We start from the raw sequence: 57,671 nt of genomic DNA on the forward strand, positions 1-57,671 counted from the left end.
AGAGCTAAGGATAAAATCAGCAACTTTTCGTTCCGATTTTGTTAATAAGGGATAATGTTCATTAATTAAATAAATGTAATTCATAAAATCTCCTTTAAATGTAATTTTTATTTATTATACACTATAAAAATTAAAAAACTCCAAAAATCTCCATTTTTCTTGACAACAATGTAAGCGGATGCTAAACTTTTTTTGGAGTAAAAATCCTAAAAAAAATAAAAATGGAGGTTTATGGAGTTTGGACAAAGCAAAATTCTTAGAAGCAATCTCAGGTGGTTTAATTGTTTCGTGTCAGGCGCTACCTGGTGAACCATTTTATACAGAGGAAGGAGGTTTAATGTCATATTTTGCATTAGCGGCTAAAAATGCTGGAGCTGTTGGCATACGTGCAAATTCCGTTCGAGATATTAAGGAAATCAAAGAGAAAGTTTCTTTACCGATTATTGGCATAATAAAAAGAGATTATCCTCCTGAAGAGCCATTTATTACAGCAACTATGAGAGAAGTAGATGAATTAGTTGCAATTGGTGTGGAGGTAATTGCTTTGGACTGTACTTTACGTAAACGTCATGACGGATTATCTATTAATACTTTTATAGAAAAAGTAAAGAAAAAGTATCCTCAACAACTATTAATGGCTGATATTTCTACTTTTGAGGAAGGAAAGAATGCTTATCAAGCTGGTGTGGATTTTGTTGGTACAACCTTAAGTGGCTATACAAAGGAGAGCAAAAAACAAAATGGCCCAGATATGAAATTAATTAAACAATTAGTACAAGAAAATATTTGTGTTATTGCTGAAGGGAAAATTCATACACCTGAACAAGCAATACAAATTAAAAAGCTGGGTGTTGCAGGAATTGTCGTTGGTGGTGCAATTACACGACCACAAGAAATTGCTAAAAGATTTGTCGATGCATTGAATAAGGAGGAAAAAGATGTTTAAGAAGTTTTCACAATTAGGTCGCGCATTTATGTTACCGATTGCAATCTTACCAGTAGCAGGTTTACTTTTAGGTCTTGGTGGTGCTTTAACAAATGAAAGTGCAATGAATGCGTATCCAATTTTAGAACAGCCATGGATCCATACAGTATTAAGCATTATGAGTTATGCAGGAAATGCTGTCTTTACTAATTTAGCATTGATTTTTGCTATAGGTATTGCTGTAGGGTTAGCAAAGGGGGATAAAGGAACAGCAGGTCTAGCCGGTGGAGTATCTTACTTAGTGTATACAGCAACGATCAGCGGCTTTCTTGCGTTATTTTCTGCTAAAGATGCAACTCTTGATACTGGTGTTGTTGGATCTATTGTAATTGGCGGAACTGTTGCATTTCTACACAATCGATATCGGAAAATTGAACTACCGCAATTTTTGGGCTTTTTTGGCGGATCGCGTTTTATTCCAATCATTTCTAGTTTAGCGGCAATTATTATAGGTTCTTTCTTTTATTTAATTTGGCCACCAATTCAAAATGGATTAGCAGTAGTTGGAGAACATATTGCACAAATGGGAAGTCTAGGTACTTTTTTGTATGGATTTTTACTTCGTTTGACTGGCGCAGTAGGATTACATCATACTATTTATCCACTTTTTTGGTATACGTCTTTAGGAGGTACAGAAAGTGTAGCTGGAGTTACTGTTTCTGGTGCACAAAATATTTTCTTTGCGCAACTAGCTGATCCAAACCATACAGGACTATTTACTTATGGTACTCGTTTCTTTGCAGGTAGATTCGCGACAATGATGTTTGGTTTACCAGCAGCTTGTTATGCTATGTATCGTGCTATACCTAAACAAAATCGTAAAAAGAATGGTGGACTTTATTTTAGTGGTGGCTTGACTTCATTTTTAACAGGGATTACTGAACCAGTTGAATATATGTTTTTATTTGTAGCCCCATGGTTATATATAATTCATGCATTCTTAGATGGTCTATCTTTTTATTTTGCTGATATTTTAAATATCCGAGTAGGAAATTCATTTTCTGGTGGATTAATTGATTTCTTATTATTTGGTGTACTCCAAGGAAACGATAAGACAAATTGGCTGAAATTAATTCCTTTCGGAATTGCTTGGGCAATTGTTTATTTCTGCGTATTTACTTTCTTCATTAAGAAATTTAAAGTAGCTATTCCTGGAATGGGAGAAGAGTTGCCAACGACTACTGAAAATAAATTAAATAAAAAAACATCATTAAATGATGAAGCTCAAATAATCATTAAAGCTCTTGGTAGTAGAACCAATATTGAATCCGTTGAAGCTTGTGCTACTCGTTTACGTGTAGCTGTTGTAGATGGCCGAATGGTTGACAAAGAAACTATTAAACAACTAGGTGCTACTGCTGTTTTTGAAGTGAATGGTGGTATTCAGGCAGTTTTTGGTGGTAAAGCTGATTTACTTAGTCAAGAAATTAATCAAATTTTAGAAATTGAGAATTAGGAGATATCTTATGTTTAATCTATTTAAAAATAAAAAACAAGAAGGAATTTCCATTACTGCTCCTTGTTCAGGGAGGATTATTCCTATTTCAGAAGTAAATGATCCAATATTTTCAAAAAAAGTACTTGGAGAAGGATTTGCAGTTGTTCCCGAAGGTAACAAAATATGTGCTCCTTTGACTGGACGAATTGAAGCTGTTTTTCCAACAAAGCATGCAATTAGTATAAAAAGCGATGCAGATATTGAATATTTAATTCATATTGGTATAGATACAGTTGAATTGGAGGGTAAACCGTTTTCAATTTTTGTTAATGCAGGAGAGAAGGTTACTACCGAAACATTATTAGCCGAAGTTGATTTTGATCAAATTAAACAAGCAGGAAAAGATCCATCTGTCATAGTTGTTTTTACTAAACCTGAACAAGTTAATGAAGTCATCTTAAATAGTTATACAACTATATATGGTGATTCGTGTGGTAAAATTATACTTTGACGTAGAGTTAAATATGTTATCGGATTGAATTTAAATGAATAAAAGGTGATTATAGACTGTGAGTTATAGAATTTAAGTAAATTATATTAACAAAACACCCTACTATTATATAAATCAGTAGGGTGTTTTCTACTTATCGGAACTTTAGTATATTCAACAATATTAACACAAGAAATTCTTTTTTTTGATTTTCTTGTGTTAGAATATGCAATTTTAACTTTTACGATTTTGTGATAATTTTGAATAAATCAATTAGGAATAGAAGTAAAAAATATAAATTAAGAATTATACTATTACAATAAAAGTTTAAACTTACTGTATCAGTATGCACAATTGATTTTTACTGAAAAGTCATAGTTAAGTTACTGTGAATTTTGTTGAGTATATTACATAGAATAACAGATAAATTAGTTGTGGATTCTTTTATTTAAGTATTTGGAAAAGAGCAGACTGGATTAGAGGGTGTTTGTTCACACTAATCAAGACTTACATAACAAATGGATTTAATTATTTAAATCACCAATAAATCAAAACGAAACTTGACTGCAATTTTGTTCAATATAAGTGAACGGTTAATTGTATAAAAATACCAAATATATTTCTATAAAAGGTATTCGGCCTAGCTTTTGGGTTTCAATACAAAGTGTGGAATCTTTTTTTTAATATCCAGCTACCTAGCAAACAGGACAAAGGTAAAATTAAAATTCCTGCACAACCAGTTAAAATACTTACTAATAGTTCCCCTACAAAAATTTTAGAATTAATTAATTCTAAAAATGAATAGTTTAAATCCTGTAAGTAAATTACTAATGCAAAATTAGATGCTATAAAAGCAAATAAGAGAGTGTATATAGTCGAATTTAATACCTCAATTACTACGTTAAAACTAGAATTAAATAGTTCTTTAAAAGTTAAATCTGGGTTCTTCGTATATATTTCGTAAGTAGAACTACAAATAGCCATACTTCCGTCAATAACGGCACCAGAAAAACTAATTAAAATAATTGAGACGTTTAGTTCAGAAAAAGGGATATCAACATTTAAATCAAAATTAGCTAATTCAATTAATTCTTCAGAAGAAAATCCTTGTGTCTTAAGAGCAGTGATTAATGGTAGTGACACAATAGTAAAAGTAACTAAAAAAAATATAACACAGATAAAAGCCAATTTTGTTTTAGCATTACGTCCATTTATCCAATAAAGAATTACTATCGTCATTAGTAAAAAAGATACAAAGGTTACCAAATATACAGAAATATGAAGCGATATAGCTATTAGATAGCCAATAAAAATGACTATATTCAAAAATAATCCTGAAATAAAGTAGAAAGAATTATTTTTAAATATGATAATTGAAATAAAGATAAAAATAATGACTAATAAACTAATTACATTCATCTGTTTTCCCCTTCTTTTTTAATTTTTTAAATAAAAGAAAAAATAGAAATGAACTTGGGATAGTGAACAAGATGGCAAGTCCTCCACATAAAACTCTCATTATTTCCAATGAAAGATGCATTTTGAATGTCTCAACAAAATCCCATCCATTAGCTAAATAGAAAATAAAAAAAGGCGTTGCACTACTAAGATAGGCAAATAACAAAACATTAATCATCGAAGTAGTGGTATCTGAAGCGATATTCTTTCCTGATTCTATTAATTCTTTTGTATTTATCTCAGGAGTATGTCTTACAAGTTCATCTAAACTTGAAATTATAACAACAACATTGTCTAGTGCTGCTCCAATTCCTCCTAACATTAAGCTAGCAAGAAAAACAGTTCGATAAGGTCTAGTTAAAAATTGCATTTCTTCATAGCGCAGTCCTTGATCGTTTAATAACTTCATAGTAATTGTGGTAATAAAATAAGATATAAAAACACTAAATATTGTTGCTAAAACCTTCCTTAAATCAATTTTTTTTAGTCCGTAGAGAGAACCAGTTGATATAATAATAGCAATTATTGTATAGAATGTTATTAGCAATAGTAAGTTTATGGATCTGTTTCGCTGATTTATCCAAAGCAAGAAAAAAAGAAAGATTATATTGAATAAAATACCAACTAAAGAAAAAAATCCTTTTTTCCCAGCGATACCTAAGACTAATGAAATAAAACTAACTACTAAAATAAAAGTATAGCCATCTCTTTTTAGAGAAATAAATTCCCACTTCTTAGTGGAATTATCTAATAATATTTGATTATTTTGATTAAATACTGGATTGGTACTTTCATTTCCATTAAATTTTACTTTTACAACAATAGTTTTTTTTGTATTATTTACTAGTTTAACTGTTAGTAATTGTTCGCTGTCAATCATTTTTACTGATTTTACAATACCAACAGGTGTAGTATAAAAGTAACCGCTAAATCTTTGAATTAATAGACCACTAAAAATAATTACCAACAAGCTAAATAATGTAAATTTAAATTTTTTCATATAGTCCCTCATTTCTCTGCATGATTAATTAAAGAGTATATCTTTGGTTTTATCAAAATCAGTTTAAAGGATACCATAAATTTATAAAAAATATATGGTATGATTATCCATTTTTTTGTTATAAGTAATCAATAATATCTTAAAATTAATAAATTATACTATATTCTAGACTAATTTATTATAGAAAGGTTATTGACAAATTAGATACAGCTTGATAGTATAAAACGAACAAAACGTAATCGTTACGATTTGTTCGTTTTATCTGTAATGTTTCGCTATAAATAGTTTCAAATAGTATAGTTTGAATGCTCAAGTATTTCAGTAACTTTTATAACACAGGAGGTAATAAATATGGCTGTACCAGCGAGAAGAACATCGAAAACAAAAAAAAGATTGCGTCGAACACACGATAAATTAAAATCACCTGAAATTTCGTTTGATGAGAATCTTGGTGATTATCGTAAAAGTCATCATGTATCTTTAAAAGGCTATTATGGTGGAAAAAAAGTGATGGATAAAAAGTAGGAGGTAATAGTATTGAAGAAAATGAATATTATTTATCCGCCACTTGTGGAACAGAGCTTTAAATTTTATCAAGATTATGAACAAGAAAGATATGATAAGTCTGAATTATACAGAATAATGGTTATGAAGAATATTATTAATGAAAATGGCACTCCAACAGAAGAGGCTCTTAAAAAAGGATTAGTTAAAAACTTTTATGAAGAATATGATTTATCTTTTGAAGAATTTTTAAAATTGTACCCATTTTTTAAAAATTATGAACCTGATTATTTCCAGAAAATAGATGGTTTTTGGGAAGTTCCTGTTTGTTTAAAAGAAGAATTAATATTATTACTGAATGATAAAGATTGTGACTATGATGTACGGATTCAAATTCAACAATTTCTTGAAGAAAGGTGAGTAAAGACAAGATGTTCAGAAACAAATGGAAAAACAGTTCACTAATTCTTAATAAAAATGTGTAGAAAGGGTCTGATGAAAAAAGGAGACATAATAATTATTATCTTTTTAATAGCTATCTCTTTTTCTCCATATTTTATTTTTTTTCACAATAAGCCATTTAACTCCAAAAGTTTTGACGACGCTAAATATGCTGTGGTCAAGATAGATGGGAAAGAGATTGAGCGTATAAATTTAGATGATTCAAAAGAATTTATCAAAACATATTATCCATCAAAAGGGCAATATAATACTATAGAAGTTAAAAATGGGCACGTTCGTGTAAAAAAAGATAATAGTCCAGATCAAATTGCGGTGAAAACAGGATGGATATCAGAACCAGGGCAAACTAGTATCTGTATTCCTCACAGATTCATTTTAGAAATTGTTCAACAATATTCTAAGGATTATTATATTTACTAAAATCATTTTTTGGCATACATGCTAAAAAATGATTTTTTGTAAATATTTTATTGCATTAATATCAATATAGTTTAGTTTTATTTGGAAGAATGTAATAACAAATATGAGATGGGATTGTCCTTATTAAATAACATTCATAAATGTTATATTTTAAGTGAAAGTAATGATTTACATTTAATTAAATGGAGGTTTTATGAATAACCTATTTATTTTTGTTTGCTTTTGTTTTATGTGGTTAATGATTTTTGGAGTAATTTTATACTATGTTGGTCTAGTTAATCACAGATATATACATCATACTTTAATTTTGGGTTTAGTAACTATTATTTCTGGTACTCTATGTTGGTTATTTGTAGGATACTCATTAAGTTTTTTTGGAAATATTCAATATAGTATCTTTTATAGCCCCTTAGCTTCTAGTGAAATTGTTTCTATACTGATACAATTACTTTTTTGCTTATATTCTGTAATTATGATAATTGGTTCAGTATTAGAAAGAGGTAATTGGAAATATATTGTGTTGTTTGTTCCTTTGTGGATTGTATTTGTTTATGCACCTGTTTGCTTTTCGTTATGGGGACATGGAAATTGGCTAGGGAAAATGGGAGTACTGGATTATTCAGGTGGACTAGTAGTCCATACTACCGCTGGAATAGGAAGTCTTGTTTTAGCAATAACATCACCAATACGTTTAAAGAATTCATTGATATTTAAATCACAAGAAATGATAGCTTTTGTGGGAATGCTATTTATTACCTTAGGATGGTTCGGATTTAATATGGCACCTTCTGGAAAAATCGGTGAAGAATCCATTCAAATTTGGTTAAATACACTTATTTCAATTTTAGGCGGTAGCATCAGCTGGCCTTTTACCCAATGGATTTTAATAAAAAAAGTATCTATCTATTCTATAATGAATGGAATAATCGGCGGATTAGTAGGTAGTACTTGCTCGGTTGGATATGTATCTCCTGCAATTAGTTTATTAATTTCGGTAATTGTATGTACCCTTTGTCCAATTATTATTCACATAATGCATCTACGCATAGCAAACTTTGATGACGCTGCAGATTCTTTTGGGATGAATGCAGTGGGTGGAATTGCAGGATCGATTTTAACTGGTGTCATGGCAGAAAAAGGGGACTTTTTTCTTCAATTATTTGGAACTTTTTTAATCAGTATTTGGAGCCTTAGTTTAAGTCTTTTGATTCATTATTTATTGAAAAAAATAGTAAATGATTGTGATTCTCAATGTATTAGATAAAAAAATTAAAATTATTCCTAGTGTGTATGAATATCAAAATAATAGTCAATAATAACACTCAGGAAGAGATTTGAAGACTTTAAATTTTAGTGGAGGTAAATAATGGAAAATAAAGAAGTTATAATTATTGGAGCAGGCGCTGCTGGCGTAGGTATGGGGGTTGCTTTGAAAGATTTTGGCATAAATAATTTTGCTATCTTAGAGAGAAAGCAGGTAGGTAATAGTTTTATTAAATGGCCTGAGGAAACAAGATTTATCACTCCTTCTTTTACAAGTAATGGCTTTGGGATGCCTGATTTAAATGCAATAGCAATTGATACATCTCCTTCATATACTTTAGGTAAGGAACGTTTATCTGGAAAAGATTATGCTAAATACCTCCAATTAGTTTCAGAAGAATATAAGTTACCTATTAATACAAATTGTAAAGTTCAATCTATTAAAAAAGAAAAAACTGGTTATTTGCTTGAAACAACAAAAGGATTTATTCATGCAGAATATATAATTTTTGCGATGGGAGAGTTCTCTTTTCCGAATAAATCTAGTGTTAAAGGTTCTTATAAGAATAGTTTACATTATGGCGAGATTAATTCTTGGATTGAAATTAAAGGGGATAAGCAGACAATTATCGGAGGAAATGAGAGTGCGATTGATGCAGCTCTTGAATTAGCTAAATTAGGTAAACGAGTTACAATTTATACAGATACTTTGGGGTTAAATATAAGAGATGCTGACCCAAGCAAAAGGTTATCACCACGTACAAGACAGAGATTTTTTGATTTACGTGTAAATCAAAAAAAATTAGATACTATTAAAATATACACAACTATCAAAGTTAAAAAAATTGATAAAACGTCTACTGGTTATATATTGATTACAGAAAATGGGAAATCATTACCTGTAGAAAATATACCAATTCTTTGTACAGGTTTTGAAAATGGTATAAAATCTATTACTGCATCATTGTTTAAGTATAAGGAAAATGGACAAGTTCTTTTGAATGATTTTGATGAATCAATAATTGCTAAAAATATTTTCTTAATTGGTCCAAATGTACGTAAAGGTAATACCATTTTTTGTTATATATATAAATTTCGACAACGTTTTGCCGTAATTGCTAATGAAATTGCTCGACGAAAACATATTACTATTGACGAAAAAAAATTGTCATACTATAAAAATCAATCTTTTTATTTAGATGATTGCTCTGGGTGTGAAGTAAGATGTAGTTGTTGACAAATAGGAATTACTTCTGAATAACCTTTAGAGTTTGTTATAATAACCATTATTGTATCATAAAGTCCTGAATTTTTAATCATTGGGTTGTCCAATGTTCCAAGAACCTCCCTCTTTTTACTTTTTGATTAGTAACAAATTTTTTAGCGAATTATTTATTATTTAATGATACTGTATCAATACCAATATTAATCAGTAACATGTCCAGTTTCAAATAGAACTTGAATAATACCACATCTACTGGAGAATAAATAGTGTTTCTATTTGGCTTAATAGGAACTATTTTCTTATTGTTAATCTGTCTTTTGTTTGTATTGAAAAAGAAGAAATAATGAGGGATTTAAAATTAGCAAAAAACTTGGTAAAATTAACTAAGGTAACAATCGCACCCTCAATATAATAGTGTCATGAATTTAAACCTCGATTTTTTTGCGGTTGTTACCTTTTTATTTGGGTGTGGAAAATAAATGTTCTCTTTATTTCTTTTTGTTATTTTGCCAGTGATAAACTCCTGTTAAGATAGTAGCTATATAAAAAAGGCAGATACTTAAGAAGAGTATATTCATGATTTCCTCCTAGTTAAATAAAAGTCATGAATGATTGTACCAAGATTTTTTAGAGAAGTTAAGATTGAAATAGAAAAATAAATACAATAAAATTTTTATAGACTGTTACGTTGAAATTGTTCTTCAGAGACTATTTCTTCCAAAACCACCTACTAGATAGGTGGTTTTAATCATTATTTTCGGAGGTTGTGTTTTGGCCAAAAAAAGTAAAGATTTAATAGATGTGGGTACATTTGTACATTGTCAATCTGTAATGGGACAAACAATCAAAGGAAAAGTTGAAGTGATAAATCAATATACATTGATCGTTTTTGATGGAGAATTTCGTCATGTGGTCACGAAAAAACAGTTGAAAGAGTTAGGCTATTCTTTACCAAATAAAAGAAAAAAATAAGCAGAAAGGGGTTCTTTCTGCTTATTTTTTTGCTCGTATAGATTGTTGATCGAATTCGAAAAGTGCGCCTTCGCAGTCAAGAGTTACCTTCTTTTTATCTGAAGATATTTCAGAAATTACTCCATGTAATCCTCCAATAGTCACAACAGCGTCTCCTGGTTGTAAATTGTTTAAAAAATCTTGTCGTTCTTTTTGTTGCTTTTTTTGTGTACGAAACAAATAAAGATACATAGCAATAATGACTAGTAGCATGATAAGCATCGGTTTCATTTCTCCTTGTTGAATTGAAAATTTTTATATAGACATCAAGGCTATTTTATAAAAAGAAAGTATTGATGGCAATATTTGTTTTGAATAAAATGGTGTCAAAATCAGTTTAAAAATAATTATCATAGATACCAACTTACAAAAATATTAGGAAAATTCTTTTGTTTTAACATTTACAAAACTATACCATTGGTTCTATAATTTCTATATAGAAGACGTTTTCTAATTTTTATTTTCGAGATGAACATTCATGAAAAAGAAATTAGTTAAAGGCTTAGTTATTTATGACATGATTGACAGCATTAGGAACAAATATAGAAGCTGCTACGTATTATAGAAATGGTGTGTATTGCAATAGTAAATTGGGGACAAGCTTGGTCAGAAGGAGTTAAACGTTGGGGAGATAATTTGTTTGGTAGTTTTAGTGGAGGAAGTATTTAAATGATTGATATTGAGGAAACAAAAAAAATAATTCATGAGCTATATAATAGTTTAATGAAGCGTGATAAGACCAAAGCTATATTAGATATTACAGATGTTTTGTTGCAAGTCTATAAAAAAATAGATAGCGAAAAATATCCAGAAATATTAATAAATAAAATGGTGAATTATATCTATATTGTTGGATTTGACAATAAAATTCATTTTTTAGGAAATGATGAAAAGTTATTAATTGAATTGGGAGATATATCTAAAAAGGCTGGAATTAACAGTAAATATAAAGCTAATTTTACAGATAAGTCTCAATTCTATAGTTATTCTGAAAAAGTACCTATTAGATAATTATAAACTAGCATCCATTACGCAAAAACTCACTGCCGATTAGAGCAGTGAGTTTTTTATCTGTTTTTTGACTACATTTATGAATCTTAAAATATGGGTGGAATTTAACTATACTGTAAATTTGAGAGAGCAATTCTAAGCCATTTTCAAAAATATTGCTAGGTAATTATGCAATAAAGACATTTAAACGTTCTTTCTTTCAATTTTGATTTATAACAATTTAAGAAGTTTAGTTTCACCACACTTGTATTTGAAAAATAATCACCAACATGTTGTTTTTTTGGAGTAAAATTATAACTACCACATAATGTGTTATCATTAAAAGATATTGAATGGGGAAAGGCATAAGAAAACAAAAACCATTAATCGGATATTTTTGATTAATAGGTATTTTTGCTTTCTAGTTAACATAAGATATATTATTAAAAGTGGTGTAAAGGGGCTTAATGTCAAGAATAATAGCAAAAAATTATATTTTCTAAAGGAAATTATTCGTTTTTTGATTTATGTATAATTATCATTAGATTCACGCTCATGAAGCTTATATGTAGTAGATTTTACACATTCTTAATGACCAAATTAAGTGCATGACTGTACGGATGTTTTATTTTATAACAGTTACGTTTCTTTTTAGATTTTTGGGATTAAAAGTGATAATTTTTCGGTAAATCCAGATAACAACATGCAAAAAGAGCTGATACCAGCTCCTATTGTATTATTCATTAAAAGCATCAGAATATTTTATTGTTCCACTAATTGAATCTAGTGCACCCTCATATAATGGTTTTATCATAAATAGTTCATCAGATACATCAAAAGGTGCCTTAATATTGTATTTACTTGCTAGCACATATCCAAATCTAGGATAATAGTTGGGATGACCCAAGATGCTGATGAATCGATAATGCATTTCTGTCGCTACTTTTTCTAACTCTATTAAGATTTTACTTCCTATTCCTTTATTTTGATGATTAACTGCCACATCAAGTGGAGCCAAAACTAATCCCACATGAGCAACTTTGTTAGAATCAATAATTTCTACTTCACTTAATAATCCATGACCTATTATAGAGTTGTCATTGTCAACAGCAACCATTTCTAAAGCAGGAATGTATGTGGTACTGGCGCGTATCTTATCAACTAATTCAGCTTCGTTACCATATCCATGCTCCGTATGCTCAAAAGATTCTCGAATCATTTGAGAAACTATTGAAAAATCTTTTTTATCTATTTTTCTAATTTGCATACTTTGTACTTTCCCTTCTATTAATAAGTTTAAATTTTAAGAAGCTATATGCTTACCAAAAGTAAACATAAGTTTGCAAACAAAAATCTACTTCAATTATTGCTTTAATAGTAACAACTTATTTTAAAGGTTTCAATAACATAGCTATAGAACTAAAATATCCTTTAGTACCTATTTACATTATATTCCGTTTAATTCCTGTATAAGGACCAGCACCCTGATATTCTAGCTGTAATACTATTTAAGAAACAGAAAATCCCTCTATTAAAGTTATTTTAATAGAGCTGTGTTTTCTACTTGATAACTATCTATGTCTTAAGTGTTGTGAATTAATGACTAACTATATTATTCTAAATGACCACGAAATAAAATATTAGGTGTAAATGATTTACTTTCTTGTTCTACGTCAGAAATTATGTGTGTAACGAGGAGTTCACCAATTTCAGTTAAACGAAAATCGATAGAAGAAAAGTTCAAAGTTTGACTATACGGTGTGTTTCCTTCTCCAATAATTTGATAATCTTCTCCATGTTTAATCTTATTCTCGTTAAAAGCCTTAATAACACCGGCTGCTATTTGATCACCGCTCGTATATATTATTTCAGGAACATTTTGAGATTTTGCCAAATGTTTACCTAACTGATAACCATCATCAAAGCTTTTAATTCCAATGAAAAAATCTTTATTTTCTATGGGCTCAGTAAAATGATTTTGGAAAGACTTAATTTTATTTAGAGAGCTTTTACTAACCTCTGGTGATCGTTCTAAAGTAAACACAGTTCTTTTCTTACCTAACGTTTTTAAATGACCAAATAAAGTTTTATACGCAGCTGTTCTATCAGGATAAATCATAGTTATATCTCTGTTATCTAGCTTTTCAGCAGAGACTATTTTCCCATATTTTTGTAAATCTATAATTATATTTTCTGGAGCATTTATGGAAGCTAGAATTAGACCGTCTATGACTTTACGACGAAACATTTCATAGTAGGTTTTTTCAGTAATAAATTCATAATAACTAGGCAATACCATAACATGATAGTCTTTTTCTTTTGCATTTAATAAAATCGAGTTTAACAGTTCGTCATAACAATTATCATATGCGGGCAACAAGACACCTAGAGTATATGTTTTTCCAGTACTAAGACTAATAGCATTACCGTTCGGAATATAACCTAACTCGTCTGCAATTTTTTTAACACGTTGTCGTAACTTATCAGAAACATATTTTTCATCATTTAATACTCGGGAAACAGTCGTTTTTGAAACTCCAGCAATTTTTGCAATATCTGAAATAGTATGCATTTTTTTCTCCTTGACTTGGAACGCGTTCCATAAATTATAGTAATCTTACAATAAATTTTACAAAATAAACAGGAAGAAGTGAATATCAAATGGAAATTGAACATATCGGACTTTGGGTAAACGATTTAGAAATGATGAAGGATTTTTATATAACTTACTTTAACGCTACTGCAACTGAACTTTACCATAACTCTAGAACAGGCTTTCGTTCTTATTTTTTAATTTTTAAAGATGGTGCCCGCTTGGAGATTCAAAATAAATCTGGATTAGTTGATGGCAATAATTTTTCTTTAGGTTTTGCTCACCTAGCAATTAAAGTTGGTGAAGTATCAGACGTAAATCGAATGACTACGCAATTCATTAAAGATGGATTTGAAATATTAAATGGACCTAGGTGGACTGGTGATGGTTATTATGAATCTATAGTAAAAGATCCTGAAGGAAATTTACTAGAATTAACCATTTAAAAAAAGGTAATTAAATTATTTTTATTTGGTATAGAATTAATATTATTTAATTCGAACGATTTATTAGGAATTTAAAATTAAGAAACTATACTACCCTTTAGTAACATTTATAATTATTTAGAATTAGTTATGCACTAGCAGATACTTTTACTGAAACAAAAAAGACTTGAACTTTAAGTCTTTTTTATATTTTTATTAATAAGTTAACAGCTGTAGATTCTTTTGAATATACGAGAAGAGTCCTGTACCATATTCAAAAATCTTCCAAGTAACCCCTAAGTATTCAAAAGACCACCTTTGTCCTCCAAAATAATTATCGAAAACTTGCTTTTCGATTTCATTCAGTGGAATCATTCTTAATTCTCCACGATCACTGCCAGTAAGACTCTTCAAGACCAAAGTATTTCCTTCAATTGTTAAACGTACATAGATCAATTGATTACCTTTTTCTCCTTGTATTTCGATATTTGTAAACATTTTCTTCCCTCCTATATTTTTACAAATTTAGAATAAATGATGAAACTGGTTCCATAGCAAGGAAAAAATATAGTTTTTTCTTATTGTTCAAGTTTAAATAGAATAATCTATTTAAATACCTAATAAATAATACAAAAAAACCCTAAAAGTTAGACTTTTATAACTTTTAGGGGTTACTGCATATGAAAAAGAATTTTTCTATTCTAAAATTTTTTTTAATTATTAGATATTCAATCATTAAGGATAGCTTCTATTTCTTTTTGGAACGAAAGTTTACCATAAAAATCATCTTGGATTAGTTCTGGAAAAATATTTTCAAAAAAATATTCGACACTACTTAGCGTTCTATATTTTTTTACAGTTATTACTGCATCGAAAAACATATCCTTAAATACATTATCTGGATTTGATTTAGAAATTTCTTCGTATGATTCATACATTAAGTCTATTTTATCTGCAACGGATAAAATTTGACCTTCCAAAGTATCATCTTTTCCTTCTGAAAGTCTTCTTTGATAAATTTTTTGAAACTCATTAGGAATTTCTTGATTTATAAAAGCTTTTGTCATGCTTTCTTCAACAGAAGCTAACATGCTGCGTAATTCTTTATTAGCATATTTCACTGGTGTTTTTATATCACCAATAAATCTTTCCGTATAATCATGATTTAGACTCTTTTCATAGAGAGTTTGCCAATTAATATTATTCCCCGACAACTCTTCTATATCAGCTAAAGTTTGAGCAATCATTGCTACTCTAAATGAATGAGCAGCTACCGTGTGTTCAGTAAATTTAAAAAAACCTGGAGCTCTCCTTATTTTTTCTAAATTTGCTAATCCTGTTAAAAATGCATTCAATCCCATTACTAAATCATCTCCTGAAATGTAGACTCACTTTTATGCCTATTATATCACAAGAGAATAGACAGTTATTGTAGAAAGCAAATATTAATCACAACTTCAATTACTTTTACACTTAAAAATTCGTGGAAAGAAGGTTGATAAATTGTGATCTTAATATAGCTAGTTAGAAAAACTTCGAAAAGTATCTTTTCGACTAACATATATCATATACTTGTAGTAATATAAAAAAACCGACCAGAACAATCTAATCGGCTTATATCTAATTTTATTTTTGTTTATATTGTCTCTACGTTTGGTTATTTAATTTTAGCCTAAGTAACTTGTCAATTTCTGTGATAATAAGAATGACAATGCCTGATACAATCGAAATACCCCAGAGAATTATTGACATCTCAGAAGTGTGAAACAAAGACTGCATAAATGGGACATAGGTCAAAATTAGCTGAAGAACAATCATAATCAAAATTATTACAAAGGCTTTTGGATTACTAAAGAAACTTTTTGATATTACCGGCTGACTAGTACGAATATTGAATAAGTAGAATATCTTACTCAATACAACAACATTAATCATCATAGTACTAGCAACTGCTTGGCTAACACCTTTTGCTAATAACCATTCATATGAAATAATACTTATCAGAGCCATCAAAACCGATACGTAAGCCATTTGCCATATATCATGATTGTTTAACAAACGATTCCCATTTTTACGTGGTTTTCTATGCATAATCCCCTTTTCAGCAGGCTCAAAGATAAAAGCAAACTGAATTGTAATTGCTGATACCATATTAATCCATAATAATTGTGTTGGTTGTAATGGCATTTCTTTTTGCGTCAAAATTGTAAAAGCAATGATTAAACCTTCAGCAAAAGATGTTGGCAGAAGGAATAATATGCTCTTCTTGATATTATCGTAAATTCTTCTACCTTCTCTGATGGCTACAGACATTGTTCCAAAATTATCATCTGTTAGAATCATATCCGCAGAATCTTTTGCAACATCAGTTCCATTCATTCCCATGGCTACACCAATATCTGCTTTCTTTAGAGCGGGAGCATCATTGACACCATCACCCGTCATTGCAGTTACTTTTCCACTTTCTTGTAAAGCTTCCACAATATCCATTTTATTTTTTGGTGTGGTTCTTGCAAATACTTGATTATACAACACTGCGTTCTTAAACTCTTCGTGTGACATACTGTCAAGTTCTGCACCAGTGACCACGTTTATCTTAGAAGCTAAACAAAGTTTTTCACCTATTGCTTTTGCTGTTAAAGGATGGTCACCCGTTATCATCTTGACATGCACACCCGCACGATTCATTTCTTTTAAGGCATGAATAACTTCTTCTCTTGGAGGGTCAATGATTCCAGCAATCCCCAGTAAATCTATACCATGACTAAGTAATTCATGTGTCACTTCCCCAATATCTGAAGAGACTTTTTTGAATCCAACAGCAACAACTCTTTTTCCTTCCTCAGAAAGTTCTGTTACTTGTTGAAACCAATATTTCTCATCAAATGAAGAATCAAAAGATTGTGCCATTGGAAAAAGTTTATCGGGAGAACCTTTTATAAAAATAATCCGTTCTTTGTGACTATTTTCGACAAGTTTTGCCATGTATCGATAGTCTGAATCAAATGGTAACATGTCTATTTCTTCATAGTCTGGTTTCTCAGGATAAGAATATTGCTTATAAAACAACGTTAAGAAAGAACCATCCGTAGGCTCTCCATTAATTGTCCAACGGTCCTCTTCTTTCACCAGCACCGTATCATTAGCTTCAAACCCAGCTTCTAAAAACAATTCAAGTTGGTTATCGACTACAACTGGAGAATCATTATGAAGAATCTCTCCTTTGGGTTTGTATCCATCTCCTGTAACTTGAAGATATTTTTTGTAAAAAATAATATCTTTCACAGTCATTTCATTTTTAGTTAAAGTTCCAGTTTTATCTGTAGCAACAACATCTACAGAGCCTAATGTTTCTACAGCAGGCAAGGTCTTAACTATTGTATTCTTGTTCTTAGCCATATCACTCACACCCATTGCTAGAACAACGGAAGTTGTGGCTGGTAATCCCTCAGGGATAGACCCCACAATCATTGTAACTACGGCAAGAGATAGCACTGACAAAGAATAAGTCTCTAAAATCAAACTAAAAATAAACAAAGCTACTGCTACCCCCATGATGACATAAGTAATTCCTTTACCTAAGCCATCTATCTCTTTCATGAGTGGAGTTTTTCTAGTTTCCGTATTATTAACATCAGTTGATATTTTTCCTATTTCAGTCTTTTCACCAACTGAAGTTACAACTCCTATGCCACTACCTGAAGTAACAGAAGTTGAAGCAAAAGCTAAATTAACTCTTTCAGCAAGTGGTATGTCTTTCGTTTCTAAAGATTCTTCAGTCTTCTTTACAGAATCAGGTTCACCAGTCAGAGCAGATTCTTGGATCCTCAAATTATCGGCTTCAACGATTCTCAAATCTGCTGGAACATTATCACCAGCTTCTAAAAAGACAACATCACCAACAACCACTTCTTCGGAAAGAATATCTTTTCTGATCCCATCTCTATACACAGTTGCTTCAGAAGATAGCATTTCTTGGATTCGCTCTAAAGCGTCTGAGGCACTTGCCTCTTGATAATAGCCAATCATTGCATTGATAATAACCACTAATGCAATAATAAGGGCATCTGAGATATGTCCCATTATCAATGTAAGCAATGCCGAAAACAATAAAATATAAATTATCATGTTACTAAATTGTCTAAGAAGTAGTTTCCATTTTGGTATCTTCTTTGACTCTAATTTATTTAATCCGTACATTAACAAACTTTCTTTAACTTGTTTATCTGTTAAACCATTTTCTAAATCTGATATATTGTATTTTCTTAATACTTCATTAATATTTAATTGGTATATATTTTTTTCTTCCATAAATTATTTTAATCCCCTATCTTAATATAGTTAAACACAAAAAAGCCCATCTATTACTATCCTGGTAATGAAAAGTAATTTTTGATGCACTACTGTATTCTTATTCAATTAAGAAATAGGATAAACATACTAAAGTTCTCTGCTCACCTTCTATCGAGTCACTTGTCAATTAAACCACCTCCTTTAATATAAATATAAGAATACAGAATTATGAATAACTTTGCAAGCTTTTACTTGAAACTAACAAATAAAAACCTGCATTGAATAATTCACATTTAAATATATAACATAATAACTAATGTATTTAAGATACTAAAATTTAGCTCATTTTATTTGTATATGTTAAAATTCTATTATGTAAAGTATGTTATTCACTTCTTTACAAATCTATCTTAGTCTTAGACAGTCGGCGGAAAACGACTGTCTATTTATCTGGTGAAGTATTTTAGGTATGTTTATTCAGTGGTCGATTAGACAGGAAAAAGAGCGATTCTAAAAAGAATCGCTCTTTTTTTAGTTAGTAGTAAAGCGTCCTAGGTAATCTACGTTGAAGTCAAAGTTAGATCCAGGAATGAAATCAAAAGAACCTTGACTACTCCATTGCCAAGCGGCTGTATCTGTGTGCAATAAGTTATTAGCACTTGGGTTCGCTGGCCATTCTGCCACCCAACTATTTTCTTTACCTAAAACGTCATATTCCATCCAATTATTATTGAACCAACTAGCGCTAGAATAATGGACAACATTTTTGAATCCACGTTTTGACAATTGATCTCTGAAGTAAACAGAAACTTTTGTGGCATCCGCGTTAATCATTGGTGTTGTTTCTGCATCATTAACCATGACGCTCTTTTGGGATAGGCCTAATTCTTCTGCATAATCCGCATAATAATTAGCTTGATCAATTGCTTCTTGTTGATTTTCAAACCAAGAAAAGTGATATGTTGAAACAGTTAGGCCTGCTTTTTTTGCATTGTTTATTTGACTAGGTGCTAACGGGTTTTTATAGGTTGTTCCTTCGGTTAATTTGACTACTACGCCTTTAATTCCAGTGTTTTTCATCTTTTGAAATTGTTCTACAGAAATCTCTCCATTATGAGAGGAAATATCGATAAAATCTACTCTCGGAGGTGTTTCACTGAGTCTGCGTTTACTTCTTAGTAAGGAATAATTGACAGGGTCATTTTGAGCAAAACTTCCTAATTCATAGTTACTCGTCACAATATTTTTTGCTTCTGCTGGAACACTTGTTATAAGACCTCCAAAAGTTAGTACTATTCCTAAAACAAATAATTTAGCTGAAATTTTCATTTAACCATTCCCTTCTTCTATTGTATGGTACATTAACAGGATAGATCATTAATGAAAAATAATAAATGTTTTTTATTATTACATATAAAAGGTTAAGTTAAACGACTTTAACAATATATGATTTAGTAATGAATAATACCAAAGAAGATAAACAAGTAATTAAGGAACTTTATCCGTGGTCTACTGCTTATACTCAAAAAAGATAGCAACACTATGTATTATAATGAGAATAAATTTGAAGCATGGTCTTTCATTGTATTAGATCACTCTGATACTACTTCAGCTAAAGCTAAAAAAATTAATATCTGTAAAAAGAATGAATTACAAAGATATACAAGATGAACTACGAAGTTATTAATTACCCGAACAGTAAGAAAAAGAAATTAGAGTAAACAATCAGTCGATATTTGATCAATCAACTTTACAACTAGTTCAATTAAAAGAATTCGAATCTAACTTAGAATCAGATAAAGTACTTACTCAAAAAAATAGAGGTAGTTTCATATCAAAAATTACTTTTAGATAATCTTATTTTCATGTTAGAAGTTAGAATAATGAAGATAACAGTTTATATTAAATATGAGTAATGAGTACACTTTTCTAATTAACGTAATAAATCATCATATCTTACTTTATTATATAGTACCTCCAGAATTATTCTAGAGGTGCTATAATTTTATAATTCTATTGTAAAGTAAATTACAGTATTAGGGAGGAAAGTTATATTATCTTTAGCAGGAAGATAATATAACTTTCCTCACCTCTATCTCGTTTAGTAGAGAAACTAACTGTTGGATTTATTACTCATAGAATTAACAAAATTGGAAGAGTAACTATCTTTTGGTAGCTAATAAATGATTTATTTTATCTATTTCTTTTATAATATCATCGTTATCACTTGTAAGCTTTTTCAAATCAGTGTCTATATCCCAAAGTGTATTAAACAAATTTTGACTGTCATTAAAAGTAAATACAAAACCAATATATCTTTTAAATACTTTATATTCATTAAGATCTGGCACAGGTATATCTTTACTAACAATTTTTTCTTCTAACACTTTCTTTGCAAGGCGTAAGCCAATACGCTTTAATTTATTCTGTACTCTTTTAGCTTTATTTCTTTCTGAAATAATAGGCAAAAATAAAGCAACTATTAAGGCAACTGTTTCTGCGATACCTTCAACCCATTCTGCAATGCTGCCAGTTTCCATATATATCCCTCCTATTTTTTAATATAGGTATTCTCTAAGTTTTCCATTAACAAATTAATTGAGGAAAAAAAGTTATCTTCATCAATTTCTTCAGTAAGCAAATCATTGATTTTTTCAGAAATAATAATCAGATTTTCATCGTCACTAACAATCATTAACATTGAATTGAAACTTGCAAATTGTTTGTATGAATCAAGTTCTACTATAGGAATACGTTTTTCTTTGTACTCTATTATAATATCATTTACTAATGAATATTCTCTGCGTGCTAAACGTTCAACAGAATTGTTTCTTTTCTTTTTTTCTCTAACTATTGGCAAAGTAATTGCTCCAATTATAGCAATTACTTTGGATATTCCAGCTACCCATTCAGCAATATTACCAATTTCCATCTAATCATCTCCAGTATTTTCTAGGTACAATTTCCAATCAATCTTTAATAAAGATCCATCACTATTTCTGGGAATAATTTCTTCTATTGAATGATTTTTGAGAACTTCAAGATAACTATTTTCAGCAGTATTTAATATATCTACTGTAAGATTACCATATTTATCTACTAATTCATCTGATATAAACATGGTATGAATAACGTCTGTTTTGACATTTTTTAAAAAGGATTCTTGTGTCTCAATTGCTTGAAATACATCATAAAATGATATATCTTTAGCATCTTTATTTAAAGAATATCCTCCTGTTTTTGAAGCCTCTGATTGAATAATATCCGCATTTTTTAATTTTTTTGCTATCTTTTGTAAATAAGTATGAGATACCCTCATTCTTTGACTTATTTCTGAAGCTTTTAAGTACGATTTGTCTGGTAATTCAGCCAACATTACAAGAATAGCTATTGATTGAATAAAAGAATTACTTAATTTCAAAAATAAACACCCTTTCTATTGACATTTAATATCCTTGGATATATTATATATGCAGATGGAAACTATAGTTATATATTAACTTAACTATAGAGCATCAAATAATTAAATACAAGAGGTGTTCAATATGAAAAGAAAATTTATATTAGGATTTGTACTATTATTCTTAGCTAGTATTCCTATGTTGTACTCTACATTATTTTTAGGGGCATCAATGAATCCTTATGAAAATTTAAATAAGCTACCCGTGGCTATTGTAAATAATAGAGAAAATGTTATTGCTAAAGGATTAACGGAAAGTAACCTATTCGATTTTAAAGAAGAAAAAGATATTAATTTAGCAAATAAGGATTTAGAAAATGGTAAAGTTTTTGCAGTTATTAGTTTTGACGAGGATGTTCAAGAAAATATAATACACTTCCCAAAGACTAAAAAAGAAGTTTCAATTAATTTAACAATTTCAGAAGGGTTGAACTATTTTTCATCAAAAGTTATAACTAGTGCTATGAATAAATTTGTTGAACAAACAAATGCTAAGTTATCTAATACTTTAATTACAAAAATGAAAGGAGTTAACATTCCGGATAATGTAGGTTCTATTGTTCAATTAAATACCCGAAATATTCATCCCGTAAAGAATAACGGAGAAGCAATGGCACCTTACCTATTTTCTTTAACATTGTTTGTAGGTGGAATTTTTGTCAATCAATTTGTAATGCGTAATTTAAAAAGAAGAGAAAAAAGTTTTACTAGTTATTGGACTAGACAGTTTTTAATTCCACTTTGTATTGGAGTATTTCAAGTAGTATTGTTAATTATAGGAAATCAATTATTTATCCATATTCCTATAAATTCAAATTATCAATTATTTGTTTTCTTATGTTTAACTTGTGCAACATTCTCAAGTATTATTGTAGGATTTAATAAATTGATACCTGGTATAGGAAGCTTAGTTGTTTTGTTATTAACAATGCTTCAAACGTCTTCTGCTGCCGGTGTTTATCCAATCATTTTAACAGATAATATTTTTAAAGTAATTAATGCATGTATTCCTATGACATACAGTATTAAGGGCTTAAAAAGTATAATTAGTTTAGATAGTTTTGGTTTAATTGATCATGTTTATCCTTTAATAGGATTCTTTATATTTGGACAAATATTAATTCTCTTAGCTTATTTCATTCATGATAAAAAAAAATTAAATAATTTCTAAGTTCTCTTGTTTTTAGACTTAAATTTAATAATACTTTGATTAATTATGAATGCTTTATTTAAGGTATGTATGAAGAAAAATTATCTCCTAACTAATATATTTACTAATCCATTGGTTCTTATACTGGATCAAATTTCAATATTTTAGTGTTTAGGGATAATTTAATTCGATTATCTACTCAATAAAAAGAACTCAGAGATTGAATTATAATTCAAAGCTGAAAAAAGCAAAAAATCATCATTATTTTATTAAAAAATATACTTTAGTATTAGATAGTCATGGTAAAACGACTATCTAATTATCGGGTGAAATATTTTGTTATGTTTATTCAGTAGTTGATAGATATAACTAAAACATACTAAGATTAGAGGGCAAATTCTTCCATCGATGAATTTACCCTCTATTACTTTTGTACTGTATAATCAGATTCAGATGTGAAAAAAATTCTAGTTAGAACTTGTTCTCGGACATGATTAATCAAAGCTATATACACTATACTTATTAGAAATAAGTTTATTTTAACTTTTGTATTTAAATAGCGAGATTTATTTCTACTAAATGGTAGAATAAATCTTATAAGCTTAGTGAAAGTATTCAGATTTTTTGAAGATACAAGATTATTATTGTCTTATATATTAATAAATACTGATATTTCGTTAACCTATTAACTATATTCAAAAAGACTTGCTGTTTTCAGTTTTTACTCCTTACTTAATCACTATACTTAGATTCTAATTTTTGTAGTAATTTTCTAAGTGGTTGGTCAAAATATCCCGTATCAGTTTTATTTAGTAATAAATCATTAATCTCTTCAGAGATCTGTATTAACTCCTCATCATCACTAATAATCATTAACATTAAATTAAAGCTTTCAAACTGTTTATATGAGTCTAGATCTACGACATTGCCTATAGTGTCTTTTAATTCATTCTCTATTTCTTTTACTAGAGCGTATTCTCTATGAGCTAAACGGCTGATTGAAGCTTTTTTTCTTTTTTTTTCACCTATAATTGGAAAGATAATTGCTCCAATTATAGCTATTATTTTTGAGGTCACTGCGACCCATGCTGCCACACTACCGATTTGCATAAAATAATCTTCCTCCATATCATAATAACTTATTATTTTGAAAATATTGTTATCTATCAATTTTTAATAATTTTTTTGAATAAATTTCTTAATAGAATTTTTTAACATTAAGATATGATTTTTCGCTCCTAAACACATCATAAAATGAAATATCTCTAAATTCTTTGTTATTTTTATAAATATGAATGGAATAAATTCATTCTCTAATTTCTTTCTTGAGATTTCAAATAAGAATCATCCGTAATTTAGCTATTGTTAGTAATATCGAAGTATCTGAACAAGCATATAACATATGTTTACTCTTAACAAAACCTTATCTATTCAATATCCATAGATATACCATAACTATAAAACAATATGCCAAGTTTTTCAATTATGATATTCAAATATTAGGTTTTTCTTTATATAATAATCTACGCTTGAATAAAGAAATTAGAAACCATTGTATTATAATATTGTTTTTAATTACAAATAATACAAATGTGTTGACAATCAAAATCTACAGATGTACTATATCTGTAGTTCCTGCGTATCCTTAGAGTTTGATTTAGAATGAAATCATTAATTTAAGAGGTGATAAAAAAGAAAAATAATTTTAGCGTTTGCATTAACCATCCTACTTAATAATCCTAATTGGAACAGTTACCAAGGTTAACTAGTAGATAAAGGAGGAATTTACTATGGAATTTAAAGAAAAAATAAATCGTTTAAAAAAAGAGGGAAAAGAACTTGGTCAAATGTACAAAGAAGAAGGGAAATCTGTTGGTGATGAATATGCAGAATTAGGAAAATCTGTTGGAAAACTATTCAAAGAAAAAGCTAGACAAAACAAAGATCGATTTAAATAAAAGTATTTTTAATAAGCTTAATGAATCAAACAAAAATAGAGTGGTTTTCCACTCTATTTTTGTTTGATAAATGTTAGTTTCACAGTTTAACAAGAAAAATTTATATGATATTATTTTAATATAAATTAAAAAAGATAATCATCATCATTCATTGATTCAACGCTACCCATTAAATATCCAGCCCCTACTTGTGAGAAGAAATCGTGATTTGCTGTCTCGGTTGAAATACCATTCATTACAATAGGGTTAATACTGGTAATTGTTACATCTTCATATCTAACTGGAAATCCCATATTTTGTAAGGACTTATTAGCATTGTATTTAATAAAGTCTTTTACTTCTTCAACTAAACCTACAGATTCATATAGCTCTTCGGCAAATGCAAATTCATTTTCTAATAGATCATCTAATAGTTTATACATCCAGTCCTTTAAATCCTCTTGTTCATCAGCTGTTAATTTAGAGAAACTCAGCTGGAACTTGTATCCAAGATAAGTTCCATGTACTGATTCATCTCGAATAACAAGTTTAATAATTTCCGAAAGATTTGCTAATTTATTTTGTCCACGATACCAAAGGGGGATAAAAAAATTGTTATAGTATAATATACCTTCTAAGTAAACACTAGCTATTTTTTTCTTTAAATTATCCCCGCTTTGGTATATATCGTTAATTCTTTTCACCTTGTATTGCATTCTATAATTATTATTCATCCAATTATAAATATCATCAATTGTTGCTGAATCATTTAGGGATGTTAAGATAGTTCCATAGCTTTTGGCATGGATTGATTCCATCATTAGAAAGTTATTAATTACTGCTACTTCTTTACGAGTTATAGCATCTTCTCTCATTACATTAACACCTTCCTCCGATTGTAGTGTATCTAACAAAGCTAGACCACCAACAACTCTATTAATCAGGTCTTTTTCAGATTGAGAAAGAGTTCGCCAATCTTTTAAATCATTTGAAACTGGAACACGAGTGTCTAACCAAAATTGAGCAGTCGCTTTATCCCAAACATATTCGTCAAATTCATCTTCTGTTATGTTCCAATTTACTGTTTTTACTGTCATATCTAATACCTCCGGTCATTATTTCAAAATCAGAATGTATAATCATCATTAGAAGTTTTTTCTGTGTAAATGTTATTACACTTTTGCGCTTGTTGAAAAAGTTTATTAGTGGTCATTAATAAGCTATCTAAATAAACTTTAGTTGATGATGTTAGTTTCTCTTCAAATTGTTTTTCAAATCCCATAGAATTAAAGGCATAGTTTGCTCCATATGATAATAAATTATTGGCATATGAACGGGTATTTTCTGACAAACTATCATAAAAACAAATTTCTTCTAAAATAGTTTCTGCAGAAAACTCCTTAAACCAATTTATAAACTCACTTCTAGAATCTTGAGTTAGAGACATAAATGCTTGTTGAAATTTATAACCACTATAGGCTATAAAAAGTCCACTACCTTGTAAAATATTACGAATTATTTTGTTTGATTGAACTAACTCTTTTTCTTTTAGAATAGGAGCATAACATCCAAAAGTCAGTGCGCTTTCAAGAAAAATAAATGCAGCTTTTTTTTGAAAGGTATTTCCATTCTTAAAAATATGCTCAAAGAGATTTGCTTTCTTTTGTAATGTAGGATTTGCATCAGCAAATTGGTAATATTCATATGCTCTATCATCGATGTCTAAAGAACGAAAAATTGTAGTAAAAGATTTTGTATGAACAGATTCCATAAATGTAATTACATTAAGAATAGCTTCTTCTTGTTGAGTTAGGACGTTTTGACGTAAACTTGCAACTCCAATTTCAGATTGAATAGCAGTACTTAAAGATGCACAAGCTAATAAATTACATATTTCTTCTTTCTTATTTAATTCCAATACATTCCAAACGTTTCTATCTTCTTTAACAGAAATCCTAGTATCTAACCAAAAGTTATTAGTTAATTTCTCCCAAGTATACTGGTCTAAATAATCAAGTTGTTCATTCCAATTGATTGCTTTATAATATAAAAATCCCATAACATATCCGTCCTCCGTCTTATTTAAGTTTTTAAATCATACAAGAATTACATTCGTTAGAACTAGAAATCTCATCATCTTCTGTGAAAGTACGTACATAATAGAGTGACTTAATTCCCTTTGTCCATGCATAGTTTCTAAGACGATTTAAATCACGAGTAGTCATCAATTCATTCCCTTCTTCTTTCCATTCATACAGGCCTTTTGGTAATATAGATCGCATAAATAACGTTAAACTCATTCCCTGGTCAATATGTTTTTGAGCTACAGAATAAGTGTCTATGATTTTTCGTTGATCAATATCATAAGCAGAGATATAGTAAGGTAATATATCTTCATTTAAATAAGGAGCTGGATAAAAAATTGACCCTACTTTAGTTTCTTGTCGTTGCTCAACTAATTGAGTAATTGGGTGTATTGAAGCACTGGTTTCATTAATATATGAAATAGACCCATTTGGAGCAACTGCTAATCGATTTCTATGATATATTCCATATTTCATAATGGATAATTTTAAATCTTGCCAGTCTTCAACAGTTGGAAGTTTAATGTGTTCAAACATTTTTTTTACTTTGTTGCTTTGTAATACAAATGGTGTTGAAATATAAGTATTAAAATAACTACCATCTGCATATTTTGATTTTTCAAAGTTATGAAATACTTTTTGTCGTTCCTGTGCAATTTTATTACTTGCTAATAAAGAGTAATAATTCAATGCAATAAAAAATGCTTCAGTAAATTCCAATGCTTCTTTAGACCCATAATAAATTTTATTTTTTGCTAATGCTGTGTGTAAGCCCATAGCTCCTAGTCCAATTGTATGATATAGACTATTCCCTAAGTTTATGCTAGGAACTTCATCTATATTTGTATTATCAGTAACTGTCGTTAAAGCTCTAACCGCAACCTCGATAGACTGAGAAAAATTTGGAGAATGAATAAGTTTGTCAATGTTTAAAGAGCCTAAATTACAAGAAATGTCTGAGCCGACTATTTCATAAGACAAGTCATCGTTGAGTATTGAAGGAGTCTGCGGTTGTAAAATCTCACTACAAAGATTACTCATAATAATTTTTCCTGAAACAGGATTTGTTCTGTTCGCTGTATCAATATTTATAATGTATGGATAACCAGACTCCTGTTGTAGCTTAGATATTTTTTGTTCTAGTTCCCGTGCATTAATATATATTTTTTTTATTTTGGGATTATCAAGTAACGACTCATATTCAGCAGTAATATCTACATAACTAAAAGGCTTGTTGTAAATACGTTCTACATCATAAGGACTAAACAATGCCATTTGTTGATTTGTTTTTAAAAGTTCATAATATTTATCTGGAACAATAAGACCTAATGAAAGTGTCTTAATACGAATCTTTTCATCAGCATTTTCTTTTTTTGTTGATAGAAAAGATTGGATATCTGGATGGAAAACATTGAGATAAGCAACCCCTGCACCATTTCTCTGACCTAATTGATTAGAATAGCTAAAGGAATCTTCTAATAGTTTCATAACTGGAATAATTCCAGAAGATGCATTAGATATTTTTTTTATAGGATCTCCAGCAGCACGAATATTAGATAAATTTACACCAACACCGCCTCCGATTCTAGACAACTGTAAAGCTGAATTTAACATTCTTCCAATTGATAACATTGAATCATTAACATCAATTAAAAAGCAGGATACAAGTTCTCCTCGTCTTTTTTTTCCAGCATTTAGAAACGTTGGTGTTGCAGGTTGATATCTCTGATTAATTAATTCTTCCGCAATCATTTTTGCAAGATGCTCATCACCGTTTCCTAAATATAAAGAATTAAAGAAAACACGATCTATAAAGTTTTCAAGAAATTGTTTATTATCATTTGTCTTCAATGCATATTGTGTATAAAATTTATAGGCTCCCATAAAACTATGGAATTTGAATTCCTGTTTTTTTAGATATTCATAGAGATTATTTAAAAATTTTTCTGAATAAAGATTTAGTAGTTGTTCTTCAATATAATCTTGTTTTACCAAAAAATTTAATTTTTCTGACAATGAACTAAAATATTTTGTATTTGGCTTAACTTCTGTTTTTATATAAGAATCTAAAGCTTGTTTATCAAAATACAAAGGAATTTTTCCTTTAATAGGAATATTTAATAGGTTATTAAGATAAAAACAATTTTTAGAAATATCATTTTTTGTCATATTATCCCTTCTTTCTCATATTAGCTATGCCTTGTAACCTAATTAGTTTTTCACCAATTCTTTTGACATCCTCAAGAGTTCCGCGAAGCTCAAATTCATCAATATAAGGAAAACCAAAATAATTTGAATATTGTTTTGCAGTAAGACCGAACTGCTTATTAAAGTTTCTGTTACCACTACCAACAATTCCATAGCAAAGTAAGTAATTATTGTTAAACAATAAATATTCCTTTAATGGAGTAGTCAGAATTTCCTTATAACCATTAGCTATACCGTTCCCTCCTTCTAAAAATGAAGGTAAAAAGGTGACGAAGGGTTCGTTCAAACACTCAAAAGGTTGATTGTTTGAAACTATATCCTTGATATTTTTTGCACAAAGATTAATATTATTGTCTGTAAAGTAGCTATCAAGTTGTTGAATAAAATCTTTGGTATTTCCAGTTAAACTTATATATATGATATTTACTTTTTTTATCAAATTTAAAGACCTCTCTTTCACATAAGATACTACATACAGTATCACTACTATGTATAAAACGCAATATATTGTGTTTTTTCCTGATAACCAATAATAAAAGCTATTGTGTGTTTTTTCACAATTGATATTAAAATGATGTTCTGGTTCTATATGTTTTAAATATACTATTAATGATAGTATTTAATAATCTAAACTAAATATATTAAAGGAACAAAAGTTTAAATTTTTTTGTTTTTATTTTTGTTTTTTTCACAAGAGAAAAGATTGTAATATCTAGTTGTTGAAAAATAGTAATTGTGCATATGTTTTAATGTGATTGCACGAACAAATAACCTAATTTTATTATGTATAATAGGTAATCAAAGATAAAAAAACGAGGTATGAGTTACCATAGCTCGTTTTTCCTTAGAAATGTTTAATATACTTAGATTCTTTATACAAATTATTTAAAACAAATCCAAGTATCTATAATACAAATTGATGTTGCGTGGTATAGCCTATAGGTAATGTAGAAACAGGTTAAACCATGCTATATACTATATACTCATACTTAAAAATAAAACGAGGTACCTAACTTTTAATGCTGAAATTTTACTTTTAAATAATTTTTTTCATTAAGAAAAAATTATACGCATATATACATAATCGCGAAATCAAAAGATAAGCTCATGTGCTAGCGATTCCAAAATTATTTTATATTACAGCGTAAAAAAAAGATTATTAAAGTTTATTGATGTGACATATATCCCATTAAATAGCTAGTCCTTAAATAATAATTAGTAATAAACTTATATAAAAAACTTAAAAAGATAAAGGATTCTTATATCAATAAAATATAAATATTTTCCTGGATTAGAAGTTTTTTATATCTTTAAAGCAATTATATATTTGAAAATGTATAAAAATTATAAGATTAAAGGATGTTATAATTACTTTTAATTACAAATATTACAAAAAATTATTTAAAACTTAAAAAAATAAGTATATATTTTGGTATAATTTGGTTAGGAATTTTAAGTATAAAAAATACGGAAAGAAGGATTTTTGCTGTATTTTGTTGAAGTAATCCCGAAAGGCTTTGAAAATAAACAATGTGCAGAGACACTTAATATATGATTAATTGACGTTATTAGGTTACTTAAAAGAAACTGAAACACTTTCAAAAGAATGTGCAATAAAAATCAAAAAATAAACTAGAATCAGAGTTACAATGTGGAAAAGTGATTGTGTAAATTGTAGAAGAGATTATTGGTTAAAAATAGATACACTAATTTATCATTCCTTAAAAAATAAGAAAATTGCCTATTATGGGAGTGAAATATCATATGAAACAAGTGGTTATTAGTGATTATGTAGTAAAACAATTTCCAAATGAAAAACAATATTTATTTAAGCGTATAATTACAAATAAAATAAAATTTAGTTTAGAACATAATTTTTATAAAATAAAACCAGTCCGTGTAAAGAACAAAAAGTGGTATGAAATGAAGCTTATTCTTGATAAAAAACCTTATCGAATAGCATTTGATTTAAATAAAGATAAGATTAATGTATTCTTTATTAGTTCAAGCGTAGTAAAAAAGATGTTTGACAAAGAAGTAAAAAAATTATGTAAAAATAAATGAAAAAAACAGTGTAATACTTATTTATCAAATTATCATAGGAGAATAATGATTATGAAGATTATTGATAAAAAGCAATTAAAACCGTATATACGTTCTTCTTTAAAGAATGATTGTACTATAAAAATTTACACATTTAAAAAAGATCGATCTATCGTATTGATCAAAGACAGAGATAAATATCTAATATTAGAGAACGGATTTTATAAAAGAGAATTTAGATTTTTGATAAAAAACGAAGCAATTAAATCTGTTTTAAAGTTAGCGTCTATAGAATTTAAAAATAGCCGTAAATTATATGTTATCACTAGTTATTAAAATAGTTCTCTTCCCTTTGGTTAAGATATTCAATTTGCTTTTTTCTTGGCAGTTACCTTATAATTCAATACCAAATAGATTTTTTAATCTGGTAAATAATATAATTACCCCGTTTACATAATGCATCAAGATGTATTGTTTACGCTGTTATTCTACAGAGATTTATTTATTTTGTTAAAATATAATCATTAACAAAGTAAAATAAAAAGTCTAAATTATAACATAAAATTCAACAAATAATCTTTTTTTATGACAACTTATCATTGATAAAAAACTAAAAATAAAACTAAATTCAGCCATTTAAATACTATATTATATAACTAGCTATCAAACAGACTGTAATTCTCTTAGTTCTTTTTTTCCTAAAACAAAAGTAGCTTGGAGGACAATTAATCCAAGCTACTTTTGTTTTTCTTATTTAATTTATAATTCATCAACGTTGTATTCGGTATATCCCTCATAATAATAGCTAATATCAATACCCTTCATGAAAATTTCTCTATCATTAATCTTATCAGTTAAAGAACTTGAGATTAAGTGTTTGATTTCCAAATCTTTAACTGGGCTTCTTTCCATTGCAGACAAATAATCTTCCTTATCGATTAAGTTCCAGTCAACAACTTGCTTTAATTCTTTTTTTAGAATTAGATCTAACCATATTCTGGTTGCTCTGCCATTACCTTCACGAAAAGGATGAGCAATATTCATTTCAACATATTTGGCTACAATCTCATCTAAAGTACTTTGTGGCATTTTATCTATATGTTCTAAAGAGACTTTTAAGTACATTACTGGTGCAAAGCGAAAATTTCCTTTAGAAATATTTTGACTTCTTACTTTACCAGCAAATTCATAAATATCTTCAAATAAATAATTATGGATATAAGATAGCCCTTTGAATGTTCCAACTTCTACTCTGTCAATATCTCCAGAGTCATATAATTGTTTAGCTTTTTCTTTACTGAGACGTTCCTCAACTCTGTTTAACTCAAGTTGGTTAATAATACCTAATTTGTTTTCTAACAACTGAATTCACCGCCTATTAATTATTAATCCTCTTTTTCAATAACTCTTTCAATTTTCATGCTAAGTTTTTCAATGTATTTTAGCACGAAAGCTACATAACAATCAAAAATATAAAGATACATACCATCCAGCTTTTATCCAGTAATATTCTCCTTTTTCCTAATGGTGAAAATAAACTCAATGCACTTTTTCAGATATGGAACATCATCATGATAGATAGTTGATGATATATAATAAATGTTTTTTATTATTACATATAAGACATTAAGTTAAATGTTTTTAACAATGAACGCTTGTAAAATATCTAATTTACTAGTTTCGTTATTAAGTTTCGCAGGCTTAACAACTTGAATTTTTCTTTCAGATAATATTTTTAATAACCCTATTTCTTCAGGAATTATTTTATATGCAAGTGATAAAATATCTTCAGGAACAACTATCCAACTATAATTAGTTTTAGGATTTAAAATTATATTGTTAAGGTTGCTATCTGATAAAACTATTTCGATGCTATGTGTATTTAATTCTTGTGTGTATTTATTAGACACGTTTTCTAGCAACAGAAAATCTAAAGTGATATATCTCATTAATAACGAAGAATAAAAGGAAAAATTGGGAACTAATTTATAAACTGATTTTCCTTTATGATGTGAGTTACTAGTACTTTGTAGCCACGAGGTTTCTGACAATGCAAATGAAAAATCAGATATAGTAAATATTTGTTTGTCGCTACTATCAATTTTAGAGTATCTATTTTTTTTAACTATTTTCCCACCCTCTTTAGCTTGGATCGTTTTAATAGTTGACCAAGTGTTTACTAAATCAGATCGCTTAATATCTTTTGCTAAAACTTTCTGCATTAATTCATCTTTTATTTGGTTGTTTCCTTGACTAATTTTTTCTACTAATTCAAAGTTATCTGGACTGATTTCTACATCCTCTATGTTAGGAACACTAACTCCCCTACCTGCTGCTCGTTGCTGGTAGTCAAAGTATATTTCTCCTGCTTTTTTTCTTTTCCATATTAACGATTCAGTTACTCCGGCTACATATGCTAAATGTTTAATCCACTGTGTGAAAGAACTATACTCGTTACGCCATAATTTATTATATTCTACTTCTCTTATTAGCTCGTATAGGCGTACCCATGAATGAGTATCCTTAGACAATATTTCTTCAATTTCATGTTCTATTTTTCTTAGGTTCAATTTATCCTCCTTTCTATCTATTTACTATAATATATTATAGTAAATAGACGTTATAAAAAGAAAGAATTCATAAATATTAATTATTATATGTATTCTTTCTTCCTATTATAATTAAAAAATGTATTCAATGATTTGATCTATTTTAGCCATATCCTTTAATGGTAAATGTTCTATTTGGCTTAAATTTCTTTCTGTAAAATCTAAAGATTTTAATTGGGAGATAACGACTTGTCCAAGAGTTTCCATTTCATCAGGTAATGTATAATGAGTTGGTATATTTTTAATTGTAGAAGTTATTGGACAAATTACTGCAAACATTGTCTTTCTATTAAACTCATATCTTGAAACTACTAGACCTGGATGTCTTTTCTGTATTTCTTTTCCGGCTGAAGGATCGAAATCTATCCATACAATATCGCCCTTTTTAGGAATATATTTCTTTTCGTCACTCATTAAAATAATTCTCTCCCTCCAGGTTCAATGTCATGCCATTCATCTTTATCGTAATACTCCCCTTCTAATCCACCACTAAATGGATCTTGTAATTTAGGGACTAACGTAATTGTCCCATCATCAGAATACATTACTATATATTCTTGATCTGCTTTTGGTTTCTGTCCATTATTAGATGGTAGTGTCAATACTACAGAACTTCCTTGTTTTCTAGATTTTGTGGTTAACATACAATCACCTCTTATCTTTTATTATACTAAACAATTAAATAGTTTCAAATGATTATATACTATAATTAATTAACTTAGTGTAACTTAGTTATATAATCGAGATTAGATATTTTAGAATTAATTATTTGGGTTCAGAAACTTTTAAGTTTTTGACCTCTTTGTTTTTTCGTGCTATACTTGGAATTATCAAGTGTCAAAAACTTATGTTCAGAAAAGGTGAGGAAATTTTGTCCATTTATGGTTATTCAAGAGTGAGTACTAGTAATCAAGATTACAAAACCCAGATTCAAAAACTAGAACAAGCTGGAGCAGAAAAAATCTTCAGTGAAAAATACACAGGGACTAAAAAAGAAGGAAGAAAAGAATTAGAAGAACTACTTTCTATTGTAAAAGCTGGCGATAAAGTTTTAGTGACGAAAATTGATCGGCTAGCTAGAAGTATTGTTGATTTAAATTCGATTATCTCTTCTTTAAATAATTCAGGAGTGACTATCACCTTTTTAGACAATGCCCTAACCTTTGAGCCAAATAAAAGTGATTCTATGCAAACATTAATGATGAACATGTTAGGGAGTTTCGCACAATTTGAGAGAGACCTAATTGTCACGAGAACACAAGAAGGAAAACAGTGGCATCGAGCAAACAATAAAAACTATCGAGAAGGACGTCCGAAAAGAGTTCTAAATGATAAATATAAACATGCACTAGAGTTAATGGAAACAAACAGCATGCGAGAAGTAGAAAAGAAAACAGGTATTTCTTTGTCTACCCTAAAAAGAATAAAAAAGCAGGCTAAGGAAGAACAACAGTTTAGTTTAAAATGAATGTGAATTATTTATATTAGTAGCAGTTATTTAATGAAAATTTTTAAAGAGATAATGCCATTTGTCCTACTACTATAAGATATACTATCAATAGAAAAACATAGCTGTTAATTACAAGCTTACTTTTAAGCTAAAAAAGGAGTGATGACAAGCATGCAGAGATTATTTATTATTGGGAATGGATTTGACATGGCTCATGGTTTACCAACTAGCTATACAAATAATTTAAAACCTATTTTAAAGAAAATGAATCGTGACTTATTTAAAAAAGTCGACTTATTCTATTTCATTTTAGATAATGGGAAAGAAGATTATTGGTCAAAATTTGAATCTCACATAGGTTTACTAACTGACCAAGAAATGGATAAATTAGTATCCTTGCTAAAAGAACAAGTAAATAAATATTTTGAAAATTTACCTAAAATTAATGATTTTCTTTATTCTGAAACAGACGAAAATTTTTATGACACATATACAGAAAAGCAAAATGCAGTTAACGCTGCAGCAAACACCAACCTACAATTTAAGGCGGAACCTTTTGATAAAATAGATGAGATTAAAAAGTTTATCGATGAAGGCTTTAAAAGAATGATAGAAGAAGCTAATGACAATTTGAAAATAAAAGAGAAAAAAGGAGATATAGAATTTTGTTCAACTGACTATTTTATAAACTTTAATTATACTAAAACATTAGAAAAAGTTTATGAAATAGATAAAAGTAAAATACTATATATTCATGGAAATATGGAAGAAGAACTGTTATGGGGGAATGAAAAAAGAGCTTTGGATAATTTATATTACAAGTTGGAGAATCAATTTTCTTTAATAAATACTATAAACCCCGAGAATCCTTTTAAGTATAACCCAATAGAAATAATTAAAGAACAAGCCTTAAGAGGTAAAATCAGTCATAAAGAAGCTGCTGCAGAAATGGAATTTTATGAAGAACTTTTACACGATCCAAGTAGTAATGACTACTACGAAGCTAGTTCTATTGATAAAAAAAATATAGAAGAAATATCTGAAAATATTAAAGTTTTGAATAAATTGTTAGTAAAGGAACTTTCAATAGATAAGTTAATAGAATGGGTACAGAAAAATAATTTACAAGAATTAGAAATAGAACGAATAACTGTTTATGGACATTCACTGGGTAGTGTTGACCAAGAATACTTTGAAAAGATTGATTCTTTTTTTAAACCTAAGATTTGGGAAGTATCATACTATTCTTCTGATGACATAGTTAAAGTCAATGCACAAAATTTGAGTTTCTATAATAAAGTTGATTTTTTTCAAATTTAAAATAAATATAAAAACGTAAGTGAGGAATCTACAATTGAAACTAATAAAATGGTCTAGTCTATTCATTGTACTAGGATTACTGGTACTAATTTTAATTTTTATAAAAGTTAATCCTTCAGATGGATGGTTAGGATTTTGGGGAGGTATAATAGGATCATTTATGGGAGTGATTGGTGCTATAGTAGTATTGAACAAGCAAATAGCACAAGACAAAGAGAGTTTATCTCTTCAAAAAGAACAATATAGAAAAGAAAAAATAGATAATACCTTTTTTAATTTGTTAGAGATGCATAATGAATTAAAAGATAAGCTTTCTCAAAAGAATTTATTTGATAACTATTATAAGAGACTAAAAGAAGAAGCTCAAAGAAAAATAAAAGAATTAGGTAATAACTGTCTTAAAAATGATTTAACGGTTTTAGATGAATTGTGCTCACTTTACAAAACGTATATAACTATGGTCGAAGAAAAAGCCAAGGATTTATATATAAGTTTAGATGACTTATCAGGTGAAAAAGAAGACTATGAAGGCTATTTAAGAAACAGATTGTCCGAGGAAGTAAACACACATAGCCTTAAGAATATAAAATTATTTAAGGAAGCTAATAAATTATTAGATCAAGTTTATTATATCCAAACATTGAGAAAAGATATTGAAGAAAATAGTAGCAAAGATGACTTGATGTTAAGATATATTCAAGTGTATGAATTTAGTGAATCTATTAAAGATAATAGGGTTTCACATTCAAATGAGCTACTAAGCTTGGTATATAAGTACTATAACCATGGTGACGATTTTTCTTTAATTTGTGTAGATAAAGATAAACAAGAAATAATAAATAACGTATCTGATTACTATTATTCAGATATGGCTGCATATTTTAGGTTAACCCATAGAATTATTAAATATGTAAATGACAATGTTGAAAATAAAGAAGAAGCACTGAACTATTTTGGATTTTTTAGAGCCACTATGGATGAAATAGAACTTCTTGTTCTTTTTTATAATTCATTTTTTAGCAAACGTGGTGTGGGCTTGAAAAAGCAATTATCAGGTACTTCTTTTTTTGGAGAAAACGGAGAACTAGGAGAAAATAATAATTTCATTCAACATTTCTCTAAGGAAAAATTAATATGGGGAAACAATGATTTAGAAATTATGCGTAAAAGTAATGGTTAAGATTTTTTTATTACCATAGCTATCAGATGAATTTAAATAACTGCTTATTTACGAACAGTATAAATAAAACAATGTAATGAAAGAGTAATTTTAAGCTGTTTTCAAAGAGATTATTTGGAAAGAAAAGTATAAAACTTTTTCCATATAATCTATATATATTACAATAAACAAGTAAATGAGTTTGCAGCGGTGATTTAATCTAAAAAAAGTAACATGTACTTAGAATAATTAAAAAGACATCCCTTTTAACAGTAATAAAAGGGATGTCTTTTTTTGCCTAAATTTTGTGATCAATAAGAGGATGTCCATATCCAGCCTCTTGTTTTACTTCAGTAGTTAAAGCAAAAGATGTCCCAATAACACCTATAGCAACTAAAAGCAATGAACCTAGGGCTAATTTTTTCATAAGAAAACTACCTCCTTCCTTTTTTATTATATTTATATTAACATGTAATTATATATATGTTAATATAAGATGAGAAAAAAGGAGGTTTATACATGAAAAAAAATATTCTAGAAGAATATAGAGCTACTAAAAACAAAGGAGAAGATTTTTTACATTGGTTATTGGTTAGAAAATTGAATACCTTTGGAAAAGTAGTTATCGCGATTATATTATGGCTTTTGTGGTTAAAATACGCATTCAATCTAGTATTCATGGTGAACTTTCTAAAAGTAATAGTATTAATTACAATTATTTACTGGCTGGTTGATATCTACTTGCGCGTTAAAAACAAACTAAAAAAATAATGACTGTAGATTTCTGAGCTACTTTAAATCTAAAATAATTCGGAAAACTGAAATTTTGTTGTTGCAAAACAGAACGTTAGTTCGTATGATGTAACTCGAAAGGACGGTTTTTTGCATGAAATTTGATTATTCCAAAGAACCTCGAAGAGATGTTCTATGTGTCGATGTAAAATCCTTTTACGCGAGCGTAGAATGTGTAGAACGTGGCTTAGATCCCCTTAAAACAATGCTTATAGTGATGAGTGGTGCGGATAATGCAGGCGGACTTGTACTTGCTGCTTCGCCACTGGCAAAAAAAGTCCTGGGAATTTCTAATGTGACTCGTAAAGATGAAGACCATTCTGTTTTTAGTGTGGATGAAAGCTTCATTGATATAACTGCTTCTCTGAAGTATTTTAATTGTGATACTGCTTATCGATTGGCCAAAATTATTCAACGTGTCATTTATAACCATATGGGGCTATACGTCACGATTGGCATTGGAGATAACCCATTGTTAGCCAAACTAGCTTTAGATAACGAAGCAAAAAATACACCAGGTTTTGTTGCAGAATGGAGATATGAAGATGTACAAGAAAAAGTTTGGGCTATCTCCCCTATTACAGAGTTTTGTGGCATTGGCAAGCGCATGGCAGCTCGATTAAAATGAGTCTATTTATGATTTAGCACATGCAGATCCGTACATTTTAAAACAACGTTTTGGTGTCATGGGTTTACAGCTGTACGCTCATTCTTGGGGTATTGATCGAAGTTTTTTAGGAGAAAAAAGACAAGTTGCTAAAGAAAAGTCTTTTGGAAATAGTCAAGTATTACCTAGAGATTACGCAAGAAGAGATCAAATTGAATTAGTACTGAAGGAACTTTCAGACCAAGTAGCTACCAGGTTGAGAAATGCCAATTGTCAAACTGAGTGTGTATCAATTTTTATTGGCTATTCTAAAGGACAAGTTGACCAACGGGGCAGGACTGGTTGGCGAAAACAGCTTAAAATCGCTCGTAGCAACAACACAAAAGTGTTAACCGAGCATGTATTGAAGCTTTTTCGAGAAAACTATGTTCCTGGTATGGATATTCGAAATTTAGGAGTCTCCTTTGGAAAGCTGGTTTGGGATACCACACTTCAATTGGATCTCTTCTCACCTCCTGAAGAACAAATTATTAATACCCAATTAGATTTTTTGATCGATAAAATACGTCGAAAATTTGGCTTCAAATCCTTGATTCATGCTTCTTCTCTTTTAGATGGAGCAACAGCTGTGAAACGAGCCGGATTAGTTGGTGGCCACGCTGGTGGCAACACTGGTCTTGGAGGGTAAACAGATGAAAAAAACTAAAAAAGAATTTACACCTTATAATGATTATATAGATCGCCCATTTCAGTTGAAATGGCCAACTGCTTTCCCTTTAGGAGAGTTGCAAGCAGCAATCAAAGAAACAAATGATTATCATTCAAGAGAAATTGAACGATTACCTCAGCAATCTCAAGTTAAAATAGAATACTTATTAGAACGCTCAATTAAACAAAATAAAGTGCTTGAAATCCAGTTGAACTCATTGGATGAATATGATCGTGTAAAACCGCATGTGTTTGGTGTTTTCCGTGGAATGGCTGAATTTGATGTTGTTTTAAATGGGAGATTTTCAAATTGATTTTTATGACATACGCCATATTAAAATTCATAACTTTTTGAAGTGGTCTGCAGTAGATACATTGGAAAATCCTTTTGGAGACGTCGGACTTCCAGAATTATCAGATGAAGAACAAGAATCAATTGATGCTTTTATGAAAGATTATTACGATGATGGAGAATTTTGTGAAGAAATTTAACTACCAGGGTGCAGTGATTAAAGACAACAATAAAATAAGTGGCGTTGCATACGTTCAGTGTACGTGTGGGTGTCTTGCGAGCAGAGTGTCAAGTGATTCAGGTAAGTACAAATGCTCGTTATGTAAACGAGTATACGTACTAAAAAGAGAGCTAAAAGTTGAAGTAAAAAACTGAAGATTTACTACTGTATAGGTATATTCGAATTTATGTTATAATTATTGCGGCAACTTGCCCCGATTGGGGGTGCTGTTTATGTACGAACTTATGTCTTTGGTTATCGCCCCGCTTTTTGTGGGTCTAGTAATCTTACTAGTTGACCATTGGTTAGATGATTAGCAGATAACCATGCAAGTTGTCCTAGCCCACACGTCTATCCGCAAGACGAAAAAAATAGCCCAAACCTGTGACGAGGTTTGGGCTATTGTGCTGTTCATATCGAACTTATGTCTTCCGCATTATTAGTATAACACATTATTAAAGAAGGTCAACAAAAAAGAAGCAGCTACGCCCTTCCCTTATTGTATGTTTTTTAGTACAATATTACTGCAAACGCATTAATAACCTAAGAAAGGAAACTTACCCACCATGCCTAGAAAAACCTTTGTATATCCACACCCTATCAACGCATACATTATCAAGCAACTAGGGATTACTGTAGAAGAATTTTGTGAATTACATGCTTTCTCTCAAGGAACTGTCTCTTCCTGGATTACTCGCAACAAAAAAATTGAAACACTTCCTATTTCATTTATTTATTCTCTTTCTTTGTCGGCCAGCAAGACTATGGATCAGGTATATTCAGACCTTCTAAAACTGCAAGACGATTATTTGCTGCACCTGGAACGTTACAGACGTACTAAAAAAATTATTGATAAAGAAGTTTAGTGTAACATGCGTTAACAATATCTCTATTTTTTTGTTCAATCAAAAACAAGTAACAGTAATCCTTATTTTTAGATTATTACACCTTAGGATTATCTGTACAAACCTATCTATAAATAACAAGTAGGCGAAAAATGCCTGGCTGTTTATCCATTTCAACTTCTACATTTTGTTTCTTTCTATTACTTATATATCAATATTTATTATGTATTACTTACCACTTTTAATACATTTAGTTACTACCTTAAATTGTTTTGTCTAGCACTTTTCCCCTATACTTATAACGTAATTACCGGTTTTATTCTATTTATCTACTACCTTATCAATATTTATTTACTACTTTAATAGCATTTATCTACTACCTTTTATTAAAAATTATTACTTATACATCAGCATTTAATATATATTCCTTCTTATTTATCTACCACTTTTATCCCATTTAGTTACTACCTTAAATATATTTAAACATACGTAAAGAAAGTGTAAAGTTCATAACTTATACTTCTCCTTATAGACTTCAAAAAAATCATTAAGTAATTAAAAAAATACCTACCACTTTAAATAAATATGGTAGGTATTTTTTTATTTTCTTATTTTATCGTTGATTCCCCATTGTTTCTTTATATCAGTAAACGTTTCTTGCTTTATTTCTTCAGACGAACGTATCACATTATTGTCTATATCTACATCAGGAATAATAGGATGGGCTTCTCTAAACAAATCTAATTCCAAGGCAACAGAATTAAGTAAATCATTTTTATCTTCTTGAGAAAGATTTAATCGAATATATTCATTTAAAGCTTTTCGCAATAATTCATCTTTTTTCATATTTGTTTCATACTTTTCAACCATGATGCTTGCTGTAGCATTAGTAAGGGCAGATAATTTAACAGATTGCATTGCAGCGTAAACTTTATCAAATTTTGTTATTGGGGCACCTTTTCTTTTCTTTCGAATAGGTACTTCATGAGTTACAGAGCTTGTTTTCTGGCTTCTAAAGGTACTATTAGTCTTAGGAATATTACTTATAGTTGTTTCTCTTGCCCTCTCCTTTGATCGCTGCTTTATTTTATCTAGTCCTTTATTACTACTACCAAAGATACCTAAGTTTTTAATCTCAGCCATTCTTTACACCTACCCTTCATACCAATGTTCATGTTCTTCTAATTCGTCCAAAATGTTGATAAATAATTCATGGCATTTCTTATCCCATTGCTTTAATTTTCCTTTTTTAGTTAATTCAGTAGTGATACCTGATCCATCATATCTTTTAAGTCGTGCATTTTTTAGCACAACGTTTTTAATTAAGTGCTCTCCATAGATTTCCTGTGCTTGTTGATACATTTCTTTATCTACGGAATCACCGCTTTCTAACATAAATGGAACAACACCAGCAACTTTTAAATTTGTATCAAATTCATTAGTAAAGAAGTCCATATATTCCAAATACTGCATAGCATTACGCATAGATTTGACTTGAGTTTGTAACACAACAATAGCCCAATCAGCTATATACATAGCTGATTTACTATAAATAGAAATTGATGGAGGTACATCCAAATAAATGACATCAAAATCATTAAATAGAGGGGATAATTTTTCTTCCATGTATTTAAACTTATCAATTGAATTAGGAAATCTATCTTTAATCCAATCATCGTATAATTCAAACGACATATCCGCAGGTAATATATACAGATTTTCAATAATCTTATAAATAGCGTCATGTGGATCAACATTTGAAATAAGTACGTCAGTAATTGTATTTGTATATTCGATTAACTCACCTTCCCCCCCGCCCTCATCTTTAGAAAAATTCATATGCGTTAAGTTCATAACATCAGAAGTATTTCCTTGCATATCTAAATCAATGATTAATGTTTTTAATTCTTTGAATTTTGCTGACTCAAATCCAAACATTTGAGCACAAGTACTTTTACCGACGCCACCTTTAAAGTTACCAATTACATATTTTTTTGCTACCATACATGCAACTTCCTCTCTAAGTACAATTTTATAAATATTATAACATACCACCTAAAATATAACTAGTTTAAATACCACCAGAAGTATTTAAGGTAGTAATTAATTTCAATTATATAATAATTACTGTGGTAATCAATTTATTTAAAGGTGGTAATTAATTATTTTATCTCTATATTTAAAGTGGTAGGCAATTGTTTTTGATCTATAAAAAGGTGGTAACTAATTATAATTATGGTAGTAGGCAAATCACATATCTTTATATTTAAAGTGGTAATTAAATAAATTTAAAGTGGTAACTAATTCATTTAATAACTATCGTTATTACCAATAATTATACATTTACATACAAAAATAAGTAGTAATTAAATAAATTTAAAGTGGTAACTAATTGTTTATTAAAAGTAGTAGGTAATTCACTTTACAGTAGAATACAACTATACATTCAAGTAGTAACTAAATAAATTATTTTTATATTAATGGTGGTGTGTAAATACTTATTTTATCAAATTGAGGTGGTAACTAAATAGTTTCTAACAAGAATTAAAGTGGTAACTAATTTAAATAGCTATTATTATTGCTTGCCAACGCCTTTAGTCTTTGCTATTTTTAAATTGCTTACTATGTGATTAAAGTATATCTAATAAAGGAGTATCTAAAATAATGACGAATATTAAAGAACGGGGGTATAGTTATCAAAACAGCTACTCGGAGCTATTTTGGAAATTCCCACAGTTTCTGTTGAAAAATGAAAAATACAAATCTATGAAAGATAGTTCTAAGATTGCTTATATGCTTTTTAAAGACAAAATTTCTCTTGCTCTCACAAATAACTGGATTGACGAAGATGGAATGATTTATTTGATTTTTCAACAAAAGGATCTCATGGAAATGCTGAATTGCTATCAAGGAAAAGTTAAATCTACCCTAGACGAATTAGAAAAGTATGGCTTATTGGAAGTTGTCAGAGGCGGTTTTGATGCGAAAGCTGGAAAAAACATAGCAAACAAATATTATCTCTTACAGCCAGAGTTAAAAAAAGAAGATTTATACCTGTCGGCAAACATAAACACTGAAGCCCTTGATAATAGTGGATATGCTGAAATCGCACGCCGTGAAAAAAACGCTGAAGCCCTTGATAATAGTGGATATGCTGAAATCGCACGCCGTGAAAAAAACACTGAACCCCTTGATAATAGTGGATATGCTGAAATCGCACAAGTAAAAGATAATATCTATATAAATAATTCTTTAGATACAATAGACACAAAAGATACGAAAAAAGAACGATTGCAACAACAATTATTGCTCGAACAGTTTGCAGAAGTTCAAGAGAACACTTTCCTAAGCAAAGATAGCTTAAAATTTATTGCTGCCTTCTCTAATACTATTCAAGAAGCCCATGAAATGGTTGGAACAATTATTCGTGCTAAAACTAAAGTAGAAAAAGAATACAATATCGTTCTAATTGGTGAAGATTATCAAGAAGAAATAGACAAATGTTTGCGACGAGTGATGCACAAAATCAAAACTGATTCCACGGTAAAAAGTCCAAAAGGCCTATTCTACAAGTCGTTTTACAATTTATTTGTTGAATGTGCATTAGTAAAAGAAAATATAAAAAATAAATATATTTCAAAAAATTCTGCAATTACTTTGCATAATTGGGTTGAAAACTAAGCAATTAATTCATTTTTCTGAATAGATTTCATACTGTATTTTGTCTAGAAATTGAATTAGTAAAAAACAACACTTTATTTTTTTGTTTTGTCATTTCTTATGAAGAAAAAGAAATCACTGAATTAAAAGAGCAATCAGGATGAAACTGCCTACAAAGAAACACAAAAAAATTATGGAACAAAAAATTCAGTAAAAAAAAGATGAGTTAGCTACATTTACCGAGGAAATTGCAACTAAAAAAGAAGGTTTTTCTCAGATAGTAAAAAATACTCTTCTAGCTAAGAAACAAGGATTACCGCTTTTACTGTCAAAATAGTGTACTATAAATGAAAAATAGGGAGGGTGTGAGAGAATGAATACAAAAAAATTAGCGGAATTAATATATTCCGTGGCACAATACGATGGGTACAACACGTCTATTCTGCAAACACAAAAAAACCTTTATACAAATAAGGATGAGTGGCAATTTACCAATGAAACAGATCGTTATATATTTGAAGACTTGGTTAAAGCGATTCATTATGCTAGTTTACAAAATAAACTAACGGTTGATGTATTCAAAGGAATTAATGCACAAATGGACTCTCACAAAGAAGGACAGCCTGGAAATCCCGGTAAATTGAGGGGAAAGGTCAATATACATGTTGGCGATTATGTACCACCTATAACAGTTACAGAAAAAATGGTTCAACGAGAACTGGAGGAAGTAACAGAAAATAGTGTAGAAGACGGCTGGTCATTGTACGCTCGTTTGGCAAAACTACAAGCGTTTGATAATGGAAATAAGCGAACTGCCTTAATCTCGGCCAACTTGTTTATTGAATCTTTAACAGGAGAATCTTTTACTTATTTGACAATTCCAACTGATTTTCGAAGAACACAATTTGATGCTAATTTGACGTACTATTACATGGCGGATGACTTCGATGATCACATGCCAGGCGTCCAATATTCGTTAAATGAATTTGTGCGTTTTGCCAAAGAATACACAGAAACACAGCGAAAAATAAAGGAAAGACATGATTAATAATATGACACTAATCGTCCGGTTAACAAGAAACCCTGATCTACCTTACACACAAAGTGGAACAGTAGTTGGACGTTTGATCGTAATTTCACGAATCAACAAGGACAACGCGTATATGTGATAGAAATTGTTGTACAAAAATTTTAATTTTTTGGAATAAAAAGAAGTAAACGATCAACGTAGAAGTAGTAAGCCAGACCAAGAAACTTTTGACAAACAAGCAACTGAGAAACCTGACCCTTTCAATCCTTTTTATAAAGATGTAAGTCTGAGAGGTATATCAGATGACGACCTTCCTTTTTGAGATAGCTATCAAAAAAAGATACACTTTTTGTAAGGAGAATTTGAATGAAAATTGTAATACAGTGGTATTTTTGGCTAGCTATAGTTTTCACCGTGATGCTATATCAAGAAATTATTTTACTTAGCGAACTAACTACAACAAGATGGCTAATTATTATTTTTACAGCGATTAATATTCCCTTACGGTTGTTTATGGCCTATCAAAAAAGTAGAGAATTAAAAAGACTAGCAAATTTTGCTAGTCTTTTTTTTGTAAAGGAGGAGAATTTTGGTGGAACAAAGAGAAATTGTACACCATTATTATGTTTTAGGTACTAGTACTTTAGATAAAGTATTAAGAGTGCTGCTTAATTTATCCAGTGATGGTGTATTGTCGCTAAAAGACAATTTTCTTTAAAAGGGTAAAATAATTTGTATAAGCTAATGAACCATGAGGGTCCACTGACTTCGGCGCAACTTTATGAAAAAGTGAATTTAAATAAGTTAAAAGAACAGTTGAAAGACCAAGGGCTTCCTTTTGCGTCTAAAGAAACCAAAGAAGGGACTAACTTCTATTTTTGAGTAAAAGATACGAAACTTGCAAAGAAAGCCTTAAAACGCGTATTAACAGATATTAAGAAGACCCCACAAATGATTTTGAGTAAGCCAAATACCATGACTTTTAATGAACGGTTAGCCTACGCTGCAGCCAATAAAAAATATGTGGGGAAAATCGATCAAACAAAAACAATCATAAAAGGAAGAAAACTGTAATGCAGACGTACAAAAAAGAACTGAAACCGTATTTCTACCTTGGTATTTTTCTATTTGTGATTGGCTTTGGAATAGGAAATTTCTTTTGGCTGTTTGTTACCAGGGACAGACTATTTTTCAAAAACGAATTATCTCTTTACAAAAGACATTCTGACGTATATCGAACAAACTTTTTTTCGTTTTTTTATAACACCAAGTCTATTAGGATTTAGTATAGGAATACTTGGTTTTCTTTTAGGAATATTAATGTATGTGCGAGATAATAATCGTGGAACCTACCGTCATGGAGAAGAATATGGTTCGGCTTGTTTTACTACGCCTGCTGAAATGAAAAAATATGAAGATCCAATTCCTGAAAACAATATTATTGTTAGTAAGCATGTAAAAATTTCTCTTTTTAAAAAAACGTTTACCTATCAAGCTACAAAAAAATAAGAATATCGCTATTCTAGGTAACTCTGGAGCGGCTAAAACGTTAGCTTTTATCAAAACCAATCTTATGCAACGACATGCAAGTTTTATTACCATTGATCCAGATGGTGGGATTTTACCAGAAATTGGTCTGTTACTAAAAAAGGGCAAATATAAAATCAAGGTATTGGATTTAAACACATTGTCAAACAGTGTTGCGTTTAGTGTCTTTATCTATATGGATTCAGAACTTGGCGTTGACCGTGCTTTAGAAGCAATTACTGAAGTTACCAAAGAGGTATAAAAAACTACAAGGTACGATTTTTGGATAAAAGCCGAGGGCTTATTGGTTCGATCTCTTATTGCGTATTTATGGTTTGATGGGCGTAGAAAAGACTATCCCCTACATTTATGCATGGTAGCGGATATGTTATGCCACCTTAAATGAAACCATTCCTGACAACTACGATTACCGACAATGGACCTTGTTTAACAATTTGTATGAGAGTGAACTGAGAGACAGCGTGCTAGGGATAGCTGTAGCACGTTATTCTGTTTTTGACCATAAAGAAAAAGAAGTGGTAAATATGATTCGTACAGATACGATGGAAATTGACTTTTGGAATGAAGAAAAAAAGCGGTATTTATTGCGATACCTGAAACCAATACGTCGTTTAATTTTATTCCAGTGTTGATGTTTGCGATAGTCGGGGAAGTGTTGCGAAATAAATCAGACCAAGTACGTTTAGGAAAACGAATATTAGAAGAAGGAAAAGAACTTCTACATGTCCTCTTCTTAATTGACGAATTTGACAATATTGTCCGAATCCCTCACTTTGAGAAAATATTAATCACGTTTCGTAAGCGAGAAAAGTCGTCTACTATTGTTTTACAAAAAAACTAAAGTGGAAAATTCACAAGCTAACGAGCAAAAAAGGCAACAAATGAACCAAAAATTTCTGCTCAAATAGCAAATCCCACTCGATTTTAAAAACAAATAATAAGAGAAAAGGAGAAAACAAAATGGACCAATTAACGGACGAAAGTAAATTTATTCTGACACAATTTTTCTTGGCAGACCCGCTTAGTGAACAACCAAGAGTCCACCAGAAAAAGAAAGAAAAATCAAAAGGAACGGTGCTAAAAGAACTGGATACGTTGATTCATGATTTTAAAGAAAAAGAATTAGAAATTGATTTATTTCCTTACGAAGAAGCAGCCACTTATTTACGAAAGTTGAAAGGAAATGACGCGTATTTGGTCTTTCTGGATGAGTTATTAGCCCCTTATCAATAAGAAAGAAAAAATAAAGGTCAAAAATGGTAAGTCGAAACGTCAATAAATGTCAAAGTGCAGCGATGGGGATTGGGGGAACCCCAAAAATTTGAACGACTCCTACCAGTATTTTTGGTAGGGGTCATTCAAAATATCGCAACATGGTACCATGTTGCTCTGCTCGCAAAAAGAAAGCCTACCCTTGGGTGTAACCAATTGTCAAACTAAGGAGACTACTTATTATGTAAAAGAAAGAAGAAACAATTATGGAGAATAAACAAAAGCTAAAACGACCTATTCAAAGAAAAATACGTTTTTCAAAAGAAGAAAATGAATTAATCAATCGAAAAATTGAAGAAAGTTTCTTTCCAAACTTTCAAAATTTTGCCTTGCACCTTTTGATTCAAGGAGAGATTCGCCATGTTGACTATTCCGAACTCAACAGACTAACTACCGAAATTCATAAAATTGGCATTAATATTAATCAAATGGCCCGTCTGGCCAATCAGTTTCATGAAATTTCGTCTGAAGATATTAAAGATTTGACCGATAAAGTACAGAGTTTAAATGCGCTGGTTCAGAGCGAATTAAACAAATTAATAAAGAGAAAGGAACAATCGTAAATGGTGTATACAAAACATTTTGTTATTCATACATTTGATAAATTAAACAATGCTTGCTCATATATTGAGAATGCAGAAAAAACTGAAGTCACGAATGATAATCCGTCTGAACACTTAGAACATTTATTTCAATATATTGTGAATGACGATAAGACATACATGAAAAAATTAGTTTCTGGTCATGGCATTGTGGATCCAACAAGTCCTTATGAAGAATTTAAATTAACAAAATTACAAGCAGCAATTCAACGAAAAATCGGGTACACATTCGATCCAAAATCAGAACGATTGCTTCCGCCAACGTTAACAGAATTAGAAAAAGGCAACGCCGTTTTAGCACACCATTTAATCCAATCCTTTTCTCCAGAAGATGATTTAACGCCAGAAAAAATACATGAAATAGGGTACAACACGGTGATGGAATTGACAGGTGGAGAGTATGAATTTGTGATCGCCACACATGTCGACAAAGAACATTTACACAATCATATTATTTTTAGTTCAACCAACTTAAAAACAGGTAAAGCCTTTCGCTGGCAAAAAGGAACCAAAAGAGTCTTTGAACAAATTTCGGATAAGATTGCAGCGAAGGAAGGCGCAAAAATTATTGAAAAATCACCGAAGCAAACTCATACAAAATATACAAAATGGCAAACAGAGTCCATTTATAAACAAAAAATAAAAAGTCGTTTAGACTTTTTATTAGAACAAAGTTCTTCAATTAATGACTTCCTAGAAAAAGCAGAAGCTTTGAATTTATCGGCAGACTTTTCTAATAAGTGGACGACCTATCGATTGCTTGACGAACCACAAATAAAAAATACTCGTAGTCGAAGCTTGTCAAAAAGTGACCCCACTAGATATAATTATGAAAAGATTATTGAACGATTGAAAGAAAATAAAAACGTTCTAACAGTGGAAGAATGTGTCAAAAGATACGAAGAAAAAAATGAACAAGAAAAAAATAATTTTGACTATCAATTTACAATAGAACCATGGCAACTGTCTCACAAAACAGAAAGAGGATATTATATAAATATCGATTATGGCTATGGCAATTCTGGAAAGCTCTTTGTAGGAGGGTATAAGGTTGATCCATTAGACAACGGTAATTACAATATCTATATTAAAAGAAATGAGTATTTTTATTTTATGAGCGACAAGGATGCTACTAAAAGTAAATACTTAACAGGGGCTTCGTTGATTAAACAATTACGACTGTATAATGGACAAACACCACTGAAAAGAGAACCTGTGATGCAAACCATTGATGAATTAGTTAGTGCCATTAACTTTTTAGCGGCGAATGAAATCGAGGACACAAGACAACTAAAATTATTAGAAGAAAAATTAGAAGTTGCTTTTCTTGAAGCAGAAAAAACTTTAGAGACTCTTGACGAGAAGATGTTAGAGCTGCACCAATTAAGTAACCTCTTATTAGAAAATGAACTGCAGGGAGATCCAGAGTTAATTCAGAAAAAATTGAAAACATTGTTACCGGACGCAACACTTGCGGAATTTTCTTATGAAGATGTTCGAGGGGAAATAGAAGCAATTAAAACCAGTCAATCTCTGTTAGAGAATAAATTGGAACGAACGCGAAATGAAATCAATCAACTTCATGAAATTCAAGCTGTACAAAAAAAAGAAACCGCAAACCAAAATAATGTCAAACCAAAATTATAAAAACAATTGTTAAGGAATGAAAGAAGAGTTTTATGCTTATTTTGAAACGAGGATTGTCTGTAGTGTTATTTTTACCCTGTTTTATTCTACGTCTTCTTTTCCGTTACATTGGACTGTTAACGATTCTTACTAGTGGTTTTACTACCACTTTAATGCTAATCGTTGCTCGAATTTTAGCTTTTATTTTTTTAGTTTACCCGATTGTAATTTTAACAACTGAAGAACTTAGAATCGAATGGGCAAGTTGGGTTGGTTGGCTTTTATTTGGATTACTTGTTCTGCTTTTTCATTATCTAGCTGCCTTGAATGAAGAATTAGGAGGCTGGTTTTTAGATTTTTCTGATTGGTTAAGCAAGGTTCCTAGCAAACTGTGGGCTGAATAATTGCTCCTATGCTAAAACACCTTAACTTAAAAAAGCCAAGGCGTTTTATGGTATAATATACGAGATAGTAAAGGTTTATGACGGTGGCTAATCTCTGAAAAAGGGGTGATTGCCTATGTTGATTTTTGGCTATACTCCTAGAAAGGACTAGCTTTGACTATTTTTGAAGCGTTAATGTTTGCGATTACTTTTGCGACATTAATTCTAAAAATTAGTGATAAAAACAACAAAAAATAACCGTCAACTTTAGCCGAGTTTGGTTATTTTTTGTAAAAATATTTAACTATCGGTCACCGTCTTAAACGGTGCTATCATGAGGGCGTATGACTAGTACGTCCTCTTTACATGTTTATTATAACACATTCTTTACAAGAAGAAAGGCGGAAGCCTTTCTTTTTTTTTCAGCGCACCTTAACGGCGGTGGCGGTGGGAGTTTGGCGCGCTGAAAAAAACGCTCTTTTCTTGATTTCTAATCAAGAAGATACTCGCTAAAAGAGAGTATCAGGTTTGTCTTATATTATGATGATAAGGTGTGCTGTAAATTATCTTGCCATTGTCTGACTGCTTGTTTTATCTTTTCTGGTACTTCCTGGCGGTTACGTTTTCCTTGTATTTGTGTAACCTGTTGATTTCGGTACTCTAGTGTTGCCTTTTGTTCAAAAGAGTTTATGAAACAACCGGAAATTAAGCGAAAATATAAACGAAAATGGCAATTAAAACAAGACTATATCGAAGGGTATTTGACGGCTCTTAGTTCAGTATTTGAAGTCCAGGTACTTACGAATGGTTACGAACTTGCATTGCAGTTGCCTGTTGCAGTCCATGAAGAAGTCTCAAAGCTAGGCTTGGTTAAAGGAAAAGACACCTCACACCAGGTTGAAAACTTCGATGCTTTTCATTCTGGTTACCAGGAAGGTTTGCAATTTAAAAATAAAGAGTTAATCAACTAATACATTATTAATGGAGGGAATACTATTTAACAAAAAGGATGGATCAGAATGGCTATAAGAAAAGGTAATAAACGTGCACAATCTAATTTAAATTTAAAACAACAAGAAGGGTTAAAGTATCTCAAAAAAATATAGAAAAAGCGAATCGAAAATTCTTGCTATTGGTCTCGAAATGTTACTAGAACAAGAACAAGCAGGTTTGCTAATTCCAAAACTTTATAAAAGATGATTACTAAATACGTCACCTTTTTATTTTTCGTAAAAAAAGTGACGTAACTTTTTTGATATCGTTTTCTTTTTAGCTGTTTGAAAGCATAGAAATGTTTGGCAAATGTATAACTAAATGATAATATTTTATTGAAATGATATTTAGAGTTGTAATAGATACAACTTAAGATTTTGGGGAAAATAAACTAAGGTAAGAATGGAGAATAAAATGAAATTTATAATGTTATGTGTACTTGTTTTAGTTTTTTCGGGTTGTTCTAACACAGAAAAAAATAAAGAAAATCCGCCAATAAAAGAAAGTACTAGCTCGTTATATAAAACAAATTCAAGTAAAACGAATACAACTGAAACGAATAGTAGCACTGTAAATAAAAAAGAGGATAAAAGCTCGATAAGTGAATCGTCAAAGAAAGCTAGTGAAGAACAAACAGTTACAACTTCAAAAAATGAAAGTACGAATGAATTACCAAATACTGTGCAATCAGGAAATCAATCTGTGGATGCGCCATATGCTGTATCATTACAACAAATAGCAGAACTAAAAACGTTTGACCAACCCTATATGAGTGGCTCATTTGCTGTAGATTTGAGGTTAGATAATGCTAATGACAATAAAGGCGTGCTTACTTTTCACTCACGTTCTCGTAAAGAACCTGAAAAAATAGAAACTAGAGAATCTTCATTTGTTGTAAATACAGTACCAACAAAAGAAATCAGAGTATTTTCCAATAATAAGATTGGTTCAGGAATAAGAACTGTAAAAGTGAATACAGAAATTATATGTGATAACCAAGAGAAAATGTATTTATTTAAAAATAAAGAAGGGTCTATATCTCTAGCAACCGAAAACCACGTTGGAAATGTTTCAGAAGATCAATTAGATGTTATGATGGAGAATTTACAAAATAACTAACATATCATTATCAAATAATTTACTAAAAGTAGAAAATTAATAATTTTCTACTTTTTTTTGTCACAAAAAAGATTATTCAACCACATATATTGGCGTATACGAAAAAAGTCGCGACAAAAAATATGAGGTGAAGTTTATGAATTACAGTCAAAAAGCAATCGATCTTTGTAAAAAGTACTCAAATTTTTCATTAAAAGCTGTAGCAGGAAGAAATGGAATTTTATCTATTGGCTATGGTCACTTTACAAATGAAAAACATCCGATTAAACCAGGAATGGTCATTACAGAGAGCCAGGCTACTCAGATATTACGTGATGATCTAAATGAACATGCAGCATTAATATCTAAACTTTTAGCAATTAAAGCTACTCAGAATCAATTTGATGCATTAGTTTCTTTCTCTCATTCTAAAGGATTAGGCTTTTTACCAAGTTCAGATATCATGCATTTTACGAATAACAAAGAATTTAATTCGGCTGCAAGAGAAATGAAATTGTATGTCTATGATATTGGAAGCATTAAATTACCAAAACTTGTTGAACGAAGAAACGCTGAAACAGCCCTTTATCTTGAAGGTGCCTCTGGTAATGAGGAAACAACAAATCATGCACGTATTGGTTTTGATGTAATGATTCGTTGGATGGAACAAAAAAAAGCTCAACATATAACTTATAGTATGGATTACCGATTAGGACCAAATTCTTATGATTGTTCAAGTGCTGTGTATTTTGCATTAAAAGAGGCAGGGTTTATTGATCCTTCAACTTTTCCTGGAAATACTGACTCCTTATTTGGGCAGTTAGAACGCGTTGGATGGTCGCAAGTTCCTTTAGTAGGAGGAAAATATCATGTACAACGAGGTGATATTTTTATTTGGGGAATCAGAGGTAACTCTGGTGGTGAACTTGGACACACGGGAATTTTTATAGATGATAAAGATAATATTATTCATTGTACTTGTGGCTGGGATGGAAATAAATGTTCAATTAATGGAATTTCTGTTGATAATCATGATCAAGTATGGGTCGCTTCAGGTCGTCCACCAGTTACAATTTACCGTTTTGGAGGTGCTTCAAAACCATATCCTGGAGATTCTTCTGGTTCAAAAGGAGATTCAGTGAATCCTTCAGCGGGTGTATTTTATCCAAGTATGAGATTACCGGTAAGTGGTGATACGGATCCTAATAGTCCGGCTTTAGATTACTACGAAGCTGGTCAGGCTATTGTTTATGATAGTTATGTTTTTGCTAACGGCTATGCATGGATTAGTTACGTTGCAGGTTCAGGATTGCGCCGTTATGTGGCAGTAGGACCAGATGATGGTCGAACAGACACTGTATGGGGAACAGGATTTTTAAATAATACCCCTTCAGGATCGGGTTCAAATACGGGAAGTGCATTGAGTGGTGTATTTTATCCAAGTATGAGATTACCGGTAAGTGGTGATACAGATCCAAATAGCCCAGCATTAGCTTATTATGAAGCTGGTCAGGCCATTATCTACGATAGTTATGTTTTTGCCAATGGTTATGCATGGATTAGTTATATTGCAGGTTCGGGATTGCGCCGTTATGTGGCAGTAGGACCAGATGATGGTCGAACAGACACTGTATGGGGAACAGGATTTTTTGATAATGGTGGAGATCCTGGTTCACAGGCACACCCTAATTCTATTGGGTTGGTACCTAAAGCAGGTAATTTTGTTCCAAATCGCAAGCTTCCGGTTAGTGCGGACACCGATCCAAATAGTGCTGCATTAGATTATTACGAAGCAGGTCAGTCAATTGGCTATGACAGTTATATTTTCGCAAATGGCTATGCATGGATTAGTTATATTGCAGGCTCTGGTTTGCGCCGTTACGTGGCAGTGGGACCAGATGATAGTCGTACAGACACTGTATGGGGCAAAGGATTCTTTAATTAGTACAAATTATATTGCTTTAAACACTAATTATTAGTGTTTAAAGCAATATTTCTTAAGATAAAGCATTAAGATCATTGAAAACTAAATACACACCTATATGAAATCCATTACTAACGTAATTATTTTATGTCACAAAATGTATATTTTAATTACATACATTTATAAAAATAGAAGGTAGTGATTATGTGGAGTTTTGGGCAGAAGTAACTCGGTTATCAGATATCTATAGGTTTACAAATAAGGAAGAAGATTTGATAAATGTAATGGAGTATATGGAAAGATATATAGGTGTATCTGCAAAAAATGCAAAGCATAGAAGTGAACTCTATAAGCTTTGTATCCCGTATGAAGATTTTATAAGTTCTTTTGATTTGGCCGTATGGGAAGCGCTTAAAACGTACTCAGGACAAGAAACAGTAGAACATACTTTTAAAAATATTGTTCTTTTTAGAATGAATCTTGCTGAAAAAAGTGTGTGGCGATTATACAAAAGCAATACCTGTAGTAGTGCAGACAAAAATGGTATTTCTTATGACTCTGCACGTTGGAATGAGTTAGATAGTAATACATGTCAACAAAAAGATGCAGGAATAGATATAGAAAAAGCGATTTGCTATAAAGAGATGCTGAAAAACTATATAAAAAAATTTCCTAAACAAAGCAAATTTATCCTTTTGTTGTTACAAGGATATACGTCATGTGAAGCTTCAAAGCTATGCCAATGGGGTTCCAACTACGATGAAAAGAGTAGAAAGAGAGCACAAAGAACGAAACAACATTTTAAAAAGTTTCTAAATGAAATGCTGTGTGAATCTTTATAAACATACAGATAAGGAGAGTTCTATGGATAAGATACAAGAACTGATTATTCATATGGGACTAGAAAGTAACCATATGTTTATTCTAGCAATGATTTGCTGCGCAATGATAATTGATTTCTTATCAGGAGTTTTTGCCGCAAAAATGAATCCAAAAATAGACTTTCAATCAAGAATAGGAATCAATGGAATTTTAAAGAAAATAGCTGCACTAATGTTACTCATATTCTTTATCCCGTTAGCAATGACTATTCCAGGAAATACAGGTACAGGATTACTCTATGTACTCTACTTTGGATATTTATTAATGGAAATTCAATCAATATTAGAAAATTATCAAAAAATAGGAATCGATGTTTCATTGTTTCAGAATTTCATAAACAGATACAGTAAAAGTACGATGGATAACAATAAAACAAATAATTCAAATGAAAAAGAAAAGAAAGAGGAGAAATAATTATGAAAAAAAGTCTATTTATTTTAGGAACAATTTTGTTAACAACAATTGCAGTACAAACAGGAATTGAGACATACGCTAGCAATAATTCCTTTAATCAGGAACAGATTGAATCAAAGGCTAGTAAGCCAAAAACACAATATTCAGAATTAGAATTTGATACGCACGAAGAAGCAAAAGATAACATTCAAGTAATCCCAGAAAAAAGTGGGATTCCAGTTGATTTAGGGAATAATATTACTGGCTATCAAGAAGGTGGAGCTGGTTCTCGTTTTATTACTTTCCATATCAAAAATTATGGTGTTTTTATTCGTACAAATTCAATTTTAGGGCAAGACAACGTTGCTTTATCTAAGGAAGTTGCTCAAATTTTATTAAGTATTGAAAAATATCCGGAAACGGATCGTGGATTAATTCGGGCAGATTTTGCTTCGGGGATGATGTCAATTACTTGGGCGTCAGATACGTTCGTAAAAAGTGTTACTAGCTCTGATTTACGAGTAAGCATTGAAAAAGCTTTAACAAAATAAATTTATAAAGTACAACAAATTTGGAAAGTGAGGTATTAACAAATGGATGAAATGGTTTTAGGTACACAAAAATGGTTAAATAAGACGTATGGAAATGTTTCTGGGTTCAATAAAGTACCAGAAAATGGGAAAACGGGCTGGCCAACTATCTATGGATTACGTCGAGCATTGCAAAAAGAAATGGGAATCCAAGAATTATCAGATAATTTTGGTCCTACCACGGAACGTTATTTTAAAGAAAAAGTAGAAAAACAGTTAAATGAACGTT

At 30.1% G+C, this 57,671-nt stretch carries 62 protein-coding genes and 6 pseudogenes (2 of these 68 cut by a window edge); 42 read left to right on the forward strand and 26 right to left on the reverse strand.

Annotation, left to right across the window (positions count from 1 at the left end):
* Window positions 1–84, reverse strand: partial view of a MurR/RpiR family transcriptional regulator gene (locus IGI97_RS13295; RefSeq protein WP_023895262.1) — the 5' portion only. 735 nt of this gene lie to the left of the window's left edge; 84 of the gene's 819 nt are visible here — the first part of the coding sequence; the start codon lies at window positions 82–84; its stop codon lies beyond the left edge, outside the window.
* A gap of 154 nt (window positions 85–238) precedes the next feature.
* Between IGI97_RS13295 and IGI97_RS13300 the strand changes: the two genes are divergently transcribed.
* The 3 genes from IGI97_RS13300 to IGI97_RS13310 are packed head-to-tail and all read left to right on the forward strand — an operon-like array spanning window position 239 to window position 2,934.
* A complete protein-coding gene (locus IGI97_RS13300; RefSeq protein ID WP_033598548.1) occupies window positions 239–946 on the forward strand; it encodes an N-acetylmannosamine-6-phosphate 2-epimerase in 708 nt (235 codons plus the stop codon).
* A complete protein-coding gene (locus IGI97_RS13305; RefSeq protein WP_438738856.1) occupies window positions 939–2,441 on the forward strand; it encodes a PTS transporter subunit EIIC in 1,503 nt (500 codons plus the stop codon). The genes IGI97_RS13300 and IGI97_RS13305 overlap by 8 nt, the downstream gene beginning before the upstream one ends.
* Window positions 2,442–2,451: 10 nt before the next feature.
* Window positions 2,452–2,934 carry a PTS sugar transporter subunit IIA gene (locus IGI97_RS13310; RefSeq protein ID WP_002394852.1) on the forward strand — a complete coding sequence of 161 codons (483 nt, stop codon included), beginning with the start codon at window positions 2,452–2,454 and terminating at the stop codon, window positions 2,932–2,934.
* Between the two features lie 633 nt (window positions 2,935–3,567).
* Here IGI97_RS13310 and IGI97_RS13315 read toward each other — a convergent pair.
* Complete coding sequence (locus IGI97_RS13315; protein WP_002358536.1) at window positions 3,568–4,332, reverse strand: YibE/F family protein; 765 nt, start codon at window positions 4,330–4,332, stop codon at window positions 3,568–3,570.
* Entirely contained in the window at window positions 4,319–5,383 is a 1,065-nt protein-coding gene (locus tag IGI97_RS13320) for a YibE/F family protein (protein WP_162499926.1), read from the reverse strand. The genes IGI97_RS13315 and IGI97_RS13320 overlap by 14 nt, the downstream gene beginning before the upstream one ends.
* Window positions 5,384–5,722: 339 nt before the next feature.
* Between IGI97_RS13320 and rpmF the strand changes: the two genes are divergently transcribed.
* The 6 genes from rpmF to IGI97_RS13350 all read left to right on the forward strand — a co-directional run bounded on the left by rpmF (window position 5,723) and on the right by IGI97_RS13350 (window position 10,217).
* The gene (gene rpmF, locus IGI97_RS13325; RefSeq protein ID WP_002394547.1) at window positions 5,723–5,896 is read left to right on the forward strand and encodes a 50S ribosomal protein L32; all 174 of its coding nucleotides are present in this window, start codon (window positions 5,723–5,725) and stop codon (window positions 5,894–5,896) included.
* Window positions 5,897–5,917: 21 nt separating this feature from the next.
* Window positions 5,918–6,295, forward strand: coding sequence for a hypothetical protein (locus IGI97_RS13330; RefSeq protein ID WP_162499929.1), 378 nt, complete (start codon window positions 5,918–5,920; stop codon window positions 6,293–6,295).
* A gap of 57 nt (window positions 6,296–6,352) precedes the next feature.
* Window positions 6,353–6,757: a NusG domain II-containing protein gene (locus tag IGI97_RS13335; RefSeq protein ID WP_033598546.1), complete on the forward strand. Its 405-nt coding sequence runs from the start codon at window positions 6,353–6,355 to the stop codon at window positions 6,755–6,757.
* A 193-nt stretch (window positions 6,758–6,950) separates the two neighbouring features.
* On the forward strand, window positions 6,951–8,021 hold the full coding sequence (locus tag IGI97_RS13340; protein ID WP_010826358.1) for an ammonium transporter: 1,071 nt from the start codon (window positions 6,951–6,953) through the stop codon (window positions 8,019–8,021).
* Window positions 8,022–8,123: 102 nt separating this feature from the next.
* The gene (locus IGI97_RS13345) at window positions 8,124–9,257 is read left to right on the forward strand and encodes an NAD(P)/FAD-dependent oxidoreductase (protein WP_438738852.1); all 1,134 of its coding nucleotides are present in this window, start codon (window positions 8,124–8,126) and stop codon (window positions 9,255–9,257) included.
* 759 nt (window positions 9,258–10,016) lie between these two features.
* Window positions 10,017–10,217: a hypothetical protein gene (locus IGI97_RS13350; protein WP_239644853.1), complete on the forward strand. Its 201-nt coding sequence runs from the start codon at window positions 10,017–10,019 to the stop codon at window positions 10,215–10,217.
* A 21-nt stretch (window positions 10,218–10,238) separates the two neighbouring features.
* On the opposite strand, the gene yajC is transcribed toward IGI97_RS13350, so the two are convergent.
* Window positions 10,239–10,487 (reverse strand): preprotein translocase subunit YajC, encoded by a 249-nt coding sequence (yajC, locus tag IGI97_RS13355; RefSeq protein ID WP_438738849.1) that lies wholly within the window; start codon window positions 10,485–10,487, stop codon window positions 10,239–10,241.
* A 438-nt stretch (window positions 10,488–10,925) separates the two neighbouring features.
* On the opposite strand from yajC, the gene IGI97_RS13360 reads away from it, so the two are divergent.
* Entirely contained in the window at window positions 10,926–11,267 is a 342-nt protein-coding gene (locus tag IGI97_RS13360) for a bacteriocin immunity protein (protein WP_010709167.1), read from the forward strand.
* A 715-nt stretch (window positions 11,268–11,982) separates the two neighbouring features.
* Here the strand turns inward: IGI97_RS13360 and IGI97_RS13365 are convergent.
* Both IGI97_RS13365 and IGI97_RS13370 read right to left on the reverse strand, forming a co-directional pair.
* The gene (locus IGI97_RS13365; RefSeq protein ID WP_438738847.1) at window positions 11,983–12,513 is read right to left on the reverse strand and encodes a GNAT family N-acetyltransferase; all 531 of its coding nucleotides are present in this window, start codon (window positions 12,511–12,513) and stop codon (window positions 11,983–11,985) included.
* A 345-nt stretch (window positions 12,514–12,858) separates the two neighbouring features.
* Window positions 12,859–13,818 (reverse strand): LacI family DNA-binding transcriptional regulator, encoded by a 960-nt coding sequence (locus tag IGI97_RS13370; RefSeq protein WP_033601060.1) that lies wholly within the window; start codon window positions 13,816–13,818, stop codon window positions 12,859–12,861.
* Between the two features lie 89 nt (window positions 13,819–13,907).
* Here IGI97_RS13370 and IGI97_RS13375 point away from each other — a divergent pair, with 89 nt between their 5' ends.
* Window positions 13,908–14,285, forward strand: coding sequence for a VOC family protein (locus tag IGI97_RS13375; RefSeq protein ID WP_438738845.1), 378 nt, complete (start codon window positions 13,908–13,910; stop codon window positions 14,283–14,285).
* A gap of 195 nt (window positions 14,286–14,480) precedes the next feature.
* On the opposite strand, the gene IGI97_RS13380 is transcribed toward IGI97_RS13375, so the two are convergent.
* The 7 genes from IGI97_RS13380 to IGI97_RS13410 all read right to left on the reverse strand — a co-directional run bounded on the left by IGI97_RS13380 (window position 14,481) and on the right by IGI97_RS13410 (window position 21,978).
* Window positions 14,481–14,762, reverse strand: a complete 282-nt coding sequence (locus IGI97_RS13380; protein WP_438738843.1) for a hypothetical protein — start codon at window positions 14,760–14,762, stop codon at window positions 14,481–14,483.
* A gap of 230 nt (window positions 14,763–14,992) precedes the next feature.
* Window positions 14,993–15,625 (reverse strand): YfbR-like 5'-deoxynucleotidase, encoded by a 633-nt coding sequence (locus IGI97_RS13385; RefSeq protein WP_438738841.1) that lies wholly within the window; start codon window positions 15,623–15,625, stop codon window positions 14,993–14,995.
* A 286-nt stretch (window positions 15,626–15,911) separates the two neighbouring features.
* A complete protein-coding gene (locus tag IGI97_RS13390; RefSeq protein WP_438738838.1) occupies window positions 15,912–18,575 on the reverse strand; it encodes an HAD-IC family P-type ATPase in 2,664 nt (887 codons plus the stop codon).
* A 513-nt stretch (window positions 18,576–19,088) separates the two neighbouring features.
* Window positions 19,089–19,886: a GH25 family lysozyme gene (locus IGI97_RS13395; protein ID WP_438738835.1), complete on the reverse strand. Its 798-nt coding sequence runs from the start codon at window positions 19,884–19,886 to the stop codon at window positions 19,089–19,091.
* An 833-nt stretch (window positions 19,887–20,719) separates the two neighbouring features.
* On the reverse strand, window positions 20,720–21,097 hold the full coding sequence (locus IGI97_RS13400) for a hypothetical protein (RefSeq protein WP_425136958.1): 378 nt from the start codon (window positions 21,095–21,097) through the stop codon (window positions 20,720–20,722).
* A gap of 11 nt (window positions 21,098–21,108) precedes the next feature.
* A complete protein-coding gene (locus tag IGI97_RS13405) occupies window positions 21,109–21,489 on the reverse strand; it encodes a hypothetical protein (protein WP_438791812.1) in 381 nt (126 codons plus the stop codon).
* The gene (locus IGI97_RS13410; protein ID WP_438738959.1) at window positions 21,490–21,978 is read right to left on the reverse strand and encodes an RrF2 family transcriptional regulator; all 489 of its coding nucleotides are present in this window, start codon (window positions 21,976–21,978) and stop codon (window positions 21,490–21,492) included.
* Window positions 21,979–22,102: 124 nt separating this feature from the next.
* On the opposite strand from IGI97_RS13410, the gene IGI97_RS13415 reads away from it, so the two are divergent.
* Window positions 22,103–23,188: a YhgE/Pip domain-containing protein gene (locus IGI97_RS13415; protein WP_438738957.1), complete on the forward strand. Its 1,086-nt coding sequence runs from the start codon at window positions 22,103–22,105 to the stop codon at window positions 23,186–23,188.
* Between the two features lie 711 nt (window positions 23,189–23,899).
* On the opposite strand, the gene IGI97_RS13420 is transcribed toward IGI97_RS13415, so the two are convergent.
* Window positions 23,900–24,277: a hypothetical protein gene (locus IGI97_RS13420; protein WP_438738955.1), complete on the reverse strand. Its 378-nt coding sequence runs from the start codon at window positions 24,275–24,277 to the stop codon at window positions 23,900–23,902.
* Window positions 24,278–24,957: 680 nt separating this feature from the next.
* Between IGI97_RS13420 and IGI97_RS13425 the strand changes: the two genes are divergently transcribed.
* Complete coding sequence (locus IGI97_RS13425) at window positions 24,958–25,125, forward strand: hypothetical protein (protein WP_425136948.1); 168 nt, start codon at window positions 24,958–24,960, stop codon at window positions 25,123–25,125.
* Window positions 25,126–25,250: 125 nt separating this feature from the next.
* Here the strand turns inward: IGI97_RS13425 and nrdF are convergent, their stop codons facing one another.
* The 4 genes from nrdF to IGI97_RS13445 are packed head-to-tail and all read right to left on the reverse strand — an operon-like array spanning window position 25,251 to window position 29,835.
* On the reverse strand, window positions 25,251–26,201 hold the full coding sequence (gene nrdF, locus IGI97_RS13430; RefSeq protein ID WP_438738953.1) for a class 1b ribonucleoside-diphosphate reductase subunit beta: 951 nt from the start codon (window positions 26,199–26,201) through the stop codon (window positions 25,251–25,253).
* A gap of 29 nt (window positions 26,202–26,230) precedes the next feature.
* Window positions 26,231–27,163 carry a ribonucleotide-diphosphate reductase subunit beta gene (locus IGI97_RS13435; protein WP_207434527.1) on the reverse strand — a complete coding sequence of 311 codons (933 nt, stop codon included), beginning with the start codon at window positions 27,161–27,163 and terminating at the stop codon, window positions 26,231–26,233.
* Window positions 27,164–27,194: 31 nt separating this feature from the next.
* Entirely contained in the window at window positions 27,195–29,357 is a 2,163-nt protein-coding gene (nrdE, locus tag IGI97_RS13440) for a class 1b ribonucleoside-diphosphate reductase subunit alpha (RefSeq protein ID WP_438738950.1), read from the reverse strand.
* A gap of 1 nt (window position 29,358) precedes the next feature.
* Window positions 29,359–29,835 (reverse strand): class Ib ribonucleoside-diphosphate reductase assembly flavoprotein NrdI, encoded by a 477-nt coding sequence (locus IGI97_RS13445; RefSeq protein WP_207434525.1) that lies wholly within the window; start codon window positions 29,833–29,835, stop codon window positions 29,359–29,361.
* Window positions 29,836–31,160: 1,325 nt separating this feature from the next.
* On the opposite strand from IGI97_RS13445, the gene IGI97_RS13450 reads away from it, so the two are divergent.
* Window positions 31,161–31,460, forward strand: coding sequence for a hypothetical protein (locus IGI97_RS13450; RefSeq protein WP_438738948.1), 300 nt, complete (start codon window positions 31,161–31,163; stop codon window positions 31,458–31,460).
* A 51-nt stretch (window positions 31,461–31,511) separates the two neighbouring features.
* The gene (locus IGI97_RS13455; protein ID WP_438738946.1) at window positions 31,512–31,775 is read left to right on the forward strand and encodes a hypothetical protein; all 264 of its coding nucleotides are present in this window, start codon (window positions 31,512–31,514) and stop codon (window positions 31,773–31,775) included.
* 423 nt (window positions 31,776–32,198) lie between these two features.
* Here the strand turns inward: IGI97_RS13455 and fic are convergent, their stop codons facing one another.
* From fic to mazE, 4 genes are all read right to left on the reverse strand, one after another.
* Window positions 32,199–32,801, reverse strand: a complete 603-nt coding sequence (gene fic / locus IGI97_RS13460) for a protein adenylyltransferase Fic (RefSeq protein WP_207434520.1) — start codon at window positions 32,799–32,801, stop codon at window positions 32,199–32,201.
* A 269-nt stretch (window positions 32,802–33,070) separates the two neighbouring features.
* Window positions 33,071–34,009: a hypothetical protein gene (locus IGI97_RS13465; RefSeq protein WP_438738944.1), complete on the reverse strand. Its 939-nt coding sequence runs from the start codon at window positions 34,007–34,009 to the stop codon at window positions 33,071–33,073.
* 111 nt (window positions 34,010–34,120) lie between these two features.
* Window positions 34,121–34,462, reverse strand: a complete 342-nt coding sequence (locus tag IGI97_RS13470) for a type II toxin-antitoxin system PemK/MazF family toxin (RefSeq protein WP_438738942.1) — start codon at window positions 34,460–34,462, stop codon at window positions 34,121–34,123.
* Entirely contained in the window at window positions 34,462–34,692 is a 231-nt protein-coding gene (gene mazE / locus IGI97_RS13475; protein ID WP_033628115.1) for a type II toxin-antitoxin system PemI/MazE family antitoxin, read from the reverse strand. Before mazE ends, IGI97_RS13470 begins: the two co-directional genes overlap by 1 nt.
* Before the next feature lie 203 nt (window positions 34,693–34,895).
* Here mazE and IGI97_RS13480 point away from each other — a divergent pair, with 203 nt between their 5' ends.
* From IGI97_RS13480 to IGI97_RS13490, 3 genes are all read left to right on the forward strand, one after another.
* The gene (locus IGI97_RS13480; RefSeq protein WP_185940142.1) at window positions 34,896–35,516 is read left to right on the forward strand and encodes a recombinase family protein; all 621 of its coding nucleotides are present in this window, start codon (window positions 34,896–34,898) and stop codon (window positions 35,514–35,516) included.
* Window positions 35,517–35,669: 153 nt separating this feature from the next.
* A complete protein-coding gene (locus IGI97_RS13485) occupies window positions 35,670–36,818 on the forward strand; it encodes an AbiH family protein (protein WP_438738940.1) in 1,149 nt (382 codons plus the stop codon).
* 34 nt (window positions 36,819–36,852) lie between these two features.
* Window positions 36,853–37,998, forward strand: coding sequence for a putative phage abortive infection protein (locus IGI97_RS13490; RefSeq protein ID WP_438738938.1), 1,146 nt, complete (start codon window positions 36,853–36,855; stop codon window positions 37,996–37,998).
* 277 nt (window positions 37,999–38,275) lie between these two features.
* On the opposite strand, the gene IGI97_RS13495 is transcribed toward IGI97_RS13490, so the two are convergent.
* Window positions 38,276–38,404: a hypothetical protein gene (locus IGI97_RS13495; RefSeq protein ID WP_033623977.1), complete on the reverse strand. Its 129-nt coding sequence runs from the start codon at window positions 38,402–38,404 to the stop codon at window positions 38,276–38,278.
* Between the two features lie 92 nt (window positions 38,405–38,496).
* Here IGI97_RS13495 and IGI97_RS13500 point away from each other — a divergent pair, with 92 nt between their 5' ends.
* The 6 genes and pseudogenes from IGI97_RS13500 to IGI97_RS13525 all read left to right on the forward strand — a co-directional run bounded on the left by IGI97_RS13500 (window position 38,497) and on the right by IGI97_RS13525 (window position 41,462).
* Window positions 38,497–38,748: a hypothetical protein gene (locus tag IGI97_RS13500; RefSeq protein WP_002358196.1), complete on the forward strand. Its 252-nt coding sequence runs from the start codon at window positions 38,497–38,499 to the stop codon at window positions 38,746–38,748.
* 115 nt (window positions 38,749–38,863) lie between these two features.
* Window positions 38,864–40,064, forward strand: a pseudogene (locus IGI97_RS13505) (Y-family DNA polymerase).
* Window positions 40,065–40,068: 4 nt separating this feature from the next.
* Window positions 40,069–40,576, forward strand: a pseudogene (locus tag IGI97_RS13510) (hypothetical protein).
* Window positions 40,551–40,751, forward strand: coding sequence for an excinuclease ABC subunit C (locus IGI97_RS13515; protein WP_438738962.1), 201 nt, complete (start codon window positions 40,551–40,553; stop codon window positions 40,749–40,751). The pseudogene IGI97_RS13510 and the gene IGI97_RS13515 overlap by 26 nt, the downstream one beginning before the upstream one ends.
* A 90-nt stretch (window positions 40,752–40,841) precedes the next feature.
* On the forward strand, window positions 40,842–40,913 hold the full coding sequence (locus tag IGI97_RS13520) for a type I toxin-antitoxin system Fst family toxin (RefSeq protein WP_154080948.1): 72 nt from the start codon (window positions 40,842–40,844) through the stop codon (window positions 40,911–40,913).
* A gap of 249 nt (window positions 40,914–41,162) precedes the next feature.
* Window positions 41,163–41,462, forward strand: coding sequence for a hypothetical protein (locus IGI97_RS13525; protein ID WP_010817802.1), 300 nt, complete (start codon window positions 41,163–41,165; stop codon window positions 41,460–41,462).
* Window positions 41,463–42,041: 579 nt separating this feature from the next.
* Here the strand turns inward: IGI97_RS13525 and IGI97_RS13530 are convergent.
* Both IGI97_RS13530 and IGI97_RS13535 read right to left on the reverse strand, forming a co-directional pair.
* Window positions 42,042–42,584 carry a hypothetical protein gene (locus IGI97_RS13530; protein ID WP_016622199.1) on the reverse strand — a complete coding sequence of 181 codons (543 nt, stop codon included), beginning with the start codon at window positions 42,582–42,584 and terminating at the stop codon, window positions 42,042–42,044.
* Between the two features lie 9 nt (window positions 42,585–42,593).
* On the reverse strand, window positions 42,594–43,445 hold the full coding sequence (locus IGI97_RS13535) for a ParA family protein (protein ID WP_086318244.1): 852 nt from the start codon (window positions 43,443–43,445) through the stop codon (window positions 42,594–42,596).
* 660 nt (window positions 43,446–44,105) lie between these two features.
* Here IGI97_RS13535 and IGI97_RS13540 point away from each other — a divergent pair.
* From IGI97_RS13540 to IGI97_RS13590, 11 genes and pseudogenes are all read left to right on the forward strand, one after another.
* A complete protein-coding gene (locus IGI97_RS13540; protein WP_438738935.1) occupies window positions 44,106–45,122 on the forward strand; it encodes a replication initiator protein A in 1,017 nt (338 codons plus the stop codon).
* 352 nt (window positions 45,123–45,474) lie between these two features.
* Window positions 45,475–46,149 carry a Fic family protein gene (locus IGI97_RS13545; protein ID WP_438738933.1) on the forward strand — a complete coding sequence of 225 codons (675 nt, stop codon included), beginning with the start codon at window positions 45,475–45,477 and terminating at the stop codon, window positions 46,147–46,149.
* Window positions 46,142–46,453, forward strand: a pseudogene (locus IGI97_RS13550) (hypothetical protein). The gene IGI97_RS13545 and the pseudogene IGI97_RS13550 overlap by 8 nt, the downstream one beginning before the upstream one ends.
* Window positions 46,454–46,723: 270 nt before the next feature.
* Window positions 46,724–46,849: a hypothetical protein gene (locus IGI97_RS13555; protein ID WP_271104842.1), complete on the forward strand. Its 126-nt coding sequence runs from the start codon at window positions 46,724–46,726 to the stop codon at window positions 46,847–46,849.
* Between the two features lie 26 nt (window positions 46,850–46,875).
* A complete protein-coding gene (locus tag IGI97_RS13560; protein WP_241408344.1) occupies window positions 46,876–47,013 on the forward strand; it encodes a hypothetical protein in 138 nt (45 codons plus the stop codon).
* Between the two features lie 69 nt (window positions 47,014–47,082).
* On the forward strand, window positions 47,083–47,205 hold the full coding sequence (locus IGI97_RS13565) for a hypothetical protein (RefSeq protein WP_271104843.1): 123 nt from the start codon (window positions 47,083–47,085) through the stop codon (window positions 47,203–47,205).
* Window positions 47,205–48,511, forward strand: a pseudogene (locus IGI97_RS13570) (type IV secretory system conjugative DNA transfer family protein); the annotation flags it as partial. The gene IGI97_RS13565 and the pseudogene IGI97_RS13570, both read left to right, overlap by 1 nt.
* 128 nt (window positions 48,512–48,639) lie before the next feature.
* Window positions 48,640–48,912, forward strand: coding sequence for an LtrD (locus IGI97_RS13575; RefSeq protein WP_002362409.1), 273 nt, complete (start codon window positions 48,640–48,642; stop codon window positions 48,910–48,912).
* A 245-nt stretch (window positions 48,913–49,157) separates the two neighbouring features.
* Entirely contained in the window at window positions 49,158–49,514 is a 357-nt protein-coding gene (gene mobC, locus IGI97_RS13580; protein WP_002367696.1) for a plasmid mobilization relaxosome protein MobC, read from the forward strand.
* Window positions 49,515–51,200, forward strand: coding sequence for a relaxase/mobilization nuclease domain-containing protein (locus IGI97_RS13585; RefSeq protein ID WP_438738929.1), 1,686 nt, complete (start codon window positions 49,515–49,517; stop codon window positions 51,198–51,200). It abuts the gene before it with no gap.
* 32 nt (window positions 51,201–51,232) lie between these two features.
* A complete protein-coding gene (locus IGI97_RS13590) occupies window positions 51,233–51,583 on the forward strand; it encodes a PcfH protein (RefSeq protein WP_438738927.1) in 351 nt (116 codons plus the stop codon).
* 517 nt (window positions 51,584–52,100) lie between these two features.
* On the opposite strand, the pseudogene IGI97_RS13595 reads toward IGI97_RS13590, so the two are convergent.
* Window positions 52,101–52,229, reverse strand: a pseudogene (locus tag IGI97_RS13595) (PcfJ domain-containing protein); the annotation flags it as partial.
* Here IGI97_RS13595 and IGI97_RS13600 point away from each other — a divergent pair.
* From IGI97_RS13600 to IGI97_RS13630, 7 genes and pseudogenes are all read left to right on the forward strand, one after another.
* Window positions 52,225–52,533, forward strand: a pseudogene (locus IGI97_RS13600) (DUF2786 domain-containing protein); the annotation flags it as partial. The pseudogenes IGI97_RS13595 and IGI97_RS13600 sit on opposite strands and share 5 nt — an antisense overlap.
* 436 nt (window positions 52,534–52,969) lie before the next feature.
* On the forward strand, window positions 52,970–53,674 hold the full coding sequence (locus tag IGI97_RS13605) for a hypothetical protein (protein ID WP_438738925.1): 705 nt from the start codon (window positions 52,970–52,972) through the stop codon (window positions 53,672–53,674).
* 136 nt (window positions 53,675–53,810) lie between these two features.
* Window positions 53,811–55,598, forward strand: coding sequence for a peptidoglycan amidohydrolase family protein (locus IGI97_RS13610; protein ID WP_438738923.1), 1,788 nt, complete (start codon window positions 53,811–53,813; stop codon window positions 55,596–55,598).
* 185 nt (window positions 55,599–55,783) lie between these two features.
* Window positions 55,784–56,419: a BacL2 family protein gene (gene bacL2, locus IGI97_RS13615; protein WP_438738921.1), complete on the forward strand. Its 636-nt coding sequence runs from the start codon at window positions 55,784–55,786 to the stop codon at window positions 56,417–56,419.
* Window positions 56,406–56,873 carry a phage holin family protein gene (locus IGI97_RS13620; protein WP_002390339.1) on the forward strand — a complete coding sequence of 156 codons (468 nt, stop codon included), beginning with the start codon at window positions 56,406–56,408 and terminating at the stop codon, window positions 56,871–56,873. Before bacL2 ends, IGI97_RS13620 begins: the two co-directional genes overlap by 14 nt.
* 2 nt (window positions 56,874–56,875) lie before the next feature.
* Complete coding sequence (locus IGI97_RS13625) at window positions 56,876–57,403, forward strand: hypothetical protein (RefSeq protein WP_002369761.1); 528 nt, start codon at window positions 56,876–56,878, stop codon at window positions 57,401–57,403.
* 42 nt (window positions 57,404–57,445) lie between these two features.
* Window positions 57,446–57,671 carry the 5' end (the start) of a glycoside hydrolase domain-containing protein gene (locus tag IGI97_RS13630; protein WP_438738919.1) on the forward strand. 1,955 nt of this gene lie beyond the right edge of the window, so only the first 226 of its 2,181 coding nucleotides appear in the window; its start codon is at window positions 57,446–57,448; its stop codon lies off the right edge, out of view.

Origin of the sequence: Enterococcus sp. DIV2419 (assembly GCF_051711865.1) — a bacterium.
GTDB lineage: Bacteria > Bacillota > Bacilli > Lactobacillales > Enterococcaceae > Enterococcus > Enterococcus faecalis.

What these genes read in the sequence shown, in the direction of transcription:
- IGI97_RS13305 (WP_438738856.1), top strand. Translation starts at nt 939, where the DNA reads ATGTTTAAGAAGTTTTCACAATTAGGTCGCGCATTTATGTTACCGATT.
- IGI97_RS13310 (WP_002394852.1), top strand. Translation starts at nt 2,452, where the DNA reads ATGTTTAATCTATTTAAAAATAAAAAACAAGAAGGAATTTCCATTACT.
- IGI97_RS13315 (WP_002358536.1), bottom strand. Translation starts at nt 4,332, where the DNA reads ATGAATGTAATTAGTTTATTAGTCATTATTTTTATCTTTATTTCAATT.
- IGI97_RS13320 (WP_162499926.1), bottom strand. Translation starts at nt 5,383, where the DNA reads ATGAGGGACTATATGAAAAAATTTAAATTTACATTATTTAGCTTGTTG.
- rpmF (WP_002394547.1), top strand. Translation starts at nt 5,723, where the DNA reads ATGGCTGTACCAGCGAGAAGAACATCGAAAACAAAAAAAAGATTGCGT.
- IGI97_RS13330 (WP_162499929.1), top strand. Translation starts at nt 5,918, where the DNA reads ATGAATATTATTTATCCGCCACTTGTGGAACAGAGCTTTAAATTTTAT.
- IGI97_RS13335 (WP_033598546.1), top strand. Translation starts at nt 6,353, where the DNA reads ATGTGTAGAAAGGGTCTGATGAAAAAAGGAGACATAATAATTATTATC.
- IGI97_RS13340 (WP_010826358.1), top strand. Translation starts at nt 6,951, where the DNA reads ATGAATAACCTATTTATTTTTGTTTGCTTTTGTTTTATGTGGTTAATG.
- IGI97_RS13345 (WP_438738852.1), top strand. Translation starts at nt 8,124, where the DNA reads ATGGAAAATAAAGAAGTTATAATTATTGGAGCAGGCGCTGCTGGCGTA.
- yajC (WP_438738849.1), bottom strand. Translation starts at nt 10,487, where the DNA reads ATGAAACCGATGCTTATCATGCTACTAGTCATTATTGCTATGTATCTT.
- IGI97_RS13360 (WP_010709167.1), top strand. Translation starts at nt 10,926, where the DNA reads ATGATTGATATTGAGGAAACAAAAAAAATAATTCATGAGCTATATAAT.
- IGI97_RS13365 (WP_438738847.1), bottom strand. Translation starts at nt 12,513, where the DNA reads ATGCAAATTAGAAAAATAGATAAAAAAGATTTTTCAATAGTTTCTCAA.
- IGI97_RS13370 (WP_033601060.1), bottom strand. Translation starts at nt 13,818, where the DNA reads ATGCATACTATTTCAGATATTGCAAAAATTGCTGGAGTTTCAAAAACG.
- IGI97_RS13375 (WP_438738845.1), top strand. Translation starts at nt 13,908, where the DNA reads ATGGAAATTGAACATATCGGACTTTGGGTAAACGATTTAGAAATGATG.
- IGI97_RS13380 (WP_438738843.1), bottom strand. Translation starts at nt 14,762, where the DNA reads ATGTTTACAAATATCGAAATACAAGGAGAAAAAGGTAATCAATTGATC.
- IGI97_RS13385 (WP_438738841.1), bottom strand. Translation starts at nt 15,625, where the DNA reads ATGGGATTGAATGCATTTTTAACAGGATTAGCAAATTTAGAAAAAATA.
- IGI97_RS13390 (WP_438738838.1), bottom strand. Translation starts at nt 18,575, where the DNA reads ATGGAAGAAAAAAATATATACCAATTAAATATTAATGAAGTATTAAGA.
- IGI97_RS13395 (WP_438738835.1), bottom strand. Translation starts at nt 19,886, where the DNA reads ATGAAAATTTCAGCTAAATTATTTGTTTTAGGAATAGTACTAACTTTT.
- IGI97_RS13400 (WP_425136958.1), bottom strand. Translation starts at nt 21,097, where the DNA reads ATGGAAACTGGCAGCATTGCAGAATGGGTTGAAGGTATCGCAGAAACA.
- IGI97_RS13405 (WP_438791812.1), bottom strand. Translation starts at nt 21,489, where the DNA reads ATGGAAATTGGTAATATTGCTGAATGGGTAGCTGGAATATCCAAAGTA.
- IGI97_RS13415 (WP_438738957.1), top strand. Translation starts at nt 22,103, where the DNA reads ATGAAAAGAAAATTTATATTAGGATTTGTACTATTATTCTTAGCTAGT.
- IGI97_RS13420 (WP_438738955.1), bottom strand. Translation starts at nt 24,277, where the DNA reads ATGCAAATCGGTAGTGTGGCAGCATGGGTCGCAGTGACCTCAAAAATA.
- IGI97_RS13425 (WP_425136948.1), top strand. Translation starts at nt 24,958, where the DNA reads ATGGAATTTAAAGAAAAAATAAATCGTTTAAAAAAAGAGGGAAAAGAA.
- nrdF (WP_438738953.1), bottom strand. Translation starts at nt 26,201, where the DNA reads ATGACAGTAAAAACAGTAAATTGGAACATAACAGAAGATGAATTTGAC.
- IGI97_RS13435 (WP_207434527.1), bottom strand. Translation starts at nt 27,163, where the DNA reads ATGGGATTTTTATATTATAAAGCAATCAATTGGAATGAACAACTTGAT.
- nrdE (WP_438738950.1), bottom strand. Translation starts at nt 29,357, where the DNA reads ATGACAAAAAATGATATTTCTAAAAATTGTTTTTATCTTAATAACCTA.
- IGI97_RS13450 (WP_438738948.1), top strand. Translation starts at nt 31,161, where the DNA reads ATGAAACAAGTGGTTATTAGTGATTATGTAGTAAAACAATTTCCAAAT.
- IGI97_RS13455 (WP_438738946.1), top strand. Translation starts at nt 31,512, where the DNA reads ATGAAGATTATTGATAAAAAGCAATTAAAACCGTATATACGTTCTTCT.
- IGI97_RS13470 (WP_438738942.1), bottom strand. Translation starts at nt 34,462, where the DNA reads ATGAGTGACGAAAAGAAATATATTCCTAAAAAGGGCGATATTGTATGG.
- mazE (WP_033628115.1), bottom strand. Translation starts at nt 34,692, where the DNA reads ATGTTAACCACAAAATCTAGAAAACAAGGAAGTTCTGTAGTATTGACA.
- IGI97_RS13480 (WP_185940142.1), top strand. Translation starts at nt 34,896, where the DNA reads ATGTTCAGAAAAGGTGAGGAAATTTTGTCCATTTATGGTTATTCAAGA.
- IGI97_RS13485 (WP_438738940.1), top strand. Translation starts at nt 35,670, where the DNA reads ATGCAGAGATTATTTATTATTGGGAATGGATTTGACATGGCTCATGGT.
- IGI97_RS13495 (WP_033623977.1), bottom strand. Translation starts at nt 38,404, where the DNA reads ATGAAAAAATTAGCCCTAGGTTCATTGCTTTTAGTTGCTATAGGTGTT.
- IGI97_RS13500 (WP_002358196.1), top strand. Translation starts at nt 38,497, where the DNA reads ATGAAAAAAAATATTCTAGAAGAATATAGAGCTACTAAAAACAAAGGA.
- IGI97_RS13515 (WP_438738962.1), top strand. Translation starts at nt 40,551, where the DNA reads ATGGAGAATTTTGTGAAGAAATTTAACTACCAGGGTGCAGTGATTAAA.
- IGI97_RS13525 (WP_010817802.1), top strand. Translation starts at nt 41,163, where the DNA reads ATGCCTAGAAAAACCTTTGTATATCCACACCCTATCAACGCATACATT.
- IGI97_RS13530 (WP_016622199.1), bottom strand. Translation starts at nt 42,584, where the DNA reads ATGGCTGAGATTAAAAACTTAGGTATCTTTGGTAGTAGTAATAAAGGA.
- IGI97_RS13535 (WP_086318244.1), bottom strand. Translation starts at nt 43,445, where the DNA reads ATGGTAGCAAAAAAATATGTAATTGGTAACTTTAAAGGTGGCGTCGGT.
- IGI97_RS13540 (WP_438738935.1), top strand. Translation starts at nt 44,106, where the DNA reads ATGACGAATATTAAAGAACGGGGGTATAGTTATCAAAACAGCTACTCG.
- IGI97_RS13545 (WP_438738933.1), top strand. Translation starts at nt 45,475, where the DNA reads ATGAATACAAAAAAATTAGCGGAATTAATATATTCCGTGGCACAATAC.
- IGI97_RS13560 (WP_241408344.1), top strand. Translation starts at nt 46,876, where the DNA reads ATGAACCATGAGGGTCCACTGACTTCGGCGCAACTTTATGAAAAAGTG.
- IGI97_RS13565 (WP_271104843.1), top strand. Translation starts at nt 47,083, where the DNA reads ATGATTTTGAGTAAGCCAAATACCATGACTTTTAATGAACGGTTAGCC.
- IGI97_RS13575 (WP_002362409.1), top strand. Translation starts at nt 48,640, where the DNA reads ATGGACCAATTAACGGACGAAAGTAAATTTATTCTGACACAATTTTTC.
- mobC (WP_002367696.1), top strand. Translation starts at nt 49,158, where the DNA reads ATGGAGAATAAACAAAAGCTAAAACGACCTATTCAAAGAAAAATACGT.
- IGI97_RS13585 (WP_438738929.1), top strand. Translation starts at nt 49,515, where the DNA reads ATGGTGTATACAAAACATTTTGTTATTCATACATTTGATAAATTAAAC.
- IGI97_RS13590 (WP_438738927.1), top strand. Translation starts at nt 51,233, where the DNA reads ATGCTTATTTTGAAACGAGGATTGTCTGTAGTGTTATTTTTACCCTGT.
- IGI97_RS13605 (WP_438738925.1), top strand. Translation starts at nt 52,970, where the DNA reads ATGAAATTTATAATGTTATGTGTACTTGTTTTAGTTTTTTCGGGTTGT.
- IGI97_RS13610 (WP_438738923.1), top strand. Translation starts at nt 53,811, where the DNA reads ATGAATTACAGTCAAAAAGCAATCGATCTTTGTAAAAAGTACTCAAAT.
- IGI97_RS13625 (WP_002369761.1), top strand. Translation starts at nt 56,876, where the DNA reads ATGAAAAAAAGTCTATTTATTTTAGGAACAATTTTGTTAACAACAATT.